Source organism: Actinophytocola sp. (assembly GCF_036378875.1).
GTDB lineage: Bacteria > Actinomycetota > Actinomycetes > Mycobacteriales > Pseudonocardiaceae > Actinophytocola.
In genome coordinates this window covers 1-57,112 of record NZ_DASUVO010000134.1, presented here as the reverse complement: position 1 = coordinate 57,112, position 57,112 = coordinate 1, and the positions used below count along the sequence as shown (strand labels likewise).

Annotated in this window: 53 protein-coding genes; 34 read left to right on the top strand and 19 right to left on the bottom strand. The window is 69.5% G+C overall.

Annotated features, from left to right (window positions below; translation table 11 throughout):
- Positions 1–184 precede the first annotated feature (184 nt).
- From VF106_RS39200 to VF106_RS39190, 3 genes are all read left to right on the top strand, one after another.
- Positions 185–2,233: an ATP-binding protein gene (locus VF106_RS39200; RefSeq protein WP_330845060.1), complete on the top strand. Its 2,049-nt coding sequence runs from the start codon at positions 185–187 to the stop codon at positions 2,231–2,233.
- Entirely contained in the window at positions 2,230–2,598 is a 369-nt protein-coding gene (locus tag VF106_RS39195; protein WP_330845059.1) for a response regulator, read from the top strand. Before VF106_RS39200 ends, VF106_RS39195 begins: the two co-directional genes overlap by 4 nt.
- Positions 2,599–3,004: 406 nt before the next feature.
- Complete coding sequence (locus VF106_RS39190; protein ID WP_330845058.1) at positions 3,005–3,442, top strand: hypothetical protein; 438 nt, start codon at positions 3,005–3,007, stop codon at positions 3,440–3,442.
- Positions 3,443–3,471: 29 nt separating this feature from the next.
- Here the strand turns inward: VF106_RS39190 and VF106_RS39185 are convergent, their stop codons facing one another.
- Positions 3,472–4,587 (bottom strand): helix-turn-helix transcriptional regulator, encoded by a 1,116-nt coding sequence (locus VF106_RS39185; protein ID WP_330845057.1) that lies wholly within the window; start codon positions 4,585–4,587, stop codon positions 3,472–3,474.
- Between the two features lie 138 nt (positions 4,588–4,725).
- Between VF106_RS39185 and VF106_RS39180 the strand changes: the two genes are divergently transcribed.
- The 3 genes from VF106_RS39180 to VF106_RS39170 all read left to right on the top strand — a co-directional run bounded on the left by VF106_RS39180 (position 4,726) and on the right by VF106_RS39170 (position 6,255).
- Positions 4,726–5,016 carry a hypothetical protein gene (locus VF106_RS39180; RefSeq protein ID WP_330845056.1) on the top strand — a complete coding sequence of 97 codons (291 nt, stop codon included), beginning with the start codon at positions 4,726–4,728 and terminating at the stop codon, positions 5,014–5,016.
- 18 nt (positions 5,017–5,034) lie between these two features.
- Complete coding sequence (locus VF106_RS39175) at positions 5,035–5,415, top strand: hypothetical protein (protein ID WP_330845055.1); 381 nt, start codon at positions 5,035–5,037, stop codon at positions 5,413–5,415.
- Positions 5,416–5,484: 69 nt separating this feature from the next.
- Positions 5,485–6,255, top strand: coding sequence for an SDR family NAD(P)-dependent oxidoreductase (locus VF106_RS39170; RefSeq protein ID WP_330845054.1), 771 nt, complete (start codon positions 5,485–5,487; stop codon positions 6,253–6,255).
- Positions 6,256–6,262: 7 nt separating this feature from the next.
- On the opposite strand, the gene VF106_RS39165 is transcribed toward VF106_RS39170, so the two are convergent.
- Together VF106_RS39165 and VF106_RS39160 are read right to left on the bottom strand one after the other, a co-directional pair.
- Positions 6,263–7,339 (bottom strand): sensor histidine kinase, encoded by a 1,077-nt coding sequence (locus VF106_RS39165; RefSeq protein ID WP_330845053.1) that lies wholly within the window; start codon positions 7,337–7,339, stop codon positions 6,263–6,265.
- Positions 7,336–7,998, bottom strand: a complete 663-nt coding sequence (locus VF106_RS39160) for a response regulator transcription factor (protein WP_330845052.1) — start codon at positions 7,996–7,998, stop codon at positions 7,336–7,338. The genes VF106_RS39165 and VF106_RS39160 overlap by 4 nt, the downstream gene beginning before the upstream one ends.
- 87 nt (positions 7,999–8,085) lie before the next feature.
- Here VF106_RS39160 and VF106_RS39155 point away from each other — a divergent pair, with 87 nt between their 5' ends.
- Genes VF106_RS39155 through VF106_RS39145 form a run of 3 tightly spaced genes read left to right on the top strand, consistent with a single transcriptional unit; the run spans position 8,086 to position 11,218 of the window.
- On the top strand, positions 8,086–9,015 hold the full coding sequence (locus tag VF106_RS39155) for an ABC transporter ATP-binding protein (protein WP_330845051.1): 930 nt from the start codon (positions 8,086–8,088) through the stop codon (positions 9,013–9,015).
- Entirely contained in the window at positions 9,012–10,481 is a 1,470-nt protein-coding gene (locus VF106_RS39150; protein ID WP_330845050.1) for a DUF1349 domain-containing protein, read from the top strand. The genes VF106_RS39155 and VF106_RS39150 overlap by 4 nt, the downstream gene beginning before the upstream one ends.
- Complete coding sequence (locus VF106_RS39145; protein ID WP_330845049.1) at positions 10,478–11,218, top strand: ABC transporter permease; 741 nt, start codon at positions 10,478–10,480, stop codon at positions 11,216–11,218. Before VF106_RS39150 ends, VF106_RS39145 begins: the two co-directional genes overlap by 4 nt.
- Here the strand turns inward: VF106_RS39145 and VF106_RS39140 are convergent.
- Positions 11,198–12,157 carry a GNAT family N-acetyltransferase gene (locus tag VF106_RS39140; protein ID WP_330845048.1) on the bottom strand — a complete coding sequence of 320 codons (960 nt, stop codon included), beginning with the start codon at positions 12,155–12,157 and terminating at the stop codon, positions 11,198–11,200. The two genes, VF106_RS39145 and VF106_RS39140, sit on opposite strands and share 21 nt — an antisense overlap.
- Positions 12,158–12,247: 90 nt before the next feature.
- Between VF106_RS39140 and VF106_RS39135 the strand changes: the two genes are divergently transcribed.
- Complete coding sequence (locus VF106_RS39135) at positions 12,248–13,174, top strand: LysR family transcriptional regulator (RefSeq protein ID WP_330845047.1); 927 nt, start codon at positions 12,248–12,250, stop codon at positions 13,172–13,174.
- Between the two features lie 3 nt (positions 13,175–13,177).
- On the opposite strand, the gene VF106_RS39130 is transcribed toward VF106_RS39135, so the two are convergent.
- Positions 13,178–13,807, bottom strand: a complete 630-nt coding sequence (locus tag VF106_RS39130) for a TetR/AcrR family transcriptional regulator (RefSeq protein WP_330845045.1) — start codon at positions 13,805–13,807, stop codon at positions 13,178–13,180.
- A gap of 69 nt (positions 13,808–13,876) precedes the next feature.
- Here VF106_RS39130 and VF106_RS39125 point away from each other — a divergent pair, with 69 nt between their 5' ends.
- A complete protein-coding gene (locus VF106_RS39125) occupies positions 13,877–14,716 on the top strand; it encodes an SMP-30/gluconolactonase/LRE family protein (RefSeq protein ID WP_330845044.1) in 840 nt (279 codons plus the stop codon).
- Here VF106_RS39125 and VF106_RS39120 read toward each other — a convergent pair.
- Both VF106_RS39120 and VF106_RS39115 read right to left on the bottom strand, forming a co-directional pair.
- Positions 14,692–15,234: a GNAT family N-acetyltransferase gene (locus tag VF106_RS39120; protein WP_330845043.1), complete on the bottom strand. Its 543-nt coding sequence runs from the start codon at positions 15,232–15,234 to the stop codon at positions 14,692–14,694. The two genes, VF106_RS39125 and VF106_RS39120, sit on opposite strands and share 25 nt — an antisense overlap.
- Positions 15,189–16,316: a lysylphosphatidylglycerol synthase transmembrane domain-containing protein gene (locus VF106_RS39115; protein WP_330845042.1), complete on the bottom strand. Its 1,128-nt coding sequence runs from the start codon at positions 16,314–16,316 to the stop codon at positions 15,189–15,191. Before VF106_RS39115 ends, VF106_RS39120 begins: the two co-directional genes overlap by 46 nt.
- A gap of 416 nt (positions 16,317–16,732) precedes the next feature.
- Here VF106_RS39115 and VF106_RS39110 point away from each other — a divergent pair, with 416 nt between their 5' ends.
- Entirely contained in the window at positions 16,733–17,179 is a 447-nt protein-coding gene (locus tag VF106_RS39110) for a hypothetical protein (RefSeq protein ID WP_330845041.1), read from the top strand.
- A gap of 93 nt (positions 17,180–17,272) precedes the next feature.
- Here VF106_RS39110 and VF106_RS39105 read toward each other — a convergent pair whose 3' ends face one another.
- On the bottom strand, positions 17,273–18,316 hold the full coding sequence (locus VF106_RS39105; protein WP_330845040.1) for an inosamine-phosphate amidinotransferase 1: 1,044 nt from the start codon (positions 18,314–18,316) through the stop codon (positions 17,273–17,275).
- 224 nt (positions 18,317–18,540) lie between these two features.
- On the opposite strand from VF106_RS39105, the gene VF106_RS39100 reads away from it, so the two are divergent.
- On the top strand, positions 18,541–19,254 hold the full coding sequence (locus VF106_RS39100; RefSeq protein ID WP_330845039.1) for a response regulator: 714 nt from the start codon (positions 18,541–18,543) through the stop codon (positions 19,252–19,254).
- A gap of 2 nt (positions 19,255–19,256) precedes the next feature.
- On the opposite strand, the gene VF106_RS39095 is transcribed toward VF106_RS39100, so the two are convergent.
- Genes VF106_RS39095 through VF106_RS39075 form a run of 5 tightly spaced genes read right to left on the bottom strand, consistent with a single transcriptional unit; the run spans position 19,257 to position 27,500 of the window.
- Positions 19,257–20,318, bottom strand: coding sequence for an acyl-CoA dehydrogenase family protein (locus VF106_RS39095; RefSeq protein ID WP_330845038.1), 1,062 nt, complete (start codon positions 20,316–20,318; stop codon positions 19,257–19,259).
- Position 20,319: 1 nt separating this feature from the next.
- Positions 20,320–21,474 (bottom strand): acyl-CoA dehydrogenase family protein, encoded by a 1,155-nt coding sequence (locus tag VF106_RS39090; RefSeq protein WP_330845037.1) that lies wholly within the window; start codon positions 21,472–21,474, stop codon positions 20,320–20,322.
- Positions 21,475–21,484: 10 nt separating this feature from the next.
- Positions 21,485–25,537 carry a non-ribosomal peptide synthetase gene (locus VF106_RS39085; RefSeq protein WP_330845036.1) on the bottom strand — a complete coding sequence of 1,351 codons (4,053 nt, stop codon included), beginning with the start codon at positions 25,535–25,537 and terminating at the stop codon, positions 21,485–21,487.
- On the bottom strand, positions 25,534–26,625 hold the full coding sequence (locus tag VF106_RS39080; RefSeq protein ID WP_330845035.1) for a M20/M25/M40 family metallo-hydrolase: 1,092 nt from the start codon (positions 26,623–26,625) through the stop codon (positions 25,534–25,536). The genes VF106_RS39085 and VF106_RS39080 overlap by 4 nt, the downstream gene beginning before the upstream one ends.
- The gene (locus VF106_RS39075; RefSeq protein ID WP_330845034.1) at positions 26,622–27,500 is read right to left on the bottom strand and encodes a RimK family alpha-L-glutamate ligase; all 879 of its coding nucleotides are present in this window, start codon (positions 27,498–27,500) and stop codon (positions 26,622–26,624) included. The genes VF106_RS39080 and VF106_RS39075 overlap by 4 nt, the downstream gene beginning before the upstream one ends.
- A 205-nt stretch (positions 27,501–27,705) precedes the next feature.
- On the opposite strand from VF106_RS39075, the gene VF106_RS39070 reads away from it, so the two are divergent.
- The 17 genes from VF106_RS39070 (at position 27,706) to VF106_RS38990 (ending at position 45,513) form a co-directional block, all read left to right on the top strand.
- The gene (locus VF106_RS39070) at positions 27,706–28,428 is read left to right on the top strand and encodes a sulfotransferase-like domain-containing protein (protein ID WP_330845033.1); all 723 of its coding nucleotides are present in this window, start codon (positions 27,706–27,708) and stop codon (positions 28,426–28,428) included.
- A 140-nt stretch (positions 28,429–28,568) separates the two neighbouring features.
- Positions 28,569–29,138: a beta-sandwich domain-containing protein gene (locus VF106_RS39065; RefSeq protein WP_330845098.1), complete on the top strand. Its 570-nt coding sequence runs from the start codon at positions 28,569–28,571 to the stop codon at positions 29,136–29,138.
- A complete protein-coding gene (locus tag VF106_RS39060; protein WP_330845032.1) occupies positions 29,135–30,187 on the top strand; it encodes a BtrH N-terminal domain-containing protein in 1,053 nt (350 codons plus the stop codon). The genes VF106_RS39065 and VF106_RS39060 overlap by 4 nt, the downstream gene beginning before the upstream one ends.
- A gap of 195 nt (positions 30,188–30,382) precedes the next feature.
- Positions 30,383–31,678, top strand: a complete 1,296-nt coding sequence (locus VF106_RS39055) for a DegT/DnrJ/EryC1/StrS family aminotransferase (RefSeq protein WP_330845031.1) — start codon at positions 30,383–30,385, stop codon at positions 31,676–31,678.
- Positions 31,675–32,505 carry a transketolase gene (locus VF106_RS39050; protein ID WP_330845030.1) on the top strand — a complete coding sequence of 277 codons (831 nt, stop codon included), beginning with the start codon at positions 31,675–31,677 and terminating at the stop codon, positions 32,503–32,505. The genes VF106_RS39055 and VF106_RS39050 overlap by 4 nt, the downstream gene beginning before the upstream one ends.
- Positions 32,505–33,470 carry a transketolase family protein gene (locus tag VF106_RS39045; RefSeq protein WP_330845029.1) on the top strand — a complete coding sequence of 322 codons (966 nt, stop codon included), beginning with the start codon at positions 32,505–32,507 and terminating at the stop codon, positions 33,468–33,470. Before VF106_RS39050 ends, VF106_RS39045 begins: the two co-directional genes overlap by 1 nt.
- Positions 33,467–33,646 (top strand): lysine biosynthesis protein LysW, encoded by a 180-nt coding sequence (gene lysW, locus VF106_RS39040; RefSeq protein ID WP_330845028.1) that lies wholly within the window; start codon positions 33,467–33,469, stop codon positions 33,644–33,646. The genes VF106_RS39045 and lysW overlap by 4 nt, the downstream gene beginning before the upstream one ends.
- Before the next feature lie 40 nt (positions 33,647–33,686).
- On the top strand, positions 33,687–34,712 hold the full coding sequence (gene argC, locus VF106_RS39035; protein ID WP_330845027.1) for an N-acetyl-gamma-glutamyl-phosphate reductase: 1,026 nt from the start codon (positions 33,687–33,689) through the stop codon (positions 34,710–34,712).
- 21 nt (positions 34,713–34,733) lie between these two features.
- Entirely contained in the window at positions 34,734–36,254 is a 1,521-nt protein-coding gene (locus tag VF106_RS39030; RefSeq protein ID WP_330845026.1) for a [LysW]-aminoadipate kinase, read from the top strand.
- On the top strand, positions 36,251–37,189 hold the full coding sequence (cysD, locus tag VF106_RS39025; RefSeq protein ID WP_330845025.1) for a sulfate adenylyltransferase subunit CysD: 939 nt from the start codon (positions 36,251–36,253) through the stop codon (positions 37,187–37,189). The genes VF106_RS39030 and cysD overlap by 4 nt, the downstream gene beginning before the upstream one ends.
- Before the next feature lie 2 nt (positions 37,190–37,191).
- The gene (gene cysN, locus VF106_RS39020; RefSeq protein ID WP_330845024.1) at positions 37,192–38,508 is read left to right on the top strand and encodes a sulfate adenylyltransferase subunit CysN; all 1,317 of its coding nucleotides are present in this window, start codon (positions 37,192–37,194) and stop codon (positions 38,506–38,508) included.
- A gap of 24 nt (positions 38,509–38,532) precedes the next feature.
- Positions 38,533–39,726 (top strand): ornithine--oxo-acid transaminase, encoded by a 1,194-nt coding sequence (gene rocD, locus VF106_RS39015; RefSeq protein WP_330845023.1) that lies wholly within the window; start codon positions 38,533–38,535, stop codon positions 39,724–39,726.
- A 14-nt stretch (positions 39,727–39,740) separates the two neighbouring features.
- Positions 39,741–41,009: an ATP-grasp domain-containing protein gene (locus VF106_RS39010; protein ID WP_330845022.1), complete on the top strand. Its 1,269-nt coding sequence runs from the start codon at positions 39,741–39,743 to the stop codon at positions 41,007–41,009.
- On the top strand, positions 41,006–42,277 hold the full coding sequence (locus tag VF106_RS39005; protein ID WP_330845021.1) for an MFS transporter: 1,272 nt from the start codon (positions 41,006–41,008) through the stop codon (positions 42,275–42,277). The genes VF106_RS39010 and VF106_RS39005 overlap by 4 nt, the downstream gene beginning before the upstream one ends.
- A complete protein-coding gene (locus tag VF106_RS39000) occupies positions 42,270–43,040 on the top strand; it encodes an SDR family NAD(P)-dependent oxidoreductase (protein WP_330845020.1) in 771 nt (256 codons plus the stop codon). The genes VF106_RS39005 and VF106_RS39000 overlap by 8 nt, the downstream gene beginning before the upstream one ends.
- 87 nt (positions 43,041–43,127) lie before the next feature.
- Positions 43,128–44,414, top strand: coding sequence for an MFS transporter (locus VF106_RS38995; RefSeq protein ID WP_330845019.1), 1,287 nt, complete (start codon positions 43,128–43,130; stop codon positions 44,412–44,414).
- On the top strand, positions 44,395–45,513 hold the full coding sequence (locus tag VF106_RS38990) for a GNAT family N-acetyltransferase (protein WP_330845018.1): 1,119 nt from the start codon (positions 44,395–44,397) through the stop codon (positions 45,511–45,513). Before VF106_RS38995 ends, VF106_RS38990 begins: the two co-directional genes overlap by 20 nt.
- A 734-nt stretch (positions 45,514–46,247) precedes the next feature.
- Here VF106_RS38990 and VF106_RS38985 read toward each other — a convergent pair.
- Entirely contained in the window at positions 46,248–48,431 is a 2,184-nt protein-coding gene (locus VF106_RS38985; protein ID WP_330845017.1) for an SGNH/GDSL hydrolase family protein, read from the bottom strand.
- A gap of 135 nt (positions 48,432–48,566) precedes the next feature.
- Between VF106_RS38985 and VF106_RS38980 the strand changes: the two genes are divergently transcribed.
- Positions 48,567–49,784, top strand: a complete 1,218-nt coding sequence (locus VF106_RS38980; protein ID WP_330845016.1) for a sensor histidine kinase — start codon at positions 48,567–48,569, stop codon at positions 49,782–49,784.
- Positions 49,781–50,416, top strand: a complete 636-nt coding sequence (locus VF106_RS38975; protein WP_330845015.1) for a response regulator — start codon at positions 49,781–49,783, stop codon at positions 50,414–50,416. Before VF106_RS38980 ends, VF106_RS38975 begins: the two co-directional genes overlap by 4 nt.
- Positions 50,417–50,704: 288 nt before the next feature.
- Here VF106_RS38975 and VF106_RS38970 read toward each other — a convergent pair whose 3' ends face one another.
- Positions 50,705–51,586 (bottom strand): helix-turn-helix domain-containing protein, encoded by an 882-nt coding sequence (locus tag VF106_RS38970; RefSeq protein ID WP_330845014.1) that lies wholly within the window; start codon positions 51,584–51,586, stop codon positions 50,705–50,707.
- 96 nt (positions 51,587–51,682) lie between these two features.
- On the opposite strand from VF106_RS38970, the gene VF106_RS38965 reads away from it, so the two are divergent.
- Positions 51,683–52,450, top strand: coding sequence for a phytanoyl-CoA dioxygenase family protein (locus tag VF106_RS38965; RefSeq protein ID WP_330845013.1), 768 nt, complete (start codon positions 51,683–51,685; stop codon positions 52,448–52,450).
- Positions 52,451–52,452: 2 nt separating this feature from the next.
- On the opposite strand, the gene VF106_RS38960 is transcribed toward VF106_RS38965, so the two are convergent.
- From VF106_RS38960 to VF106_RS38945, 4 genes are read right to left on the bottom strand one after another with little or no spacing between them, the layout of a single operon-like run.
- Positions 52,453–53,523, bottom strand: coding sequence for a C40 family peptidase (locus VF106_RS38960; RefSeq protein WP_330845012.1), 1,071 nt, complete (start codon positions 53,521–53,523; stop codon positions 52,453–52,455).
- Positions 53,524–53,555: 32 nt separating this feature from the next.
- Positions 53,556–54,038, bottom strand: a complete 483-nt coding sequence (locus VF106_RS38955; RefSeq protein WP_330845011.1) for a poly-gamma-glutamate biosynthesis protein PgsC/CapC — start codon at positions 54,036–54,038, stop codon at positions 53,556–53,558.
- Positions 54,035–55,384: a poly-gamma-glutamate synthase PgsB gene (gene pgsB, locus VF106_RS38950; RefSeq protein WP_330845010.1), complete on the bottom strand. Its 1,350-nt coding sequence runs from the start codon at positions 55,382–55,384 to the stop codon at positions 54,035–54,037. The genes VF106_RS38955 and pgsB overlap by 4 nt, the downstream gene beginning before the upstream one ends.
- A complete protein-coding gene (locus VF106_RS38945) occupies positions 55,384–56,922 on the bottom strand; it encodes a cache domain-containing protein (RefSeq protein WP_330845009.1) in 1,539 nt (512 codons plus the stop codon). The genes pgsB and VF106_RS38945 overlap by 1 nt, the downstream gene beginning before the upstream one ends.
- Between VF106_RS38945 and VF106_RS38940 the strand changes: the two genes are divergently transcribed.
- Positions 56,917–57,112, top strand: a 196-nt coding sequence (locus VF106_RS38940; protein WP_414639160.1) for an ATP-binding cassette domain-containing protein, incomplete at its 3' end; no start/stop codon positions are given. The two genes, VF106_RS38945 and VF106_RS38940, sit on opposite strands and share 6 nt — an antisense overlap.

The following is a 57,112-nucleotide window of genomic DNA, read 5'->3' as shown; positions in this document are numbered from 1 at the left end:
GTTGGAGTGAATTCGGCGCGCGGATGGGTTCACCCGCGCGCCGACGCCTTTCATGACAGTGTGCTACCCCATCGCACGAAAGGCTGGTCACCCATCCCGGAAGCGTGAGAATCGGTTCTTCCCAGGCGTCCGGCGGTATTTTGGACGTTGGCAAATGTTGGGGGCAATCGAGGTCCGGCAGCAGATGAGACGTGAAACAGCACCTGCGATCCTCCGTCCCACCAGGCTGCGACGGTGGTGGGTCGGCCGGTCGGTCCGGGTGAAAGGGCTGATCGTCGTCGCGATCCCGCTCATCGCGTTGATCGGCATCGGTATCACCGGCCTCGTGTTGGCCGACAGCGCGAGCGACGCGCGCGCGACGGCCAGACGCGCCAGCGCACTGAGCACCGCCGCGAACGCGGTCCTGGTCGACGTGTTGAACGCGGAGACCGGCGCGCGCGGATACGCGTTGACGAGGGATCCGGTGTTCCTGGATCCGTACGACCTGATGCGCACCCGAATCGACGCCGAACGCGCGGCGCTGCGCGAAGCCGCTGCCGTCGGCGGGGACACCGCGGGTCAGCGGTCGGTCGACGAGGCCGCCGGCGCCGTGCTCGCCGATCTCACCCAGCTGATCTCGACGGTCGACCAGAACGGCTCCTCCGGGCAGATCACCGCCCTGTTGCAGACCAGCAGGGCCGACATGGACCAACTCCGTGCCAGGGTCGCCGACCTCATCGCCGCCCCGGCGAGACTGGTGGCCAGGCAACGCGCCAACCTCGACGCGTTGCAGTCCGCGGTCACCAGGCTCAACATCGGGGGCCTCGCGGTGGGCGTGCTGGCCGGGCTGCTCGGCGTCGCTCTGTTCACCTCGGGTATCTCCCGGCGGGTCGCCGAAGCGGCGGTGAACGCCGACCGGCTGGGACAAGGTCGGCCGCTCCGGCCGGTCACGGACTCCGGCGACGATCTCGGCCGGCTGGCCCGCTCGCTCGTGCGGGCAGAGGAACTCCTGACCACCCGCACGGCCGAGATAGCGGCGGCCCGCGACGAGGCGCTGCACGCCACCCAGGCCAAGAACACCTTCCTGTCCAACACGAGCCACGAACTGCGGACTCCGCTGAACTCCATCCTCGGGTTCACCCAGCTGCTGGAACTGTCCGACCTCAGCGACGATGACCGCGACAGTGTCACCCGCATCCTGGTCGCCGGGCGACATCTCCTCGCACTGATCAACGAACTGATCGACACCGCTCGCATCGAGTCGGGTGAGCTGTCCCTGTCCGTCGAGCCGGTGTCGGTCGAGCCACTCATCCGGGAAATCAGCCTGCTGCTTTCTCCACTGGCGGCTCAGCGATCCGTCACGATCGTCCACGACTGCGCGCTCTCCGCGCTGGCGGTGCACGCCGACCGGCAACGGCTCCGGCAGGTCGTCATGAACCTCATGTCCAACGCCGTGAAGTACAACCGCCGGGGCGGCACCATCACGACCAGCTGCCGGCTCGACAACACCGGCCGGGTCGAGATCATCATCGCCGACACCGGTCCCGGCCTGTCAGAGGACAGCCTCCAGCGCCTGTTCGTTCCGTTCGATCGCCTCGGCATCGAGCAGACCGGGATCGAGGGCACCGGGATCGGGCTCCCGCTGGCGAAGGCGCTCACCGAGGCGATGGGCGGTCACCTGTCCGCGGCCAGTGTGCTGGGCGAGGGATCGGCGTTCACCGTCAATCTGCGCCGTGCTCCGGACATGCTTCCCCACGAGCCGACCGGCGTGCCGCGGCCGGCCCCACACTCCGCCGCCGCGGGCCACGTTCGTGTGCTGTACATCGAGGACAACCCCAACAACATCGAGGTCGTGTCCCGGTATCTGAAGAACAGGGGAAACACGGCCCTGATCACCGCCCAGTCGGGCCGGGCCGGCATCGAACTCGCGATCCGGGACACCCCCGACGTCATCCTGCTCGATCTGCATCTACCCGACCTGCATGGAGACCACGTGTTGAAGGAGCTACGGGCCGAGCCGGCCACCTCCGCCATTCCGGTCGCCGTCCTGTCCGCCGACGCCAGCCCCGGCGTCATCCGCCGGCTGAAGACGTACGGGGTCCTGGACTACCTCACCAAGCCGATCGACCTTGGCGTACTGGGTACCCTGCTCGACTCGATCACGCCTGCCGTCGATCCGCAGGACATCCCCGTGACCGCCGCCCGTTCGTCCGGCCCGAACGGCGCCCAGCCCAGTGAAAGGCCGATCCCGTGAACCGCACCGTGCTGTGCATCGAGGACGACCCGATCAACATCGACCTGATGCGCCAACTGCTGCACCGCCGTTCCGGCACCGTGGTTCACCAGGCCAGCACCGCCGAGGACGGCATCGAGGCCGCCCGCACCGAACAGCCCGCCCTGATCCTGCTCGACAACCGCCTTCCCGACGCCACCGGCCGCGAAGTACTCCGCCGACTGGCCTCCTCACCGACGACAGCCACGATCCCGGTGGTGGTCATCAGCGGGGACTCGGGCCGCGAGGCCGTCGCCGAGCTGCTGGCGTCCGGAGCATCGGGTTTCCTGTCCAAGCCGTTCGACATCCGCCAGTTCATGACCGTCGTCGAGCAGTACCTCGCCTGACACCCGTCTTCACAGAGGGAACTTGGTGGCTCGGGGGTGCGGCCCGGTGGACTCGCTGCGCGGTTTTCGGGCGCTTCGCGCCCGAAAACCGCCCGTAGTCAGGGGCGGCGCGACTTGGGCCGGCAGCGATAGCGCCACGGGCGATGTCTCGAAAGACGCGCTCATGTCGTTGAACGTCCCGATCGCGTCTTTCAGGACCCGGCCATGTCCCGAACGCGTCCTTCGCGGCGCGGCACCCTGCGGGTGCGCGCCGGGCGCTGCGCGCCGAAGCGGCGGAGAAACCGCGCGTGCCGAGTGACACAAGAAGGCGAAACGTCACCCATCGGCCTGGGGCGAACGCTACATTTCCCGCGTGATGCCATCGATCATCGAGTTAGCCTCGTCTCGGCCCGTTCGACGTGCTGGAGTGTTCGGCGCTCTCCTGGCGCTGCTGGCCGGCTGCGGCACGATTCACCTCGGCGGGAGCGGCGGGAAGGACCAGCCAGAACAGTCCACAGAGTCCGTCGACCACGAGATCCTCTACGACGTGCAGGTGTTCAGTCCGGGATTCACGCTGCAGGTCAGCTACACCGACGAGAACGGTGGGGGCGGCTCGGAACAGCCGCTCGGTCAAACATGGACGAAGACCTTCACCGCGCGCTATCCCGACATCCCGGAGCTGTACCTGACCGCCTTCGCGGTGCCGAACCCGAGCAGCGATCCCACGGCCGTCCTGTCACAGCCGAGCGTCCTGTGCATCCTCTGGGTCGACGGGAACATCGCCGACCAGTCGCAGTCGGCCTCGGCGGAGTGCCACGCCAAACTCACCGACACTGTGGTGCCGCCGACGAGTAGCTCCCGCTGAGCGAACGCGGGAGCGCCGTCGCAGTCGGGTCATGGTTGATCGAGTAGCCGGCCGTCGGTGGTGAGGGGCGCCGCGCCGAGTTGGGGTGCGTAGTGGTCGAAGAACAGGCTCGACGTGAACTCCTGCCGGTTGCCCGCTCCGGACTTGCGGTACACGGCCTGGATGTGTTTCTGGACGGTGTCCGTCGTCACGCCCAACCTGGTGGCGATGCGCGCGGTTTTGTAGCCACGCAACACGTACTGCATCACTTCGCGCTCACGCGGCGTCAGCCCGTAGACGTCCAGAATGATGGGTGCCAGATCCGTCCGGTCGGCGGGGCCGATCGCCACGGCGGTGCGCACTCCCTCCGCACCGTCCAGTCGCCACCCTTCCAGCGCCACCCAGCGCGATGAACGCGTGTGGGCCACGGACCGCACCTGACCGTGGCCCACCGCGTTCCGAGCCGATGTCGCCACTGCCCGCACCGCGTTGGGTAGCCGATCCGGTCCCGGGGGGATTTCCTGGAGGTCCGCCAGCCAGCGTTCGGCCGTCGGGCTCATCGAGACGATCTGGAAGTCGTCGTCGAGGATGACGAGGCCCGTCGCGTCCGCGACCCGAGCCTTGTCGATTCCGGCCAGCAGCAACGACTTACGCAGGATGTCGCTGACCGGCCTGGCCACGGTTCTGGCGATTTCCGCTTCACGGCTGGAGAATCCCGACGAGCCGCTGCGGCACATGACCGCCAGGCCCCAGACACGGTTGCCGGTACGCAGGACCACTCGCAACTCGTCGGAGAGGCCAAGAGGCCGCAGGACGTCGCGGTAGTACACGCTCGTGTCGAGCTCGCCCTTGGCTGACGCGCTGAGCACGCTCGCCGCGGTCCCACGGTCGGCGAGCTGGCGCAGGTTGTCCACACCTGTCTGTTCGACGTGCTCGATCTCGAACAGCCGGGGCATGACGCTGTCGGGAAATCCGTAGGCGTGCTGGCCGCCGGTGTCCAGCAAAGTGGAGGGATCGAGCAGCACCGTGCACCAGATGTCGGCCGGTACGACGCCGAGCAGGGCTCGGGTCGCGCCCTCCAGGACATCCAGTGCCATCGGCGACGGCGGTAGCGCTTTGGTGAAGGTCCGCACGGCTTCCCGCGCCGCCGGTGGGGCTGAACCCATGTCCACGTCCTCGATGTGTCGCCAGGGCCGCAACCCTCCAGTTTTCTGGAATATCGCGCGGGACTGCCCGTGCGTAACGTCGTGCCGGGCACCCGAGGAGTGCGGGTGGCCCGCGATAACCGGAGGGGCGAATTCATCATGTTCGGTCAGTCGATTCCTGTCGCGTCGCCGGTCGGCGCGTTCGCGGGTTTTGTCAGCGGCGAATGCGCGGGCTGGGTCGCCAAACGCCTTGGGGCGAGCCCGAACGCGCAGCAGTGGGCGGTGAAGGTGACACACGCGGCCGCGTCCAGCCTTGTGGGCTGGGCGATCAACGCCGCCGCCGGCGCCGACATAACAGGCGCCGCCGTGCACACCGGTGTCGCCGCGGTCGGTGCGGAAATACACGGCGGTTTGCACCAGCCCGAGGTGTTCCAGGCGTTCGAGCAGTAGCAGGGGAAAGGAGTGCCCATGTCGATGGGAAAGGCCGGCGGCGCGTTCACCGTGCTGTCCTTGGTCGGGCCACCGATCGGAAAGGTGGTGAAGGACGCCCGCACCGTCACCGTCAGGGACGCCGGCGCGCTGCTCGTGGCGAGCCTGCGCGACGCGGTCGTGTCCGGGTCGGTCGGCGCGTACAACACGAACCTGGTCAGGTTCACCAAGGTCGCGCACGCGGCCGCGCGCACGCGGCTCAGCGGTCAACGGCGGCAACAGTTTCGTGTCCTCGTCACGTCGGCGGACCACGTGTGCCGGCAGGTGACCACCGCTCTCGTTGGCGAGGCAAGCGGGTTGGGCCGCCCGGCGTTGCTCGTCGAGATCGACACGTTGGCGGAGCAGTTCGCCGCGCTCTGATCATGTGAGGAGGGTTCGTGATGGAAAGCCACATAGCGTAGCCGGGCATGGTGGCATAGCGTTTCTCTCGTGCTGCTGGCTGACAAGGTCGCTCTGATCACGGGGGCGAGCACGGGGATCGGGGCCGCGTCCGCACTGTTGTTCGCCCGGGAGGGCGCTTCGGTGGTGCTGTGCGCGCGGTCGGAGGACAAGCTGGTCGGGTTGGTCGACGAGATCCGCGCCGCGGGTGGGCGGGCCGTCCACGTCGTCGCCGACGTCGCCCGCGACGAGGACTGCGCGGCGGCCGTCACCGCGGCCGTCGAGACGTTCGGGCGGCTCGACGTGGCGTTCAACAACGCGGGTATCGGTCCGGAGGGCAGGCCGCTGGTCGACGGTTCGCCCGCGGTGTGGGAGACGACGCTCGCGACCAACCTCACCGGTGTCGCGCAGTGCATGCGGCATCAGATCCGCGCCATGCTGGCCAATGGCGGCGGCTCGATCGTCAACAATGCCAGCACCGCAGCGTTCTTCGGCACCGCGTTCTCGGCGGCGTACTCCTCGGCCAAGCACGGCGTCGTCGGCCTGTCGAAGACGGCGGCGTCCGAGTACGGCTCGTCGGGGATCAGGGTCAACGTGGTGAGCCCCGGTGTGGTCGAGACCCCGCAGACCGCGCCGTGGCTCGACTCGGTCCCCGGCGAGCGAGAACGCGCCGCCACCTGGAACGCCCTCAAGCGGTTGGCTCGCCCCGAGGAGGTGGCCGAAGCGGCGGCATGGCTGTTGTCCGACCGCGCCTCGTTCGTGACCGGCGCGGAACTGGCCGTGGACGGCGGTTACACCGCGATCGCGCCGTACGTGGGATGAGGGTCGGTCAAGGGAACCGCACGGTGACGGACAGGCCGCCTTCCGGGCGTGCGGTGGTGGTGAGGGTGGCGTGGTGGGCTTGGGCGACGGCGTCGACGATGGCGAGGCCGAGACCGTAGCCGTCGCGGCGGCCGTTACGGTCCGGTGCGAGTCTTTGGAACGGTTGGAAGAGTCGCTGGATCTGGTCGTCGGGGATGACCGGGCCGCTGTTGGTGATCGTGAAGCAAACCTCCGACCCGGCGGTCTGCGTGGTGATCTCCACGTGTCCGTGTGGGTGGTTGTGGCGGATGGCGTTGTCGACGAGGTTGGCGACGAGGCTTTCGATCAGTCTCGGGTCCCCGGTCGTCACCGCCGGTGTGAGGTGTTCGGCGAGAGCTATGCCCTGGTCACGACGGGAAGCGAGCACACCCGCGACGACGTCGGCGAGGTCGAGGGTGTCCCGGCGGGTGATGCCGCGCTCGCTCGTGGCCAGTGCGAGCAGTGCCTGGACGAGCCGCTCCTGTTGTCCGCCAAGGGCTAGGGCCTCCTCGCACACCGAGCGCAGGGTGTCGGCATCGGCGTCGGGATCGGCCAAGGCGACTTCCAGGAGGGTTCGCAGGCCCGCGAGCGGGGTGCGTAGCTCGTGGGAGGCGTTGGCGACGAAGTGTCGTTGGGCGTCGAAGGACGCTTCCAGGCGGGCGAAGAGGTCGTCGAGGATGGCGCCCAGTTCGGTCAGTTCGTCGGTCGGCTCGCCGAGGTCGAGGCGTTGGTGGAGGTTGCCGGCGGAGATGGCTGTCGCGGTGGCGGTGATCGCCCGCAGGGGCCTGAGAAACCGGCCGGCGACGAACCAGCCGAGAGCCCAGGCGATGGGGACGAGAAGGGCGAGCGCGATGGCGGAGCCGACCAGGAGTTGTCCCGGGCTGATCCCTTCCCCTGTTCCGGTGATCGTGGCCGGGGTCGAGCTGTGGGCGGGAGTGATCGACTGGACGCCGACGAGAGGGATCGTGACGACCGCGAGGACCCCGATCCCGGCGAGGAAGATCCCCGTGGCGTAGAAGAGCGTGAGCCGTGTCTGCAAGGACCGTCGGGGGAGAGGGCCGTTCACGGTTGTCCGATCCGGTAGCCGCCTTCTCGGATGGTCTCGATCACGGGCGGGTCGCCGAGTTTGGCTCGCAGCCGGTGCATGGTGTGCTTGACGGCGGACGTGAACGGGTCGGCCGCCTCGTCCCAGACTCGTTCGAGTAGCTCCTCGGCGGACAGGACCAGGCCTTGTGCGGCGAGCAGGCATTCCAGGAGCGCGAACTCCTTGGGGCTGAGCTCGAGGCGCCGTCCGGCGCGGAACGCCGTCCGGCGAGCCGGGTCGAGGGTGATGTCCCCGCACGAGAGTGCGGGCGGAAGCGGTGGGGCGGCCCGGCGGGCCAGCGCACGGACGCGGGCGACCAGTTCGGCGAAGGCGAACGGCTTGGGCAGGTAGTCGTCGGCGCCGAGGCTGAGCCCTTCGACGCGGTCCTCGATCGTGCCGGCCGCGGTCAGCATCAACAGGCGGGTGTCGACGCGGTCGCCTGCGAGTCGCCGGCAGATGTCGTCGCCGCTGACGCCGGGCAGGTCCCGGTCGAGGATCACCACGTCGTAGCGCGTGACCGCCAGCCGGTCGATGGCGTCGATCCCGTCCAGCACGACGTCGACGGCCATGCCCTCGCGCCGCAGCCCGGTGCCGATGGAGCGCGCCAGCACCTCGAAGTCCTCGACCACCAGAACTCTCACGTACGCAACGATGCCAGGTGGCGGGTCGCAACCAGGTCGCAGTCGCCGCGACCGGGCTGGAACCGGGTGCCCTCTACAACTTCCGGCATGAGACCACACCGAACCGGCGGGATTGTCGTCGCCGGGCTGCGTAAGCGGTACGGGACGACCCAGGCCCTCGACGGCATGTCCTTCACTGTCCATCCGGGACTGGTGACCGGCTTCGTCGGACCGAACGGGGCCGGGAAGTCCACCACGATGCGGGTGATCCTCGGTCTGGACGCGGTCGATGCGGGCACCGCGCTGATCGACGGGAAGCCGTACCACGGCCTTCGGCATCCGCTGAGCCACGTGGGTTCACTGCTGGACGCTTCGGCACCGCATCCCAGCCGGAGCGCGCGCAACCACCTGCTGTGGCTGGCGCATTCACAGGGCATGGGCGCGGAGCGGGTGGACCAGGTGATCGAGCGGGTCGGCCTGACCTCGGCGGCCCGGCGCAAGGCCGGTGGCTACTCGCTCGGCATGCGGCAGCGGCTCGGGATCGCCGCGGCACTGCTGGGCGATCCGCCGACCGTGCTGCTGGATGAGCCGTTCAACGGCATGGACCCGGAAGGCATCATCTGGATGCGCGGCTTCCTGCGGTCGCTGGCCGCACAGGGCCGCGCCGTCCTGGTGTCCAGCCACCTGATGAGCGAAATGCAGGACACGGCCGATCATCTCGTCGTGGTCGGGCGCGGCAGGGCCATCGCCGACGCCAGCGTGGCCGACCTGATCGCGGCCGCGTCCGGGCACCGGTTGGCCGTGCGGACCACGGCCCAGCGGGACGCGATGACGGTGCTCGCGCGGGCCGGCGCCACCGTGGCCACTGGCCGGGACACCGTTACCGTCTCCGGCTTGCCGGCGGAGCGCGTCGTGACGGTGCTCAACCAGGGCGGGGTCCCGTTCTCGGAGGTGTCCGCGCACCGCGCCACATTGGAGGATGCCTACCTGGACCTCACCCGCGACGCTGTCGAGTACCGCGCCGAGGTGTCGCGGTGACCAAGGCGGGCTTTGTCCAGTTGCTGCACGCGGAATGGACCAAGTTCCGCACCGTCCAGGCCTGGACGGTCGGCATGGTGGCCGCCGCGCTGATGGTGGTGATTGTCGCCCTGCTCGCCGGGGTCAGTGGCGATCAGAGCGGCTCACCGGCCGTGCCGGTCGGACCGGGCGGTGAGCCGGTCACCGACAGCTTCTACTTCGTGCACCAGCCGCTGGCCGGAGACGGCAGCATCACCGTCTCCGTTTCCGCGCTCACGACCAGCATCGCCACGGGGCCGGCGGACCTGCGGCCCGGCACGGTGCCGTGGGCGAAGGCCGGGCTCATCATCAAGGACGGCACCCGTCAGGGATCGGCCTACGCGGCGATCATGGTCACCGGCAGCCACGGCGTGCGGATGCAGGACAGCTACGTCAACGACACGGCGGGCCCTGCGTCTGCCCGTTGGCTGCGGCTGGACCGCTCTGGCGACGCGGTCACCGGCCACGCCTCCACCGACGGTACACATTGGACGAAAGTGGGCACCGTTCACGGATTCGCGTCGACCGTGGAAGCCGGTGTGTTCGTCACCTCTCCGCCTTCCGTGGAGGGCATGGGCACCGTCCCCACCGTGGCCACGGCCGTCTTCGGAGACCTCCGTCTCCAGGGCGGCCGGCTCGGTGGTCACTGGGCCGGTGACCAGGTGGGACCCAAGTCGTCCACCTTCGCCGGCTACCCGAGGAACACGTCGGGCTCGGCCGTCGAATCGGACGGCGGCCTCACCGTGACCGGAGCCGGCGACATCGCACCCGCCGTCCGCGGCACCCTTGGCAGCGGGGGCACCACACGAGAGATCCTCACCGGTACGTTCGCCGCGCTCATCGCGGTGATCGTCCTGGGGACGCAGTTCATCACCACCGAATACCGGGACGACCTGATTCACGTGACACTGGCCGCCAGCCCGCGGCGTAGCCGGGTACTGGTGGCCAAGGCCATCGTGCTGGGCGGCGTCACGTTCGTCGCCGGACTGGCGGGAGCGGTCATCGCGGTGCCACTCGGCGAGCGGCTCGCGCGGGCCAACGGCGTGTACCTGTTCCCAGCGGAGCCATGGGTCCAGCTTCGAGTCGAACTCGGGACCGCGGCCCTGCTCGCGACCACCGCGATCCTGGCTCTCGCCGTCGGCGCCATGTTCCGGCGCGGTGCCGGGGCCGTCACCACCGTCGTCGCGGCCATCGTGCTGCCCTACCTCCTGGTCGCCCAGATCCCGTTCCTGCCCGCCGGCGTATCGGACTGGCTGACCCGGGTGACCCCGGCTGCGGCGTTCGCCGTCCAGCAGACGCTCGTGCCGTACCACCAGGTCGCGAGTGTCTATACGCCGTACAACGACTACTACCCGCTGGCGCCGTGGGCCGGGCTTGCCGTCCTGGCCGGCTACGCGGTGGTGAGCCTGGCCGCCGCGGCCGTCGTGCTCCGCAGGAGGGACGCATGAGGCTGGCCCTGCACGCGGAGTGGACGAAAACGCGGACCGTCGCCGGCCCCCGGTGGCTGCTGCTCGGCACCATCGCGGTCACCGTGGCCATGAGCGCCGCCGTGACCGCGACCTGCGGCGCCGCCCGCTGTGGCGGCGACGCGACCAAGCTCAGCCTGACCGGTGCCGTCTTTGGGCAAGCGCTGGTCGCCATCCTCGGCGTGCACGTCATCACCGACGAGTACGGCTCGGGCATGATCCGCACCACCCTGGCCGCGATACCGAACCGGACAACTGCCCTTGTGGCCAAAGCCGTCACGCTCACCGGCTGCGTGACCGCGGCCGGGACCGTCGCCGTACTCGGGTCGCTGCTGGTTGGGCGGCTCACCCTGCCTGGCCACGGCTACGCGGCCATGTTCCTGGTGCTGCGTGCGACCGTCGGGTCGATCCTCTACCTCGCCCTGATCGCACTGTTCAGCCTCGGCATCGCCACGATCGTGCGTGACGCCGCGACGAGCATCGGTGTCGTTCTCGGCCTGCTCTACCTCGTGCCCATCCTCGCCACGGTGATCGGCAGTCCGTTCTGGCAACGCGTGCTCGAGCAGATCGCACCGATGAGCGCCGGGCTCGCCATTCAGGCCACCACCGATCTCCACAGCCTGCCGATCAGCCCGTGGGCCGGTCTCGGCGTGACCGCCGCCTGGGCCACAGCGGCACTCACGACCGCCGGGCTGCTACTACGCAGGCGCGATGCCTGACCGTTTGATGAGCGGCGCGTCGCGTGACAACTCCTGGAATCCGACGCTGTAGTACAGCTCGCGCGCCTGGGGATGGCCCGGCGCGCCCAGGCAGGCGACCGTCATGTGGGTGGCTCCGGCCGTCCGCGCCAGACGCATGCCGTGGAGGAGCATCGCCCGTGCCAGCCCAAGACGTCGGTAGTCCGGATGTGTCCCGACCGGTTCGAACTCGGCGGTCTTGTTCGCCTCGTCGAGCCACATGATCGTCGAGGAGGCCATCGTTCCGTCCGGTGCCTCGACCATGAGGTGCAGGTCGCCGCGATAGGCCGTCGTCTGCTGGACGCCCTGGTAGCTCTCGGCCGTGTACGACGAGGGAGCCCAGGCGTCCACATGGGCCTGGACAGCGGCCTTCGGGCCGACCTCGTCGGCGGTGCGGAACCGGAAACCGGTCGGCAGCACCGGCTCCTCCACGTCGGTGAGGTCCCGCTCGTTGAGCTGGGTCCAGGACCCGGCGTCGCCAAGGGCGGACGGGTCGGTCTCGTAGCCGTGCGCCGCCCATCGCTCCATGGCGAACTCGTCGGCCGCGCTTGGCCGCACCGTGCGCTCGATGTCCTCCGCCGTGGTGTCGCACCAGTCGATCACCTCGTCGAGCAGTCCGGCGTGGTCGGGATGGACCTGATACACCAGATAGGCGCCGGTGACGTCCTTCACCGACCCGTCGCTCCGCCTCACCTGGTGCGGAAGCTGGGCCCAGCCCCACGCCACCAGGTCCCCGCCGGCGAACCACAGCCGGCGCGGCCAGCTCGCCCCGTTGCTGGCGTGCCCCTTGCCCCAGTTCCAGGCCAGCTCACCGAACGACGCGTCGCTGTTCACCAGCTCCGGGCGGGTGGCGGTGACACGCTGCGCCAGCCCCTGCATGAGCCGCACGTCCGCGGCGGTCACCAGCTCGAGGTTCGTCATGGGGCGCCACGGTGTCAGGACTGTCCGAACATCAACAACAGATTTAGCGGCGTGCCACAACCGATCGTTGTGGGAGTAGGTTCTCGCCTCGTGGATCTCGATGCGGTTCGTACCTTCGTCGCCGTCGCTGATGCTGGTCAGTTCCAGGCCGCTGCCGACGATCTGGGCATCACGCAGCAGGCGGCCTCGAAACGAGTGGCCACTTTGGAGCGGGCGCTCGGGGTGCGGCTTCTCGCGCGGATCCCCAGGGGCGCAAGGCTTTCCGTCGACGGGCAGGCGCTGCTCCCGCATGCGCGTGAACTTCTCCGCGCGGCGGAGCGCGTCACCGCGGCCGTGACTCCTGGGCGCCGGGCTCTTCGGGTCGACGTCGTCGGGCGCAGGATCGCGCCAGCCAACCTCCTTCACGCCTTCTACCAGCAACACCCGGGCATCGAGTTGGATGTCGTCACGTTGACCGGTGTCGAGGCCGAGTCGGCGTTGGCCGAGATCAGCGCCGGCACCCTCGACGCCACCTTCAGATCCCTGCGCGACCTGGCGGTCCCAAGTGGACTCCGGTCGGCACGGGTCATCGACGACCGGCACGAAGTCCTGGTCGGCCCACGGCACCCGTTGGCGAACGCCACGACCGTGACCCTGGCCGAGCTCACCCATCACCCGATCTGGATGCCCGGCATGGCCGACAGCGAGCCGATCGGCTACTACGACGACCTGGCGAAGGCGTTCGGGCTCACCATCGACAGGATCGGGCCGAGCTTCGGCGTCGACGCGCTCCTCGCCGAGATCGCCGACTCGACCCAGCTCGCCACCTTCGTCTGCGAGGGCTCGCGCTACCTGTGGCCGGAAAGCTACGACCTCCGCCGGATTCCCGTCGTCAGCCCGACCCCGGTCTACCCGATGTCCGTGATCTGGCGAGCGGACAATCCGCACCCCGTCCTCGCGAACTTCCTCGAATACCTCCACGCCGGATACAGCACGACAGCCGGCGACGACGTGTGGACCCCGGACTGGGCACACTGAGACCTAACCGTAGGCACGCATGAATGTCGCCACGGCTCGGGCGGCGATGCGGGCGAGATCCGCGGCTGGAAAGGTTGTCCGGCCGAGCAGCATCGCTTCGTTGATCGGTGCGGCCATGACCAGCCAGTTGAACTCCGAGGCCGCGGTCGACGGGTCGTCCACGCGTAACCGTCCCTCTCGGGAGAGTTCGGCGAACCTGGCCGCGAGTCCGTTCATCGTCCGACCAGGGCCCTGGTCGAAGAAGGCCTGCCCGAGTTCGGGGAACCGACCCGCTTCGGCGATCACCAACCGGCGCAGCGCGAGCACGCGGGGCCGCAGCACGGCACCGAGTTGCCGCACGGCGAGCTCGGTCAGGTCCGCGGCGAGGTCGCTCCCGGAGCCGAGCTGCCTGATCTCGGCGGCAACCGGGTCGGCGACGGCGTCGACGGCCTCGCGGACCACTGCGACGAAGAGCCGCTCCTTGTCGACGAAGTGCTGATAGACGGTCTGCTTGGCGACCCCCGCGGCGCGCGCGACCACGTCCATGCTCGTCCCGCGGAAGCCGTTGTCGAGGAACACTTCTGTCGCCGCCTCGAGAATCGCCGCCTGCTTTCGGCTCGGGCGTTGCGACTCGGCTGCGAAGGGATCGAGCACGGGGCAAAGGTACGCTACCGTGCCACGTGCAGACTAGACGGTCTAGTCTAATCGCGTCAGGAGGCGACCATGCCCGTTCTGCTTCCCCCTCCACGGCTGCTCACCGACGGTCTGACCATGGTCGAGTCCGGACGCTGGCACGAGGGCCGACTGTGGTTCGCCCACTGGGGCAGCGGGGAGGTGATCGCGGTCGACCTGGACGGCCGGCGTGAGGTGGTCGGGCCCGGGCGTGGCGGGATGGGCTGGTCCATCGCCTGGCTGCCCGACGGCCGGTTGCTGGTGTCCGGCGAGGAGCTGACCCGGGTCGAGCCGGGCGGCGAAGCGGTGCGGCACAGCCCGCAGGGCGGTAACGAACTCGTCGTCGACCCGGTCGGCCACGTCTACGTCAACGGCGCCGACTTCGACTTCCTCGGCGGCGGCGCACCCGAGCCAGGGTGGATTCGCCTGATCGGACCCGACGGCACCGCTCGGGACGTCGCCGGTGACATCGAGTTCCCCAACGGGATGGTGGTCACGCCCGACGGCTCGACGCTGGTGATCGCGGAGTCCTTCGCAGGCCGGCTGTCGGCCTTCGACATCGGGGCCGACGGTTCGCTGTCGGGCCGCCGCACGTGGGCGGAAGGGCTGGGACCGGACGGCATCTGCATCGACCCCGAGGGCGGCATCTGGTGCCAGACCGCTGACACGCACAACGAGAACGGTCCCGCGGGAGCGGCGGTCCGGGTGCTCGACGGCGGTGAGATCACCCATCGTGTCGAGACCGATCTGCCCTGCTTCTCGTGCGCACTCGGTGGGCCCGAGGGTCGCCACCTGTTCCTCCTGTGCAACGAGTTCGAGGGCGTCGACCAGCTCGAGTCGGTGCTGGCCCGTCGCAGCGCGCGGATCTACGTCACCGAGGTGCCCGAGTAGAGGTCGTGGTGGAGTCGTCGTTCCTGCAGCTCGACGCCGCCGGGGCCGGCGTCGAGCTGGGCACGGCCGGTGTCGGTCCAGCCGTGCCGGAGGTAGAAGCGCAGCGCGCGTTCGTTGGTGTCGAGCACCCACAGGCCGGCGTGGCTGAAGCCGCTGGATCGGAGCCGGTCGAGGGCGGCGGCGTGGAGCTGGGTGCCGATGCCACGGCGCCAGACGTCGGGGGTGAGGTAGAGCGCGTAGAGGTCGCCGAGCGTGGGGTCGGCGCGGTCGGCGGAAACGAGCGGCGGACCGGTCGCGGCGAAGCCGACGATGGCGTCCGCGATCGTCGCGACGACCGCGCCGGTCCGCGGCGGGCGCTCGGTGAGGACGTCCGACCAGAACCGTTCCCGGTCGGGAATGGACAGATCGGCCAGGACGTCGTCGGGGAGCAGACCGCGGTAGGCGACGCGCCAGGAACGCACGATCACGGTGGCTATGGCGTGGGCGTCGGCCCGCGTCGCGTCTCGGAGCTCGACCACGTTGTCGATGATTCCACGGGAGAACGCGGGTGCCGCCGCGCGAGCCGGGTGAGTGCGAGCCAGGCGGCCAGGCCGATGGGGATGACCAGCCAGCAGGACAGCAGGCGGTAGCCGAGGGTGGCCGCGGCCGCCGTCGCGTTGTCCGCGCCGAGCAGCGTCAGGCCGGCGACGAGGCTGGTCTCGATCACGCCGATGCCGCCGGGGCTGATCGGTATCTGGCGGAGGAGCTGGATACCGAGGTAGACGACGCCGATCTGTGTCATCGAGACGTTCACGCCGAACGCCGCGCAGGTGATCAGCAGGCACGCGAGGTCCGCCGCCCAGTTGGCGGTCGCGTACCCGATGCCGGCCGCCCAGTAGCGGCCGGGCAGCGTCGCGACGTCGGACAGGCGGGCGCGGACCACCGTGGCGACGCGGCCCAGTGGCCGGGCCGGAAGCGGCGGGGTGGCCTTCGGGTGGCGGGTGTGGCGCGCGCGACGACGCGCGAGGGGCACGATCACGCACAGCGCGACGGTCACGACGGTGATGGCCTGCCACGGTCGGGGTAACGCCCACTGTGCGATCGCACCGAGTGCGTACAGGCAGCACAGCCCCACCACTGACACCACTCCGGACAGCACGGTCACAGTGGCCGCGGTGGACCGGCTGGCGCCGAACCGCCGGAACTGCTCGACGGCGAAGGCCGCCGACGCCACCGAGCCCGCCGGGAACGTCATCGACATCGCCGACCGGCTGTAGGTGATCCCGACCGCCGGGGCGACGGGCACCCGAACCCCGAAGCCCGCGAACAGCACCTGCTGCTGCCGGGTGAACAGCCACAGCGAGAACGTCTCCACCGCCGCGGCCACACCCAGTAGCGGCAGGTCCACGCGCTGGAACGCCGCCGCCAACACCGACCACGACGGCAACTCCCGAGCGAGGAACCACACCGCAACCCCCGCCACGACAAGGACCGCCAGTACCCGCAGCCACCGCCGGGTTCTGCTCCGTCCCGCGCCGGGTGCGCGTTCAGGGACCGGGTCCGTCACGCGCGGGCGGCGCGTCGTGGCGCCCCGCCCGGGTGGCGCGATGGTGGTGGACACGGCCGACCTCCGCATGTAGTCAATTGACGACTTGACCGTAAGTCCAGGTCATGGCCCATGTCAACGATCGACTACATCGACCGGGGGTGATTGCGCTCACCGGTCACATGCGTCGGCGTCGCCGGTCACGCACTGTCCTAGGTCGACGCTGACCCCGGACGCGATTTCTACACGGTGTCGGTTGCGAGTGCCGTCGAATCGCGCGATTCTCGGCCACTCCGTCTATTGGATTCTCGAAAGCCGTCAATGCGGTCAACGAAAGGCTGACGCAATGCGGAGTGGTGCCCCGTAGGATTGGGCAGTCAAAGGGCCTGCAAGAGAGAGGACGATCGGTGTCGCTGCGTGATGAGAATCCGGATGACCACAACCGGAAGCGCGAGGTTGATCGCACGATCTCGCAAGGTTCACTGGCGGGAATGCGGGACGATTCGCCGCCTGCGCTGTCATGGGAGACCGTCGAACAGCGGTTATGGGAGGACCCTTTCCGCTGCGCGAACATCGAGTGCTGTGACGAGCTCGGCCACGACCACGTCACGTTGATCACGACCACGCAGGTGCGGCGGTTCTGCTCGGTGGACTGCATCGCCGCAGGCCAGCGGGCGGACAAGCTGGCCACCGGCCAGCACGCGCGGTTGCAGAACAGGCTGACGTTCGACGCGTTGGAGCTCGGTGACGAGCCCACCGACGAGCACTTCCGCGTCCGCGACCAGCATGCGTCACTGTGGCAGCGGGCGCTGTCGCTGCATCGCCATCGCTGCGAGCCCGAGGCCGTACGCGACGAGGACGCACTGATCGACGCCGCCCGGCGTTGCGACATGTGCATGTTCGACGCCAGTCGCGGTTTGGGTTTCAGTGTCGTGTAGGGACGCCAGAACTTGACGTAGTGCACTCGATTTTCCCGCCGTGACCGGCTCTCCGCCGATGGGGACGTCAGCGGAGAGCCGGTCGACGATGCTTCACCGGTAGGTGGCGAGTTCGCCCTTGCGGCGCACGTCGAGCGTCACGCAGTGGAACCCGCCGCCCAGAGTCCGGCAGTGGGTGAGCTGTGAGGGGATCACCTCGACCCCATGGCGCTCCAGCTCCCGGATGAGCGACACCTGTCGTTTGTCCACAATGGCCTTTCCGGGCGCGATCACCAGGAAGTTCATCCCGATCCACACCGACGAGTGCGGAAGCTCGCCGACGAAGCCGGTGTCCACCAACTCCGGACAGACGACCCGGTCCCAGCCACGCAGGAACTCGGGCATGTTGTCGTCGTTGACCCTGGCCGGGTTCACCAGCACGAGCCCGGGTCGCAGCGGCACGAGCGTCGAGTCGATGTGCGTGGACGTGTACAGGCCCTCGCACGGATGCACGGTGTACTGCTCACCGACCGCCGCCTGCAGCCAGCGCGCGCCGAGCATGTTGCCGCTGTCGGAGACCTGGTAGAGCAGGTCCGTGCCGAACCTGAGCACGTTCGCCGCGTCGAAGGCCGGTTCCAGGTTCTGTAACCGCTTTCCGGGCGGCGCGGACGGTTCGTACATGTCGTCGGTCAGCCGCGGCTTGGGCGCGGACAGCCAGCGCGCACCGCTCTCGAGGTACTCCAGGAACAGTTCCTTGTAGGCGAAGCCCTCGAGGAACCGGGACCGCAGCGGCATCGGTGACTCGATGAGCGAGCTGCCGACCGTGAGGAACCCGTCCCGGGGACAGTAGTCGTAGAACCCGTCCGTGCTCCAGTCCGGAGTGGACATGACCGACTTGTGGTCGCGTCCGCCGGGCCGCCGCACGGTCACGCCGAGTTCGGTGAGCAGGTCCGCCAACTCGTCGAGCTCGACCTCGGTCTGCTCGACCACGTGGCCGGGGTACGGGCCGGACGGAATCCGCTGCGGGTCGTCCAGCATCTCCGGGTACTCGATGGCGATCAGGCTCCGATCCGCGATCGGCACGCGCGCTCCCGCGATGGTCCCGACGACGATCTCCTCGAGCGGATCCCATTCCGTGTGCACATCGACCAGACTCATCGGATTGTCCTCCCATGAAGTAACTAAACATCCTCTGTAGAACCAAGGAAGGCCGTCACAGTCGACTTGACCAAGTATGATCTAGTGCGGCCTCAGATCGTGGGTTGGCTTGACTTTCGTTCGAAATCTGGAAGAGACTCGTCAATGCCATTGATCACATTATTTGTTCTAGGAAAGAGTCGTTCGTCCCATCGCATCGCACCGCGGGCGACAGGAGGAACACAATGACCATTCGGGTACTCATCTGCGACGAACTGCCTGTTGTCAGGGCCGGCATGCGCACGCTGCTCGATGCCGTGCCGGACATCGACGTGATCGACACGACCGACAACGGCATGGAGGCCATCGTCCTGGTGCGCACCGCACGGCCTGACGTGGTGGTCACCGACCTGAACCTGCGGACCATCTCCGGCCTGGAGATGATCCGCAGACTCGGCAAGGAGGACGCGCGGCCCAACGTCGTGGTGTTGACCAGATCCGACGGCGACAAGACGGTCAGCGACGTGCTGCACGCGGGCGCGAGCTGTCTGCTCGGCAAGGACACGAGTCCGCAGGAACTGGTCACCGCGATCCGTGCGGCGGCCGAGGGCCGAACCATGCTCGCGCCGGACATCGCGCAACGCCTGGTCACCTGGTTCCGCGAGCAGCCGGACACCATGGAGTCCGCGCCGTGTCCTGAGGTGACCGAGCTGACCCCGCGGGAGCGGGAGGTGACCCAGATGGTGGCGCGGGGCATGTCCACCGAGGAGGTGGCCCGCGAGCTGACGATCGGCGTGGCCACCGTTCGAACCCATCTCTACCGGGTGCGCACCAAGCTCGGTGTCCGCGACCGTGCCCAGCTCGTGTCGCTGGCCTACCGGACCGGGCTCATCCAGCCGGCCGCTCACGCCCCCGGCTACGAGAAGCCTGGACCGCAAGAGGACCTGCGCGCCGGCTGACCTCACCGCCGGGTCCCCGCCACGACCGAAAGTCCTGTGTCGACGGTGCGCCTGGCCAGGTCGAGGCGGGCGGCGCCGGCCAGCCGCCACAGCGCGGCAGGTTCGCCGTACCGACTGGACTCGCCCGCGGCCAGCCGGAAGTACCGGTGCAGACCGAGTTCCGCCGTCATCGCCCGCACGCCGCAGCTCTGCATGCACAACCGCACCACGTCGCGAGCGGTCTCAGCGGCCATCGCCAGCGCCACGACCGGCGCGGTGCCGACCTGCTCGTGCCCGGAGTCGACCAGCCAAGCCCCCCGGTACACCGCCGCCCTGGTCGCGCGCAACGCCACCATGGCACGCGCCAATGGGAAGGCCACGGCGGGCAGATCCCGCAGCCTGGTGTCGAACTGCCGCCGGACACCGGCATGGCGCACCGCGATCTGGTGCGCGCCGTCGGCGATGCCCAGCAGGTAGGCGGCCTGCCGGAGCCGTGCTCGCGCCAGCGGGCCGGTAGGCGAGTCGTCCAGCTTCCCGACCACGTCCGCTTCGGAGACCGGCGTGGCCGCGAACCGGACGACCGGCGGCCAGCATCCGGTCTCCACGTCGTCGCAGCGCGGCACCGCGACGAGCACCGGCTCGCCGCCTGTCCTGGTGGCCACCAGAAGCGGCCCGGGTTCCGGGTCGTCGACGATGGCCGTGCCGGTCAGCTCCCAGCCGCCCGCTCGCGGTGTCGCGGTGACCCCGCTGCCGACCGGCAGCGCCTCCAGTCCGGCCAGTGCCGCGCCTGCCGGGCCACCCACATCGGCCGCCATCGCGTCGGCCCGGTAAGGGTTTCCGCATGCCGCGCTGCCGAGCTCCTCGCTGACGAGCACCCCGGCCGTCAGTCCGAGGTCGAGGCCGCCGACGGAGGCGGGTCGTTCGAGGTCGGCCGCGCCCAGTTGGTCGAGCACGGTCCGGGCAGGGCCGGCAACTCCGTCGGCCACGGGCGCGCCGTGCACCTCGGACCGCACGGGGACGCGGGCGAGGGCCGCACGCAAGGCCTTGCGCAGCTGGACGACGAGCGGATCGGGGGTCGGGTCCACGTCAGCGCCTCTCCTGTCCGATGGAGTCGAACGCGGCGGCGATGATCTGCAGCATCACCTCGGAGGTGCCCGCCGACAGCGTGAGCCCCGGCGCCTCCCGATAGGCGGAGTCCAGCGTCACGGCCGCCCTGGTGCTGTTCGCACGCTGCTCTGGACCGGGGATGTCCGCCGCCCATGCCGCGATGCTCTGGGCGAGCTCGCTGCTGTGGTACTTGGCGACGGCGGCCGCGACCTGGTCGACCCGGTCGGCCGCGAGTCCGGTGAGCACCTCCCAGGCGAGGGCGTGGTCGGCCGCGAGCACGCCGTCCCAGCGGCCGATCTGTTCGAGGTAGGCGTCGTGCGGGGAGTCCGGCTCGCGGTCGACCAGCGCCTCCAGCGCGGCGTCCAGCCAGCGTTCCGCCTTGAGGTAGTAGTCGAGGCCGGTGCGTTCGATGGCGAGTGCCTCGTTGAGCAGCGGCCACCCCTGGTCTCGCTGCCCGATGAGGTCCTCGCCGGACACCGGCACCGCGTCGAGATCGACCCGGTGGAACTGCTCGTCGCTGACCCCGCCGATCACCGTCACCGTCACCCCGGGGGCGCCAAGGTCCACCAGGAACAGGCTGATCCCTTGGTATTTCCCGACATCCGGTGTCGTACGGGCCGCGCACAGTCCATAGTCGACGAACCGGGTCTTGAGGCTGAACACCTTCGTGCCGGTAATCCGGTAGCCGTCGCCGTCCTGCTCGGCCACGGCCCGCAGCGCGCCGAGGTCCGATCCCGCGTCCGGTTCGGTGTAGAGCACCGACGCGAAACGCTCACCGCGGGCCAGCGCGGGCAGGTGCCGTCGCTTCTGTTCGGCGCTGCCCGCCATCAGCAGGAACTGGCCGACGATCTGGATCGTGTTGACATGCAACGTGTCCGGCACTCCCGCGCGCACCAGTTCCTCAGCGACGATCGCGGCGTCGGTGAGTGGACGGCCCGCTCCGCCGAACTCGGCCGGCCAGTGCACGGCGAGCAGTCCGTGCTTACCGAGCAGGCGGTACAGCGGACGCACGTCCGGCTCGACGCCGTCCGCGGCGGTGGCGTCCGCCACCGCGGCACGCACCTCGGCGGAACGCAGCGCCTGCCGCACGTCCGCCCGGAACTCCTGCTGTTCCTCGGTGAACCCGAACCGCATGTGCGTCTCCTCAGAGGGCGAGCGCCCGTTCGATCTCGGCGACGATCCGGCTCAACGCCGGTTCGGTGAACAGGGTGTAGTGGTCGCCGGGCAGGTCGTGGCTCTGGAACGGGCCCGTGCACACCGCCCGCCAACGCTTTTCCATCGCGCCGCTGGGCGAGGCGGCCAGCAGCGTGACCGGTCCGCCGTACGGGCCAGGCGGGCGGTACGCCTGCAACGCCAGCGCGCAGGCCCGGAAGACGGCGTAGCGGCCGGCCAGCTCATCGTCGCTCAGCTCCAGCTCGACCTCGAGCGACGCCAGCGTTGTCCTGATGTCGGCCAGAGGGGCAGCCTGGTCGTCGAGCACCGCCCGCACCGCCGGGCCGTCCCGTCCCGCGAGCCTGGCGACGTCGTGCGCGAAACGCTGCCGCACCATCGGCTCGTCGAGCGGGACGAGGTCGCCGTCGTCCCAGGCGTCCAGCAGCACCACCGGCGGCCGTTGTCCGGTCTCCCGCTCCAGCTGCCTGGCGATCTCGAAGGCGAGCACGCCTCCGTAGGACCAGCCGGCCAGGCAGTAGGACGCTGGTACGTCGGCCAGTGCACGCACGATCCTGGCGGCGGCCGTTGCTATTCCGTCTTCGGGTGGCACGTCGACGTCCCGTGGATCGGCGGCGAACCCGGCCACCCCGATGCCCTCGCGCAGCGCCCTGACCAACGGTACGTAGCCGAACAGCTCACCACCTGACGGGTGTATCAGGATCACCCGCGCCGGGCTGGGTGGTCGCATCAGCACCGGTGTCCTGGACATGTTCTCCAGCGCGTCGAGCGGATCGTCGTCACCGGCCCGCGCGGCGCGGGCGGTGTCGATGATGGTGGCCAGGTGCGTGACGGTGGGGGAGACGAAGAAGTCGGCGAGCGCGATCTCCACGCCGAACCTGCGGTTGATGGCCGACATCAGCGCGGCGGCCTGGAGACTGTTGCCGCCCGCCTGGAAGAAGTCGTCGTGCACGCCGAGCCGGTCGTTGCGCAGCAGGGGAGTGACCACTTCGGACAGCAGCACTCGTTCGGTCGCGGTACGCGGCTCGTCGCCTGACCCCGCTGAGTTCGAGCCCGCCGAGTTCGGGTCCGGTGCGGGCAGCCTGCGCCAGTCGACCTTGCCGCTGCTGGTGAGCGGAAGTTCGTCGAGGACCACGAAGAACGACGGGATCATGTACGACGGCAGGACCGTGCCGAGATGCTCACGCACCGACGGCACCTGCTGCGCGGTGACCCCCGTCAGGTAACCGACCAGGTGCTTGTCGCCAACGTCGTCGGTCCACGGCCGCACGTTGACCGGCCCGATCCCGGCGAAGCTGGCCAATGCCGACTCCACCTCGCCCAGCTCGATCCGCAGGCCGCGGATCTTGACCTGCTGGTCGAGCCGGCCAAGGAAGACGAGCCGTCCGTCCGGCAGCCGCTTCACCAGGTCGCCGGTCCGGTACAGACGTGTCCCCCACGCCGTGCCGAACGGGTCGGTGACGAACTTCTCCTCGGTCAACTCGGCCCGGTCGAGGTAGCCGCGTGCCAGCCCGGCACCCCCGATCACCAGCTCGCCCGGCACGCCGATCGGCACCTGGCGGAGGTCGCGGTCCAGCACGTGCGCGACGTGGTTGGCCATGGGCAGGCCGATCGGCGGCGAGGTGTCCCAGGTGCCCGTGCACTCCTCGACGATCATCGTCACCGTGCACTCGGTCGGCCCGTAGCCGTTGAACAGCCGCCTGCCCCGGTTCCACCGGTTCACCAACTCGCCGCTGAACGCCTCGCCGCCGACGAACGCGATCCGCAGGGCGGTGAACTTCTCCGGCGCCAGCAAGGGCATCACGGTCGGCGGCAGGTCGATGACGGTGATGCCGGCTCGTTCCATCAGCGACTGGAGCCGGTCGATGGACAGCCGTTCGTCGTCGGTCACCAGGCACAGGCGTGCCCCGGTCAGCAACGCGGCGAACGTCTCGAACACCGAGACGTCGAAGGTGATCGACGCGAACCCGAGCACCCGGTCGGCCGGTGTCAGCTCGAACAGGTCCTGTGTGGAGTCGATGAAGTTGACCACGCCACGATGTTCGAGCAGCACACCCTTGGGCCTGCCGGTGCTGCCGGAGGTGTAGATGATGTACGCGACGTCGCCGGGTTTCGCCGCGGGCGGGGGATTCTGGGCAGGCATCGCCGCCAGTTCCGCGCGGACGTCGTCCAGTGTCACGACCGGTGCGGCGACCGCGCCCGCGGTCGCGGCGACCGCGGCGTGTGCGATCACCACGCGCACGCCCGCGTCGGCGGCGATCTCCGCGACCCGCGCGGGTGGATGCGTCGGGTCGAGCGGCACGTAGGCGGCGCCGGTCTTGAGCACCGCGAGCATCGCGGTCGGCAGGTCCACGTTCCTGCGCAGGCACAGGCCGATCCTCGTGCCCGGCTCGGCGCCGCGTTCGCGCAGCAGGGCCGCGAGCCGGTTCGCCCGGGCGTTGAGTTCTGCGTAGCTGGTCGGGATGTCCTCGACGACGACCGCAACGCTGTCCGGTGACTCCTCGACCCGCGCCTCGAACTGTGCCACGACAGTGGTTTCGCGGATCGGCCGCACCGGCCCGCTGGTGACCTCGGCGAGGAACGCCTTGTCCGCCGGGCTGAGCATGTCCGTGGCGGACAGTGGGGCGTCCGGGTCGGCGGTCAGCGAGCGCAGCAGTTCGTCGTAGTGCCGGGCGAACCTGGCGATGCTCTCGCCGTCGAACAAGGCGGTGGCGAACTCGATGCTCAGTAGGGCGTCGGCGCCGGGAACCGTTGGTGCCACGACATTCCAGCTCATGTCGAACCGAGAGGTGCCGACCCGGACGACCTCCTCCGACGTCTCGAGACCGGGTAGGCCGGTCGTGGTGGCCGGGGCCCGCGTGCTGAACACGATCTGGAAGAGCGGTGAGCGGGTCGGGTGCACCGCGTCGACCAGCTTGGTGAACGGCAGGTCGCCGTGCGCGTGCGCGTCCGACACCACGCGCCCGACCCGCCGGACCAACTCGCGGAAGGTCGGGTCGCCGGAGACGTCCCCGCGCAACACCACCATGTTGACGAAGAAGCCGATCACCGAGGACACGGTGTCGTGCCGCCGGTTCTCCTCCGGCGAGCCGATCACCAGGTCTTCCAGGCCGGAGTAGCGGTGCAGCAGCGTGAAGAACGCGGCGAGGAGAACGTCGAACGGGGTCGTGCCCTCCTGTCGGGCCAGTTCCCCCGCGCGCGCCAAACCCTCGTGCCCGACCGTGAACTCGCCGACGTCGCCGGCGAAGGTCAGCGTGTCGCCACGCGGCCGGTCGGTCGGGAACTCCAGCACCTCGGCGCCCGCCAGCGCGTCCCGCCAGTAGGTGGTGAGCTTGTCCAGCTCGACGTTGTCGAACCAGTCGCGTTGCCACACCGAGTAGTCCGGGTACTGCACGGGAAGATCGGGCAGCCGCGGTTCGTCTCCGTCGCGCAGCGACCGGTAGATCTCGGCCAGTTCGCCGGTCAGCACACCGAGCGACCGGTCGTCGCACACGATGTCGTGCACACAGAACAGGAACAGGTGGTCCTCCGGCGCCACCCTGATCAACACCGCGCGCCACACCGGCATCCTGCTCAGGTCGAACGGTGCCTTGATCCGTTCGTCGACGAGTGCCCGCGCGGCGGCCAGCCGCTGCTCGTGGTCGTCGCCCGCCACCTCGATCAGCGGCAGCTCGACCGGGACCTCGGCGGCGACCACCTGCACCGGACCGTCCTCGCGCGCCACGATCGCGGTCCGCAACGCCTCGTGCCTGGCCACGACCGCGGCCAGCGCCGAACGCAACGCGTCCACGTCCAGGTCGCCCCGCAGCCGGGTGCACAGCGGCACGGTGTCGCTGGGCCTGTCCGGTGCCAGGCTGTCAAGGAACCACAGGGTTTCCTGCGCGTGCGACAGCGGTGCCGGACCGGTGTCCCCGCGTGCCGTCGGGCCAAGCCTCACCGCGTCCTCCACCTGCGCCCTGAGGCGCGCGAGGAACTGCGCGCGGCGCTCCGCTGGCAGCGCGGCGAGGCGCTGGGTCATGTCGGTCATCGCAGGCTCCCCTGGGGAGCCCGGTCGTGGACCGGCAGGTGCGCCAGTTCCGAGAGGGCGACGGACAGCACGTCGATGCCGCGCAGGTAGTCCGACAGCACGATGTGCTCGGTGTCGGCGTGGTCGAGCCTGCTGTCGCCAGGGCCGTAGGTCGCCATCGGGATGTCCCAGACCTCGGCGAGGGTGTTCATGTCCGAGGTGGCCGTCTTCACCAGCAGCCGGGGATGGGCGTGCAGGCGCCGGATACCGGACACCAGCGCGCGGACCGTCGGGGTGGCCCGGCCCACCCGGCAGGCCGTCACCGAGTTCAGCACCTCGAGGTTGCCGGCAGGCAGGCGGCCACGCAGCCTGTGCAGCAGCATGTCGACGTCGAATCCCGGTGGGGTGCGGACGCTGAGGTCAGCCGTCGCCGAGATCAGATCGGCGTTGAGCTGGACGAGCGTCGCACCCGGCTGGGAGAACACGCCGTGGTCGGCGTCCGGCCCGAGCAGGTCGACCAGCGCGGCCCAGCAGTCGACGGCCAGTTCGGACGCCTTCGGCGCCGGGTTGCTCGGGTGTGTGGCCGGGCACGTGACCGTGTAGCGCAGGTCGAGCTTGCCCTTGTAGCCGAGCACCACGCTCGACCAGCCGCTCGGTTCGCCGACGATCAACGCGTCCGGCCGGTCGTGGGTGGCGCGGATCGCCATCGCCCCACGGGAGCCCGGGGTCTCCTCCTCGACGACGCCGATCACCACGATCCGGCCAGGGAAGTCCACCGCGCCGGCCGCGGCGCAGATCATCGCCGCGAGCGGTCCCTTCGCGTCCACCGCGCCCCGGCCGTAGAGCTTGCCGTCCTCGGCGCGGACCGGAAGCTCGCCAGGGACGGTGTCCAGGTGCCCCAGCAGCATCAGTGTCGGGCCGTCGCCGCGTTCGACCACGCCGATGACGTTGCCGACCACGTCGACGCGTGCCTGGAACCCGAGGTCCACCATCGCGTTGGCCAGGAAGTCGGCCAGTGCCCGCTCCTGGTAGGACGGGGACGGGATCTCCAGCATCCCGCGCAGCAGCCCGACGGCGTGGGTTTCGGTGAGATCGCCGGACCGGTTCATCGGCGTACTCGTTCCAGTAGGTGGTCGACGATGCGGTCCGCGACGTCGACCCGGTCGGCGTGCGCGGACTGGAAGCCGGCGAACTCGACCCGGTGGTTGACCTCCAGCACCAACAGCCGGCCGTCGCGGTCCTCGATCAGGTCGACACCGGCGATGTCGGCGCCGACGGCGGCCGCCGCGTCGATCGACAACTTGGTGATCTCCGGGGTCGCCTCACACGGTTGGGTCCGCGCGCCGAGCGCCACGTTGGTGCGCAACGACTCGCCGGTCCGGTAGACGGCGCCCAGCAGGTCACCGCCGACCACGATCGCCCTGATGTCCCTGTCGGGCTTGTCGATCAGCTCCTGCACGTACCCGAGGTGCGACTGCGGGCCGGGCAGCGCGGCGACGTACTCGAACACACTTTCCGCGGTGGCGCGGTCGGGCAGTGTGACGACGAGCCGACCCCACGAACCGACCAGCGGTTTGATCAGCGCCGGATAGCCGATGTCGTCGAGCGCGGCGAGCGCGGCCTTCGGGGTGAGGCCGAGCGCGGTGCGCGGCGTCGGCACCCCGGCCGCCTGCAACGCGATCGTGGTGCGCCACTTGTCACCGCACACCTCGGTCGCGTCCGCGCTGTTGACCACCTGGACGCCCGCCGAGGCGAGACAGCGCGCCGCGTACGCCGCGCGGAACTGGCCGATCTCCCGGTTCAGCACGACACGCCAGGCGAGGTCACGCTGCCCGGCCAGGAACCACTGTCCGCGCGTGTCGACGTGCTCGAACCGGACACCGCGCCGGTCGAACGCGTCGAACAGTCGTTTCTCGTCCGCGCCGACCCTGCTGGCGAGCACGGCGATCCCGCCGCCACCCGAATCCGCTGGTGTCGTTGACACGTGACCTCCGTAGTAGACCGCTGGTCCCGCAAAGGGACGCTACGGGCACACCGGCACCACGCGCGTCCGCGACAAGTTCATCCGAGGCGACGCATTTCGTTGACTTTGTTCACGCCCGGCTGCGCATTTCGCTTACCCGGCCGGGGTGTCGCCCGTGTCAGCCTTGACTGATTCCGAATACCTGTGCCGTATTCAAAGGAGCGATATGCCACAGCGAATACCGGTGCTCGCACTGTGGAGCGCGCCGCGCAGCCGCTCCACGGCGTTCGCGCGGATGATGGCCGAGCGGGGCGACCGTGTCGTCGTGCACGAGCCGTTCTCCCAGGTGGTCGACTTCGGCGAGGTGAAGGTCGGCGACCAGGTCGCACACACCGAGCAGGACGTGCTCGCCGCGCTGCGTGCCATGGCGGCCGAGAAGCCGGTGTTCTTCAAGGACACCACGGACTTCCACTACCCGGCGCTGCTCGCCGACCAGGCCTTCCTGGCCTTCGCGACCCACACCTTCGTGATCCGCCACCCGGCCGAGGCCATCGCGTCGCACCACGCGCTCAACCCGGACCTCGGCCGCGACGAGATCGGTTTCGCCTGGCTGCACGAGATCTTCGCCGCCGTGCGTGCCGCCACCGGCACCACACCGGTCGTGATCGACTCGGACGACCTGCTCGACCGGCCTGCCGACACCGTGCGGGCGTACTGCTCGGCGGTGGGCATCCCGTTCCTGCCGGAAGCGTTGAACTGGCAGCCGGGTATGCGGTCGGAGTGGCAGGCGACCAGCCGGTGGCACGAGTCGACCAGCAGGACCTCCGGTTTCACGCGCCGGGCGGACGGCGGTGCCGAGGCGGTCGCCGCGAACCCGGTGCTGCGGGCCTATCTCGACTACCACCTGCCGTACTACGAGCGACTTCGCGCCGCCGCGCTTCGGCCGTGACCGCGCCGGAATAGTCAGCATGATTACCCGGAACGGCGATTTCCCCTTTCGTGTAATCACGGCGTGGACGACAGTACGAATCAGCCACTTATATTGGAAATGACAAGGACGTGCCAGTGAGGGGGAATCACGTGACGGACATGCTGACGTCCTCCGCCATTTTCGATCCGGTCGACATCTCCGGCCATCGGAACAACACGGCCATCTCCTCGGCGACGGAGACCGGAGCGGGAGCGTTCAACGTCTGGGGGAACTCGTTCGCCGCCGAGTACCTGCCCGAGGGCGAAAGCCTCGTCCACGTGGCCGGCGTGCCCTTCCGGTTCCCTCCGGTCTGCGAAGGGCCGGACAACGTCCGGTGCGCCGGACAGTTCATCCCGGTGCCCGAGGGTCGTTACGACTGGGTGCACGTGCTGGCGGCGGCGGAACGGCGTTGCGAGGACACCGTCGAGCTGAGCTTCGGCGACGGCTCGGTCGACGCGGAACCGTTGCGGGTGTCGGACTTCTGGGCCGCGCCCGCCTGGTTCGGCGAGGTCAAGGCGTTCGAGAGCCCGGTCATGCACTACCCCCACCACGTGCAGCGAGGCGTGTCCGCGGTCATGTGGGCGCAGCGGGTGCCGGTCACCCGCCGCGCCGACCTGGCCGGCGTCCGGTTCCCCCGCAACATCGCGGTGCACGTCTTCGCGGTCACCCTGCAGCGGGGGCAGTCATGACCAGTGACCTGACCACGCGGACGTACATGATCACCGGGCCGGAGCCCGAGCTGTGGTACCGCGACCCGATCAGCTGCCTGCAGGCCACGTTCGGCTCGGTGGTGGCACGGGCGGGCGCCGACCCGCTGGCCGTGCTCGGCGCTGGCTGGCGGTTCCTGCACCTGCCAGGCGATGTCCGGTCCGAGGAGTTCTACTACCCGTGCGCGCCCGACGAGTCCGGCGGCGCCGACCTGGGTGCCGCCCTCGCGCCGCACCACGAGCTGCACTCGCGCTGGTGGCAGCCCGCCGACGAGGACGACCTCTGGCGGGAGGTGCGCGCGACGCTGTCCGACGACCGGCTGGTCATCGCCGCGGTGGACAACTTCCACCTGCCGTTCCGGCCCGCGTACGGGGACGTGCACGCCGCGCACCTCGTGGTGGTCTACGGCCTGGACGAGGTCCGAGGGCTGGTGTACGTCTCGGACGCGATGCCGCCCGAGTTCCGCGGCGCCGTCCCGATCGAGGCGTTCCTGCGCAGCTGGGGTTCTGCCAACCCGACCGACGTCCAGGACGCGTTCTTCAGTGACTCGCGGATCGGCCGACGCTGTCTCGACGTCCGGCTCGACGCCCCGCCCCCGCCACTGACACCCGAGCTACTCGGCGGTTTCCTGCGCACGGACGTCGACGCCTTCACCACGGCCACGTCCGCCCGCACCGGTCTCGCCGGCTTCGACGAGTTCGCCGCCGAACTCGTCGACCGGTGCCGGCTCGGCGACGCCACCGCGTTGCGCGAGCTGTACCCGTTCGGCTGGGGCATGCAGGCACAGGCCTGCCTGCACGGCGAGCTTCTGCGCCGCCGCGGCTGGGAATGGGGCGATCCGGCGCTCGCCGGGGCCGGACGGGCGGTCGAGGCCGTCGCGCACGCGTGGACCGGGCTGCGGATCACCGGCGCGCACGGCCTCGGTGACGCCCGTGCCGTCTCAGCCGACATCGCGCACCACGCCACCGTGCTGCGCGGCAAGTACGCCAGTGCGGTCGACGCCGTCGGCGCGGCGGCGGCGCGACTGTGACCGCACCCGGCCCGACCACCATGTCGAGAGGACAGTGATGAGACACCCTCTGTCAACCTCGAGGTTATGCCAGGCCGAGTGCTTCGCAGCCGCACCTCAGGGGAACGTGACGCAAGCCGGCCACAAGTACGTGACCAAACAGAACTTTTCCGTCCGCCAACGCGACCAACACATTGAATTCCGGGGAGGCGGGCTGTGAGCAAGCTGGCAGCGTTCGGGGGTAGCGCGGCAGTGCCGAGGGACCGGCGCCGCGTGGACTGGCCGCTGGTCGAGGACGAGGATCGCAAGGCCGTCATCGACGCGCTCGACGGCGCCAGACTGGTGTCCAACTCGGACGGTGCGAACCCGGTGTCCACTCTGGAGGAACACTGGGCGCGGCGGTTCGGCTTCGAACACTGTGTCGCGGTGTCCACCGGCACCGCCGCACTGTCCCTCGCATTGGCCGCGCTCGGTGTCGGGCCGGGTGACGAGGTGATCGTGCCCGCGCTCAGCTTCATCGCCACCGGGCTCGCACCGGTGCACCAGATGGCCGTGCCCGTGTTCGCCGACATCGACCCGGTCACCTTCAACCTCGACCCGGACGACGTGGAGCGCCGGATCACCGCCAGGACCAAGGCGATCATCCCGGTGCACCTCCACGGCGCGCCCGCCGACATGGACCGGCTCACCGACATCGCACGCAGGCACGGCCTCGCCGTGGTCGAGGACGCCGCGCAGGCCCCCGGCGCGACCCACCGAGGGCGGCCGGTCGGTGGGATCGGCGACGCCGGCGCGTTCAGCCTCCAGGTCACCAAGAACATCCCCACCTGCGGTGAAGGCGGCCTGCTCGTGACCAACAGCGCCGAGCTGGCCGAGTCGGTGCGCAGGGGCAGGCAGTTCGGCGAGGTGATCGAAGCCGGCCGCGAGCGTGACTACGTGTCCTACGGCCTTGGCTGGAACCACAAGATGAACGCCATCCAGGCCGCGTTCACCGACTCGCAGCTCACCCGGTTCGACGACTACGAACGCGCGCGGCAACGCAACGTCGCCGACTTCCTCGCGCGGCTCGCGGTCCTGCCGGGCCTGCGCGTGCCGACCGCGCTCCCGGACACCACCCACGCCTGGCACATCCTGCGGTTCCGGTTCGACCCGGCCGCGTTCGGTCTCGACCCGGCGCGGCCGCAGGCCCTGCGCGGGGCAGTGCGGCGGCTGCTGCGCGCCGAGGGTGTGCCGTTGTCGCAGTACCAGCTCATGCCGTTGCCCGACCAGAAGGTGTTCGTCGACCGCATCGGCTTCGGCGGGGGCTATCCCTGGTCGGTGACCGGCGCGTCGGGGCCGGCGGCGGGTGAGGGCTACCCGGTGGCCCGCGCCGTCATCGCCGACTCGCTGACCCTGCAGAAACGTCACCTCAACCCAGGGTCGGGCGAGCTGCTCAGCCTCTACGCGGATGCCTTCGAGAAGGTGTGGGCCAACACCGACGTGGTGGTTACGTTGGCGGAGGCGGCGTCATGACCGCCGTTCAGGTTCCGACGCTGAAGTCGGTCGCCGCACGCATCCGCTCGCACGTCGTCGACATGTGTGCTGGCCCAGAAGGAGGTCATCTCGGCGGGGCGTTCTCCTGCGTCGAGGTCCTCACCGCGTTGTACTTCTCGGTGCTGAACGTGGACCCGCGGCGGCCGGACGACCCGGCACGCGACCGCTTCCTGCTCAGCAAGGGCCACGCCGCCGTCGGCCTGTACGCCACGCTGGCCGAACGGGGTTTCTTTCCCGTCGAGGAACTCGCCGGCTACGGACGGCCCGGTAGCAGGTTGATGGGCCATCCGGTACGCGCGGTGCCCGGTGTGGAGCTGCCGACCGGGTCACTCGGCCACGGTCTCGCGCTGGCCTGCGGGTTCGCGCTGGCCACCCGGTACGAAGGCCGTGACTCGCGCAGCTTCGTGCTGCTCGGCGACGGCGAACTCCAGGAAGGTTCGGTGTGGGAGGCGGCGATCGCGGCCGCGACGTTGCGGCTGGACCGGCTGGTCGCCGTGGTGGACCGCAACGGGCTGCAGTTGACCGGCGCCACCGAGCGGATCGCGCCCATGGAGCCACTGGCTGACCGCTGGCGCGGTTTCGGCTGGGCGGTCCGCGAGGTGGACGGCCACGACGCGAGCCAAGTGGCGGACCACCTCGCCGCCGCGCCGTGGGAACCGGGCAGGCCGAGCGTGCTGATCGCCCGCACGGTCAAGGGCCACGGGCTCCCGTTCCTCGCGGGCCGGGCTTCCAGCCACTACGTGACGCTGTCGAAGCGCAACCACGCGCGGGCGATGGGCGCGTTACAGGCGACGGACACGGCCTGATGAGCCGCGCGACCCGAGAGGCCTACCGGGACTGTCTGCTTCCCCTGCTGAACGGACATCCCGACCTGATCTGCCTGGACACCGACACCGGCCTGTTCAACGCGGAGTACGCCGTGGCGGCCGGCGAGCAGTACCTCAACCTCGGCATCGCCGAGCACAACCTGATGGGCATCGCGGCCGGGATGGCAGCGTGCGGGCGGGTTCCGTTCGTCAACACGATGGCCGCCTTCGCCACGTCCCGCGCACTGGAAGCGGTCAAGATCGACATCGCCTACAACCGGTTGCCGGTCCGCATCATGGCCACCCACGGCGGTCTCGCCGCGGGCCACCTCGGTCCGACCCACCAGGCCCTTGAGGACCTTGCCGTGTTTCGCGTGCTGCCGGGGATGACCGTGGTCGTGCCTGCCGACGCCGCCGCCACGGAGGCGTTCGTCGAGCAGAGCCTGGACGTTCCCGGACCGCTCTACGTCCGGCTCGGCCGCAAGCCGTCACCGCCGCTGCCCGCATCGCCTCCTCCGGTCATCGGGAAGGCGCAGACGCTGCGGCAGGGCGGTGACGTGGTGCTCGCGTGCTGCGGTCCGTACCCGGTGCTCGCCTGCCTCACCGCGGCGGATGTCCTTGCCGTGCACGGCATCGAGGCCACCGTGCTGAACCTGCACACGCTGCGGCCGTTCGACGCGGAGGCACTGGTGGCCGCGGCGCGACCGGCCACGCTCGTCGTGACCGTCGAGGAGCACTGGTGCAACGGCGGTCTCGGCGGCGCGGTCGCCGAGGCAGTGGCGGAGGCAGCGCCCACGAGGGTGTTGAGGCTGGGCGTGCCGGACCGGTTCGTCGACGTGGTCGGCAGCCAGGAACACCTCGTCGCGCACTACGAGCTCACCGCGGAGCGGGTCGTGAGGACGGTCCGGACCGCCCTCGACACGGCGGCCCGCTCCGGGACAACCGATCGAAAGGACACCACATGACCACGACAACAGTGCAGGCCTGCCCGGAGTGCGAGTCCGACGTGCAGATCAGCGACTCGGCGCGGCTCAACGAGATCATCGAGTGCGCCAACTGCCGAAGCGAGTTGGAGATCGTGTCGCTGAACCCGCCGGTGCTCGCCCTCGCGCCCGAGGTCGAGGAAGACTGGGGGGAGTAGGAGTCGTGCACAGGCATGCGACATCCACGGGGTCCCGGTCGTGATCCGCGTCGCGGTGGTCGGTGCGGCCGGTTACATCGGCGGTGAACTGCTGCGACTGCTCATCAGCCACCCCGAGGTCGAGGTGGTGGGCGCGGTGTCCTCCCGGTTCCCCGGCAAGCGGGTCGACGGTGTGCATCCGAACCTGCGGTCCGCCACCGACCTGCTGTTCTGCTCGGCCGATGACACGCCCGAGTGCGACACGGTCTTCCTGGCCACGCCGCACCGCGCCGCCATGACACAGATCGACCGCTGGATCGGACATGCCAAGCAGGTCATCGACCTCACCGCGGACTTCCGGTTGGACGACCCCGAGGTCTACCAGCGTTACTACGGGAACGCCCACGCCGCACCGCACCTGCTCCACGACTTCGTGCCGGGGTTACCCGAGCTGTACCGGGAGAGCCTGTCCGATGCCGACCTGATCAGCGTGCCCGGCTGTATGGCGGCGGCGGGTGTGCTCGCGCTGTACCCGCTCGTGGCGCAGGGCATGGTCGAGCCGACGGCCCAGTTCGACGCCCGCACCGGCTCCAGCGGTTCCGGCGCCACCGCGGGTGACGCGAACCTGCATGCCGAACGCAGCGGGGCGATGCGGGTGTTCGCGCCGACCAGGCACCGGCACGAGGCCGAGATCTCCCGGCATCTCGGCATCTCGGCCGCCATGACCGCGACCGGGGTCGAGGCGGTGCGTGGTGTGCAGACAATCTGTCACGTCACGATGCGCCCCGGTGTGAACAAGTCGGCGGTGCGCAGGGCGTTCCGCGAGCAGTACCAGAACGAGCCGTTCGTCCGTGTGGTCGCCCACCAGCGCGGCACTTTCCGCTTTCCGGAGCCGAAGATCCTGCTGGGATCGAACTTCTGCGACGTCGGGTTCGCCATCGACGAGGACGCCGGCCGGCTGGTGACCATCGGGGCACTGGACAACCTCGTGAAGGGCGGCGCGGGCAACGCGGTCCAGTGCCTGAACATCCGCATGGGCTGGCCGGAAACACTCGGCCTGTCCTTCCCCGGGCTACATCCCATCTGAGCCTTGGTGACGGGAGACATCGTGACCACCAGACCGCTGACCGTCGTCAAGTGCGGCGGAAACCCGTCCGTCGACGCCGCGCGCATCTGCGCCGACGTCGCCGGGCTCGTCCGGGAAGGACAGTCCGTTCTCCTGGTGCACGGCGGTTCCGGGGAGATCGCCAGACTGGCCGGGAGACTCGGCGTCCCGCAACGCACCCTCGTCTCCCCGGACAACGTGACCACCAGGTACACCGACCCGGCGACGCTCGAGGTGGTCATCCTCGCGCTGGCCGGTTCGGTCAAACCGAGGATCGTCGCGGAGTTGGCCCGCCACGGGGTGCCCGCCGTCGGGCTCACCGGCCTGGACGGCGGCATGTTGCGCGCGCGCCGCAAGTCCGCCGTTCGGTCCGTTGTGGACGGACGGACGACACTGGTCCGGGACAACCTCAGCGGCCAGCTCGGAGAGGTACGCACCGAACTGGCGGAAACACTGCTGGGGTCTGGCTTCGTGCCGGTGGTCTCACCGCCGGCGATCGACGAGCACGACCAACCGGTGAACGTCGACGCCGACCGCGTCGCGGCGGCGCTCGCGGTGGCACTCGGTGCCGACCAACTCGTGCTGCTGACCGGCGCACCAGGGGTACTCGCCGATCCCGACGACGACACCAGCCTGCTGGGTACCTACGAGGTGCCCGCGACCGGCGCTCCTGGCCGGTTCGCCACCGGTGGCATGGCACTCAAGATCGTCGCTGCACGGGAAGCGCTGGCCGGCGGAGTGGCGTCGGTACGCATCGCGGACGGGCGGGTGGCCAACCCGGTCAGCGCGGCGTTGGCCGGGGCCGGCACCACGGTAACCATGAAGGGGAACCCAAACATGAAACCCGTTGTGTCAAACTCAAGGTCAAATCAGGCCGAGTGCTTCCCAACCGCACCTCAGGGGAACGTGACGCGAGCCAGCCACAAGTACGTGACCAAACAGGACCATCCGTCCCCCAACGTAACCACAACATTTAGTTCCGGGGAGGCGGGACAGGGTGGCACGGTCTGGTTGACCGGGCTCCCTAGCGCGGGCAAGACGACCATCGCGCGGGGCCTCGCCGAGCGGCTGCGGGCCGACGGACACCGGGTCCAGGTGCTCGACGGCGACGAGGTCCGTGTGGCGCTGTCCGCGGAGCTGGGCTTCTCCAAGGAGGACAGGGACACCAACGTGCGACGGGTCGGCTACGTGGCCGGGCTGCTCGCCGTGCACGGGGTCACGGTGCTGGTGCCGGTCATCGCCCCGTACGCGGTGTCACGCGCGGCCGTGCGTGAACTCCACGCCGCGCACGGCGTCCCCTACCTGGAGGTGCATGTGGCGACCCCGGTGGAGCTGTGCGCCAGCAGGGACGTGAAGGGCCTGTACGCCAAGCAGTCGGCGGGCGACATCCGGGGCCTCACCGGCGTGGACGATCCCTATGAGCCACCGATCAACCCCGACCTGCGCATCCTGACGCAGAACCAGACGGTCGAGGAGTCGATCCAGCAACTGCGTGCGCTGCTCACGGCACGCGGGCTGTCATGACCGCCGTCGCACGGGCCGCGGTCGACGACCCGCCGGCGGTGTCCCCGCTGACCCACCTGCAGATGCTGGAAACCGAGGCGGCGCACATCTTCCGCGAGGTGGCCGGCGAGTTCGACCGGTCGACGCTGCTGTTCTCTGGCGGCAAGGACTCGATCGTCATGCTGCACGTGGCGCTCAAGGCGTTCGCCCCGGCCCGGTTGCCGTTCCCGCTGTTGCATGTGGACACCGGCCACAACTTCCCCGAGGTGATCGCCTACCGGGACCGGATCGTCGCGCGGCACGGCCTCCGGCTCGAGGTGGCGTCCGTGCAGTCCTATATCGACAACGGCACGCTCCGCGAGCGTGCCGACGGTACCCGCAACCCGCTGCAGACCCTGCCGCTGCTGGACGCGATCCGTGACGGCCGTTTCGAGGCGGTGTTCGGCGGTGGCCGGCGCGACGAGGAGAAGGCGCGCGCCAAGGAGCGCGTGTTCAGCCTGCGGGACGAGTTCGGTGCCTGGGATCCGCGCAGACAGCGGCCCGAGCTGTGGCAGCTGTACAACGGGCGCCATGAGCCGGGCGAGCACGTCCGCGTGTTCCCACTGTCCAACTGGACCGAACTGGACGTCTGGCAGTACATCGAGCACGAGGGCATCGAACTGCCCGAGATCTACTTCGCGCACACGAGGACCGTGTTCCAGCGCGACGGCATGTGGCTGACACCCGGCGAGTGGGGCACCCCGCGAGACGGTGAGGCCGTGTGTGAACGGCAGGTCCGGTACCGCACGGTCGGTGACATGTCCTGCACCGGCGCGATCGACTCGTCGGCGTCGACGGTGCCGGCGGTGATCGCCGAGATCGCGGCGAGCCGCGTGACCGAGCGCGGCGCGAGCAGGGCCGACGACCGGTTGTCCGAGGCCGCCATGGAGGACCGCAAGCGAGAAGGGTACTTCTAGACATGTCAACGGACGTCGCGGAAGTGGCAGGTCGGCCCGACTCGTCCCCACGGCTCTCTGGCGGCCTGTTGCGACTGGCCACCTGCGGGTCGGTCGACGACGGCAAGTCCACTTTGGTCGGACGACTGCTGTACGACACCCGGTCCGTGCTCGCCGACCAGATGGCGGCCATCGAGGAAGCGTCCCGCCGCCGCGGGCAGGACGGTCCCGACCTGGCCCTGCTCACCGACGGCCTCCGGGCGGAACGCGAGCAGGGCATCACCATCGACGTGGCGTACCGCTACTTCGCGACGGCTCGGCGACGGTTCATCCTCGCGGACACCCCGGGGCACGTCCAGTACACGCGCAACATGGTGACCGGTGCGTCCACCGCGGATCTCGCGGTGATCCTGGTCGACGCACGCAACGGCGTGGTGGCCCAGACCCTGCGGCACGGCGCGATCACGGCATTGCTGCGGGTTCCCCACGTCGTGCTGGCGGTCAACAAGATGGACGCCGTCGGCTACCAGGAGTCCACCTTCACCGCGATCGCGAGCGAGTTCACCGAGCGAGCCGGCGAGTTGGGCCTGACCGACGTCGTCGCCATCCCGATGTCGGCGCTGGTCGGCGACAACATCGTCGAACCGTCGACCAGGATGGACTGGTACGGCGGCGACACACTTCTGTCCCATTTGGAGGGTGTACCGCTCGGCGCGGACGCGACCGGGACGCCGCTGCGGCTGCCGGTGCAGTACGTGATCCGGCAACCCGCCGGCGACCACGTAGAACGCTGGCTGGCAGGACAACTCGCCTCCGGCCTGCTCAGGGTCGGCGACCCTGTCGTCGTGCAGCCGGCCGGGGCGACCAGCACGGTCGTCGGCCTCAGTGTGCTCGGTCGGGAGACCGACGTCGCGTGGGCACCGCAGTCGGTGGCCGTCCGTCTCGCCGACGACCTCGACATCTCCCGGGGTGAGATCCTCACCGCGCGCCCCACTCCCCAGCCACTGCGGCGATTCACCGCCACTCTGTGCCATCTCGACGATCGTCCACTGCGCACAGGACAGCGTGTGCTGCTCAAGCACACCACCAGGACGGTCCCGGCGGTGGTGGAGCAGATCAGCTACCGCATGGACATCGCCATCGCCCGCCACCTGCCGTGTCAGGACACCCTTTCCGCCAACGACATCGGCGGCGTGCGGATCCGCGCCGCCGAGCCGCTCGCCGTCGACGACTACGTCGAGAACAGGCGCACCGGGTCGTTCCTGCTCATCGATCCGCAGGATGGAGCGACTCTCAGCGCCGGAATGGTCGACACGAAGGCGGAACACCCACTGTGTTGAGTTTCTCGAAAGGCTGAACAACGCATGACCGCCTCCACTCAGGACCACATCGCCCTCGCCGAGCGCTGGAGTGCGCACAACTACCACCCGTTGCCCGTGGTGCTCACCCATGGGGAAGGCGCCTGGATGACCGATCTGGACGGTCGGCGCTATCTCGACTTCCTCGCCGGGTACTCCGCGCTCAACTTCGGCCACCGGCATCCCGACATCGTCGCCGCGGCCAGAGAACAGCTCGACCGGCTGACGCTGACCGGCCGGGCGTTCCACCATGACCAGTTCGGACCGTTCTGCCGTGAGCTGGCCGAGCTGACGGGCACCGAGATGGTGCTGCCAGCCAACTCCGGCGCCGAGGCGGTCGAGTCGGCGGTGAAGATCGCCAGGAAATGGGCATACCAGGTCAAGGGCGTGCCGGACGGCGCCGCCGAGATCGTGGTCGCGAGCGACAACTTCCACGGCCGCACCACGACCATCATCTCCTTCTCCACCGACTCGGAGGCCCGCAACGAGTTCGGCCCGTTCACCCCGGGCTTCAAGGTGGTGCCGTACGGCGACATCGACGCGCTGCGTTCGGCGGTCACCGAGAACTCGGCGGCGGTCCTTTTGGAACCGATCCAGGGTGAGGCGGGTGTGGTGGTCCCGCCGAAGGGATACCTCGCCGAGGTCCGTCAGGTGTGCGACCACACCAACACGCTGTTCATCGCCGACGAGGTCCAGTCCGGACTGGCCCGCACCGGCGCGACGTTGGCGCTGGACCACGAAGGCGTCCGCGCGGACCTGTACACCCTGGGCAAGGCGCTGGGCGGCGGGATCCTGCCGGTGTCCGCGGTGGTCGGCCGGGCCGACGTCCTCGGTGTGCTCAGGCCCGGCGAGCACGGCTCGACCTTCGGCGGCAACCCGCTGGCATGCGCGGTCGGCCGCGCGGTGGTGCGGTTGCTGGCAACCGGTGAGTTCCAGGAACGGTCCCGCGAACTCGGCGCGTACGTGCACTCCCGGCTCGACGAACTGGACGGCGTCGCCGAGGTCCGTGGCCGCGGCCTGTGGGCCAGCGTGCAGATCGCCGAGGGGCGACCGAGCGGACGTCAGGTGTCCGAGGCGCTGGCCGAGCGTGGCGTGCTGTGCAAGGAATACCTGACGACCCTCCGGGTGGCGCCCCCGCTGGTGATCACCCGTGCGGAGATCGACTTCGGCGTCGACGCGATCGCCGACGTGCTGGGATGAGAGAGGGAGCCACGTTGTCCAACGATGTCGTACCCACCGACCGACGGCCTCGCGTCCTGATCATCGGCGGCAAGCTCAAGTTCGTGCGCAAGGCCCGGGAGCTCGGTCTGGACGTGGTGCACGTGCAGTACCCGAACGAGTACGACCGCGGCCACTGGCCAGTAGTCGACCAGGCACTGCTGCTCGACTACGGCGACATCGACCGGCTCCTGCCGCTGGTCCGTGCGTTGCACGAGGCGTACCCGTTCCAGGCGGCCGTGGCGCTGTTCGAGCTCGGGCTACTGCCGGCGGCGCGGGTCAACGAGGCGCTCGGCCTCGGCGGAGAGTCCGTCGACACCGTGGAACTGCTGCTGGACAAGTGGCGGATGCGCCAGCTCCTGAACGCGAAGGGCATCAGCCCGGTGGCCTCCGCGATCGGACGTTCCACAGAGGACGTTCGGGACTTCGTCGCCGCGCACGGACTCCCGATCATCGTCAAGCCGATCCGCGAGTCGGGCAGCCTGGGGGTGTTCCGCATCCGCGACCAGGCCGACGTTGACTCCGTCGCCGAACGGTTCCGTTCCCTCGACGACGGGCACTGGGTCGCGGGGGACCTGTTCCGTGACGACTCCTTCGACGAGTTCCTCATGGAGGAGTACCTGGACGGCCCGGAGGTCAGCGTGGAGAGCCTGAGCTTCGACGGCCGGCACGTGGTCGTCGGGGTGACCGACAAGGAGCAGTTCAGCGGCCCCGGTTTCGTCGAGACCGGACTGCTGCAGCCCAGCGGCTGCTCGCCAGAGACACTGAGCGAGGTCACGCGGTTGGTGACGGACGTCCTCGACGCGGTCGGGCTGCGCAACGGTCCGGCGCACACCGAGATCAGGCTGACCTCGCGCGGCCCGCGGATCATCGAGTCGCACAACCGCATCGGCGGTTACGCGGTCAACGAGATGGTCGAGGCCGCCTACGGCGTCGACATGGAGCGCTACACGCTGGGCGCCAGGTTCGGCATGGTGGAGCCGCTGACCGCGTCGCCGGAGCCGCTGGGCGGAGCGGCCCTCCGGGCCCTCACGCCGGAGCCCGGCCGGGTCGTGGAGGTGACCGGCGTCGACACCGTGCGCGCGGACCCGGCGTTCGTCGCCCTCCACGTGAAGGTGGAGCCGGGCGACGAGATACGACCGCTGACCTGGAACGAGGACATCGCCGGTTACGTCGTCGCCCGAGGCGCCGACGCCACCGAGGCGATCGCCAACTGCAAACGGCTGGCCGCGGCGATCCACGTGCGCACCGAGCCCATCGTGTGAACGCCGTGCCGCCGGACCGGTCGGGCGTCGCCGAGCCGCGGTTCCGTGACGCGCTGCGCACCCTGCCCGGCCGGGTGTGGATCGTCAGCCTCGGCGTCCTGGTCAACCGGGTCGGCAACTTCCTGCCCGTGTTCATCGTGCTCTACCTGACCGGGCGCGGCTATTCCGCCGGTGCCGCGGGGTTCGTGCTCGGCGTGTCCGGTCTGGGCAACGTGCTCGGCAACGCCGTCGGTGGTTACCTCGCCGACAGGATCGGCCGGCGATGGACCATCGTGGTGTCCGCCGTGCCCACCTCCGGGCTGACGGCGGTCGTGCCGTTCCTCGGCCCCTTCCCGGTCATCGTCGCGGTGGTCGGTCTCATCGGGGTGACGTCGCAGATCTACCGCCCTGCCGCGGCCGCGGTGCTGGTCGACTCCGTGGCGACCCACCAGCAACGGCTCGCCGCCTTCGGGGTGTTCCGGTTCGCGATGAACCTCGGCGCCGCCCTGGGTGGCGTGATCGGCGGGGTGCTGGCCAGCACGTCCTATGTGGAGCTCTTCCTCGGCAACGCCGCCGCGTGCCTGCTGTTCGGCGTGGTCGTGGCGGTGCTGCTGCGGGACGAGCCCTCGCCGAGGTCCGGTCAGGACGACGCGGACACGCGGGTGGACCGGGCGGTGGGGTACCGGCAGGCGCTCGCCGACCGCATCCTGGTGCGGTTCCTGCTGATGACCCTGGTCGGTGAGTTCGTCTACATCCAGACCACCGTCGGCCTTCCGCTGCACGTCAGCGACGTGGGGCTGAGCGCGCGCGACTTCGGTCTCCTCATCGGGCTCAACGGTCTGCTGGTCCTGGTGCTGGAACTGCCCGCCACCGGTCTGGTCGCCCGGTACCGGCCGGAGTACGTGCTGGCCATCGGCAACCTGCTCATCGGAGTCGGTCTCGCGCTGACCGGGTTCATGACCGACATGGTCCTGCTGTCGGCGACCGTGCTGATGTGGACGCTCGGCGAGATGATGTCCAGCTCCATCGCCAACGCCTACCTGGGAAGTCTGACTCCGCCGGGGATGGTCGGCCGTTACCAGGGCTTGTACTTCGTCGCGTACACGATCGGCACGGGCGTCGGACCGCTCGTCGGCGGCGCCGTGTACGCGATCGACCCATGGGCGCTGTGGGTGACGGTCGGCCTGGCCGGGCTGTTGGCCGCCAAGCTCTGTCTGCCACGCCGTCACACGGCGTCTCGTGTCGTTTCCCTGATGGTCCGAAGTAGACAGGAGAGAACAGGTGAGTGACTTCGCGGGACTGGTCGCGATCGTGACCGGCGGTGCGTCGGGTATCGGCCTGGCCACGGCGAAACTGCTGCAGAGCAGGGGAGCCGAGGTCGCGGCACTGGATCTCAAGCTGGACGGGCTGCCGGACGACATCGTGGGCATCGAGGCCGACGTCACCGACGACGCCCAGGTCAAGTCCGCTGTGGACGCTGTGGTCGAGCGGTTCGGCCGGCTGGACGTGGTGGTGAACAACGCCGGGATCAGCGCGGTCGGGGACGTCACCGGGAACAGCGACGACGAGTGGCTGCGTGTACTGGACGTCAACGTGGTCGGCATGGTCAGGGTCGCCCGGCACGCGTTGCCGCACCTGCGGCGCTCACCCGCCGCGGCGATCGTCAACACGTGCTCGATCGTCGCGTGGGCCGGGCTGGAGAAGCGGGTGCTGTACTCGGCCAGCAAGGGCGCTGTGTACGCACTGACGTTGGCCATGGCGGCGGACCACCTCCGCGAGGGCATCCGGGTCAACTGCGTCGCCCCTGGCACCGCGGCCACGCCATGGGTGGACCGGCTGCTCAACCGAACGGCGGATCCGGCGGCCGAACGGGCCGCGCTCGACGCGCGCCAGCCGATGGGTCGTCTGGTGACGGCCGACGAGGTGGCGGGCGCGATCGCCTACCTGGCGAGCCCGTTGTCGGGCGCTTCGGTTGGCACGGTGCTCGCCGTGGACGGCGGCACGCACGGCCTGCGGCTGCGGCCGCCATCCCAGCAGGAGAGCACGTACTGAACGAAGTACGCACAGAGCGCGGTGAACGACGTGACCGCGCCGTAGCGCCTGGGTACGGTCACGGTTCGTTCAACTTGGAGCAGCATGATGAGCCAGCAGACCGCCGAACAGGGGCGGCGGAGCAGTCTGTGGCGACACCGCGACTTCCTCCTGCTGTGGTCAGGGGAGACGATTTCCCAGACCGGGGCACAGATTTCTCTGGTGGCCGTACCGCTGACCGCGATCAGCGCCCTCAACGCCGGGCCGACCGAGGTCTCCCTGCTGACCGCGCTGCAGTACGCGCCGGTCGTCCTGATCACGCTGTTCGCCGGGGTTTGGCTGGACCGGCACCGGCGCCGGCCGGTGCTCATCTGGACGAACCTGGCTCGTTTCCTGCTGATCATGTTGATTCCCGTGAGCTACCTGACCGATGTGCTCTCGCTTGGTCTGCTCTACCTGGTGACCTTCGCGGTCGGGCTGCTGGCAGCGGTGTTCGACGTGGCGTACGTGGTCTACCTGTCGTCCCTGGTGTCTCGCGAGCAGTTGATCGAGGCGAACGCGAAACTCGAGACGACGTACTCGATCGCGCAGATCGGCGGGCCCGGTGTCGGCGGGGTGCTCGTGCAACTGGTGACCGCCCCCGTCGCACTCGTCGCCAACGCCGGAACTTCTCTGCTGGCTGCCGCGACCTTCCTCGGTATCCGCAAACCTGAAGTGGTCGAGAGACCGGAACACGAGCGCCGGCCGATACGCGCCGAGATCGCGGACGGGATGCGGGCGATCTTTGGTCACCACGTGCTGCGGTTGTTGATCGTCCAGGCCGCGGTCTACAACCTGTTCGAACAGATCGTGCTCACGCTGTACCTGCTGTTCGGTGTTCGCGAGCTCCGGCTCGGGGCGGGCGGACTCGGTGTCATCCTCACCACGGCCGCCGTCGGGGGACTGGTCGGCGCGCTGGTCGCCGGCCGGGCGGCCGCGGCGATCGGCACCGGCCGATGCATCGTCGGCTCGATGGTGGTCAGCGCCGCCGGACTGGTGGTGGTCCCGTTCGCGCCGGCGACGCCCGCGCTCGCGGTCGTCGTGCTGATCACCGGCTTCGTGGTGTACGGGTTCGGGCTGGGCGTTTTCAGCGTGCACACCTTGAGCGTGCGCATCGCACTGGCCCCGGCCGGACTGCTCGGCAGGATCACCGCGACCTTCCGTCTGATCATCTACGGCACGATCCCGATCGGCGCGCTGCTCGCCGGCGTGCTCGGGAACCTGTTCGGTATTCGCGCGGCGATCATGCTGGGCGCGGTGCCGCTGCTCGTGCTGTCCCTACTGTTCTGGTTCACCGCGGTGCGCCATGCCGACATCTCGGCGGTTGGGACGGACGGTGAAACGAACACGGTTTGAGCTCGACGCCATCTCGCGAGCCTCATGGGACGAACTGGTGGGCCGCGACTTCTACTCCAGCGCGAACTGGCTCGACTTCTGCGCCACCGAGCACGGGGGAGTGGTCGACGCGGTGGTCGTCGGCAACGGTGCGGCCGAGGTCGCGGTTCCGCTGTTCAGCGGCGCGGACCTGGCGGGTTCCCCGTACGACTGGAACGCCGAGCTGACCAGTCGGTCACTGCCAACCCTCCCGACCGGCGATCTTGTCGTCGGCCCGCGTGAGGGCTACCAGACGCGACTACTGCGGGCCACTCCCGCGCCGACACCCGGCGCGATCACCCAACTGCTCACCGAACTCCGTGCGCGGGCAGCCGACGAGGCCTGTGTGGCGATGTACCTGACCACCGAGGATGTACGGCTGTTCCGCGCCGCGGGCGTCCCAGCACCCGCCGTGCTGCTGGAATGTGACGCCTGGCTGCCCGTGCCCGACGGCGGGTTCGACGCCTGGCTCGCCGTGCTGCCCAGTAAGCGGCGGACGTCCGTCCGCAAGGAGATGGCGGCGTTCACCGCGGCGGGCTACCGAATCCAACGCCTGCCGCTGCGGGAATGCAGCACGGCCATCGCACCGCTCGCGGTACGCACGGAATCCAAGTACGGCCACGACTACGACACGGCAGAGGACCTGGCCACATTTCGCAACCACGAACGATGCCTCGGCGACGCCGCGATGGTCGCACTGTGCACACTGGACGACACGCCTGTCGGCTTCTGCCTGTACTACGTGTGGCGAGACACGATCTTCCTACGCTGGACCGGCTTCGACTACCCGCGTCTGCGCAACGCCTACGAGTACTTCAACCTGTTGTACTACGAGCAGGTTCGCTGGGCGGCCGAACGGGGGATCCGATGGATACATGCCGGGTTGAAGGCCGCCAAGGCCAAGGTGTCGCGCGGCGCCATCATTCGTCCACTGTGGCTGCTTGATCTCGGCGCGACCAGCCCGCTAACCGACGCGGAACACGCTGTGCACGAACACAACACGGCGTTCCTCGACGAGCTGTTCGCGGACAGCACGGTCGCCCGCGGCATCGCCGACCGCGCGGAATGGCTTGCGCGTTGATGTCCTGAAAGACGCGTTCGGGGCATCGCTGATGTCACGAGCGACGCGTTGGGGACGTTCAACCTCAATCCACCGATGATCTTGTCGGGATGCTGCACCGTGCGAGAGAGTTGTGGGCCTGGTCAGGCGCTTCGCGGGCGTCGGGCGCTGCGCGCCCGACGCGCACCCGCTGGGTGTCTGTCCTGAAAGACGCGTTCGGGGCATCGCCGATGTCTCGAAAGACGCGCTGATGACGGTCAACGACCCGAAAGGGTCTTTCGGGACAGTGCCGGTGGCACACACACGCCGTTCGCGGCACCGGGCTTCCCGGGCGATGTGGTGCTTCGCTCGCCGGAGCCACAGATCCGCGCGTGGGCAGCGTGATCATCGGTGGATCTGGGTTCAACGACAGGGAAGCGTCTTTCGAGACAGCGCCGGTGGCATACCACGCCGTTGGCCGCGTGGAAACCGCCCGCGATGTGGTGCTTCGCTCGCCGGAGCCACAGAACCACACACGGGCAGCATGATCATCGGTGGATCCGGGTTCAACGACAGGAAAGCGTCTTTCGGGGCATCGCCGGTGGGCCGTTCGCGTCCTTCATCGCGCGGACACCGGCCGTCGGATCCACAGGACGGCGTGCGGGGTTGAGCGTCATGAAGGGCACCTTCAGGGCGCTCGGTGGTAGCTCCGCTGAGTGGGAACGCCGGGTCCGGCGGATGGCCGGGCCCGGCGTTCTTGGGGCTACGTCAGGACATCATGACCCGATGAACGAGTCCGGCGGTGGCGGTGGTGGCGGTGCCTTCTCTGGTAGCGGCGGCGGTGGCGGCGTGCTGGGTGTCGAACCACCACCCGAGGAGCCCGACGGCGGTTTGCTGCCGCCCAGTGGGAAGGGGTTCTTCGTCGGTGGCGAGGGCACGGTCACGGTGGGTGGGGGTGGCGGCGTGCCGAGCCGGTCGATCGGCGCCGGCTGGCTGCCCCGTGGACCGATGCTGCCCTGGAGGCTGGGCGCCGACGGCGGCTTCGGCATCGACGGCGCGGCCGGCGACCTCATGGGCGTCGAGGGCGGGATGACCGTCGAGCGTTTCGCCCCCGACGAGGTTTGCGGTGCCGGGTTTGATTGTTGCGGTGGTGCGGGGTTCGGTTGTGGTGCTGGGTTGGGTTGCTGCCCGGGGTTGGGTTGTTGCGGTGGTGCGGGGTTCGGTTGCGGGGACGGGTTGGGTTGCTGCGGCGCTGGGTTCGGTTGTGGTGATGGGTTGGGTTGCTGCCCGGGGTTGGGTTGCTGTGGTGGTGCGGGGTTCGGCTGTGGGGACGGGTTCTGTTGCGGCCCACCGTTCGGTGGCGTTGCCGGGTTCGGTTGTGGCGACGGGTTTGGCTGTGCCCCAGGGTTTGGCTGCGATCCAGGGGGCGATTGCTGCGATGGCGCCGGGTTTGGCTGCGGTGCCGGACTGGGCTGCTGAGGTGCCTGGCTCGGCTGCTGTGGAGCCGGACTCGGCTGTTGCGGTGCCGGGTTCGGTTGCTGTGCTGCCGGGTTCGGTTGCGGCGGCGCGGGGTTGGGCTGCTGCGGTGATGCGGGTGCCGGGTCCGGCCGGGCGGGTGTGCTCGGTTGGTTGGTCGGCCGGTCCGTGGGGGAGTCCGTCGGTCGCGGCGACTGTTGGGTCTGGTTCGGCGTGTTCGGAGTCTGGTCCTCGGTGTTGGGAGTTCCGTCGCCGTCCCAGTCCTTGTCCCGGTAGTTGGGCTCCCCGTCGCCGTCGGTGTCGGGTGCGGGGGTGTTCTTGATGGTGATGCCGCGGATGTCGGTCCGGTTGTCTTTCTGCCGTGGCGGGATCTTGAAGCCGAACCTCTTGGCCACCGTCTCGTTGATGTGGTCGGACATGAGACTCGCACCCTTGATGTTCGGGTGGGCCGCCTCGTCCCGGTCCCAGTGGGGGTGGTTCGAGAGGCTGAACGCCTTGGCGAGGTTGTTGATCGCCGGGTCCCTGGTGTAGAGCTCGCGGTTCTTCAGCGCCTTCGAGACGTCGATGAGGTCGGCGCATCCGCAGATCTCGACGGCCCGCTTGATGGCCTCGTTCACCTGCTCCCCGAACTTCCCCAGCTTCTCCAGCTCGCCGGAGTCCAGCGGGCTGTTGAAGGATGTCTGTTTCGGGTTGACCGCCATCGGGTAGTTCTGGAGGAACATCTTGGCGTTCGGCACCCTGTCCTGTACCGCCGCCATGACCTGGAGCAGCCGGGCGATCAGCGTGGGCTCGTGGCCCGGCGTCTTGTTGGCCTTGCCCTGTTTTGCCTGGTCGCGGTAGGCCTGGTCGGACTGTGTGTTGTCCAGCAACGGATTGGCCTTGGCCATCACCGAGTCGGGGTTCTCCCCGAAGGGGGTGAACGACGTGATCAACGGGGCGAAGTACACGTCGTTGCCGCCCAGGCCGATGACCACCGCGTCAGCGTCGGTGGGAATCTGGTCGAGCTGCTTCGTGTTGACGACCAGGTCGTTCTCGTCGCGCCAGGTGCTCGGGTCGGTCGGGTTCTGCGTCGTGTTGCCGGGAATCGACTCCAACGGCTCTCTTCGCTGGGTCTCGAACACGTCCGTGGTGACCGCGCCGGAGGAGGCCACGATGGTCACCTCGACCTTGAGGCCAGGGTTCGCCGCCTGCATCCGTGCCGCCGCCTGGATGGCCGCGCTTTCCGTCGACTGGTGACGTGGGTCCGTCGAGTCGAAGTAGATACGCGGCTCCATTCTTCCGTTGCTGGGGCCGCGTACCCCCTGGCCGGCCGAGAACGAGTCCCCGACGACGACCATCTTGAAAACCCGCTGCTGTTGCGGTTGCTGCTGTTGCGTCTCAGGCTCCGCGATGGCAGTCCCCGGCGCGGCGGCACAGACCACCGCCAGCGCGGCGCCCAGCGCCACGATCTGGGCCAGGGCACGGCCACGGTCACGAGCACGCATCAACCACACCTCCATGAGATAGGCGAAATTCCTGAACTCGACCGTTTGGCCAGACTCCACCACCCGTTCGGAGTCGGTCCATGCCGCACAGGTGCGGCATGGACGTGTTGGCGAGTTGGTGCCAGGCTGGACCGGGTGCGGTTCGAGCAGGACGCGGAGACGGCCCTGCCGGGTGTGGTGGGTCTACACCGGCAGGTGCGGGGTGTCGTGGCGGCGGTGGTGGTCGCGTCCCGGTTGGCCGCGCTGACCATGGTCGCGTTGAGCGTCCTCGCCGCCGCGCACAACCACGCCTACACCAGCGTCGCGCTGGCCACCACCGTCTACGTGGTTCTCCTCGGGTGGAGCGCGGTGCTGATCACGCTTGTGCTCCGCCGTGCGGCGGTGCCCGGTTGGGTGCTCGTCGTCGACGTCACGGTCACCGCCGTCACCATGGTCGTCCTGCCACTGGCGGTGTCCACCGCGCTGTTCGCGAACCTGGCCAACCCGTACCTCGAGCCGATCACGGTCAGCGTCGCGGTGTCCGTGGCACTGGTCAGCGGTTCGGCCAGGAGCACCGCGGCCGGGTGCGCCACGCTCGCCGCCGCCTACTTCGTCGGCCAGGCACCCATCACCGACGGCGGCGCGGACATCGCCTCGCTGCTCAGCACGATCGGCTGGCAGGTCGGCACCGCCACGTGCGGCCTGGTGTTCGTCCAGCGGCTACGGCGCGTGGCCCACCACGTGGACATCGCCACCACACAGGTGATCACGGCACGGGAACGGCTCGCCGCCCAGCGCGCACACAACGAGGAACGCGCCAGGCACTTCCGTGAACAGGTCCGCCGCTACCGCGCCCTGCACGACGGGCCACTGCGCATCCTGACCGTGATCGCCGGCCCCGGGCCTGCCGCGCACCCCGATCCCTTGGTGCGCAAGCAATGCGCGATCAGCGTCAACATCCTGCGTGGCGCCGCTCCCGACGAGACCGGCGGCACCCTCACCGATCTTTCCCTGGCACTGATAGAAGCCAGTGCCGCACTGGGGCTGCGGGTGGAGTACCACTTCGCCAACCTGCCCGACATCCTCCTCGGCACCGTGACCGACGCCCTGTGCCGGGCCAGCGCGGAGGCACTGAGCAACGTCGCCGCGCACGCGGGCACCACCCGCGCCCGCCTCACCGCCATGACAAGCGGGGACGGCGTGGTGACCGTGGCGATCGTCGACCAGGGCAAGGGATTCGACCCGGCCACCACCGAGCTCGGCTACGGCATCCGGCACTCGATCATCGAGCGAATGAGCGAGGTCGGCGGAGCCGCCACAGTGGACAGCCATCTCGGCGAGGGCACCCGCATCGACCTGCGGTGGCCGGCATGAGCGAGGCCAGCGAACCGTCGATGATCCGGGCCGCCGTCATCGACAACGACAAACTCGTCCCGGCCGGCCTGCGCGCCCTGCTCGCCGACACCACCGACATCACCATCACCCACACCGCCACCACGGTCACCGACTACCTCGCCGCCAGGCCCGCCGCCGACGTCGTCCTGCTCGACCTACAACTGGAGGACGGCACCGACCCCGCCGCCAACGTCGCCGCCCTGCGCTCAAGCGTCCCCGCCGTCCTGGTCCTCTCCGTACACGGCGACCGCCGCCACGTCCGCACCACCATCCGCGCGGGCGCCTCCGGCTACCTCATCAAGGACGACGACGCCGACAAACTCGCCGACGCCATCCGCACCGTCCACACCGGACACCTGGCACTGACCACCGAACTCATGACCCTCATCAACGACGACCCACCCGAGCTGTCGCCGCAGGAACTCCACGTCCTCTACCTCTACGGCACCGGAAGCACCCTGGCCGCCACCGCCCGCCGCCTCAACATCGCCATCCCCACGGTCCGCTCCTACCTCGACCGCATCCGAGCCAAGTGGGCCAGCATGGACGAACCCGTCGACGACATCCGCACCCTCATCCACGAGTACCCGCACCCCAACCCACCCACCTGACCCCTCGCGCGATGGGGGCGCTGGGCCGTGCTGAAGCGTCCTTCATGACGCCAGCCCGATGATCTTGTCGGGTGTCGCGGCTCGCGAGAGGCGCGGCCTGACCCGCTTCGTGGGCGTCGGGCACTGTGCGCCCGGCGCGGCTTCGCTGGGTGTCCTGAAAGACGCGTTCGCGGCATCGCCGATGTCTCGAACGACGCGCTGGTGACGTTCAACGACCTGAAAGCGTCTTTCAGGGCATCGCCGGTGGCATCAACTCGTACCGTCTTCGCGCCGCACTGGCAGGCGTCCTCACGGGGATTCTCTGGGTGTCGGCTCGGGTTGGTGGCGTCGGCGGTATTCGCTCGGGGTTTGTCCGACCAGGGTTCTGAAACGGCGGGCGAAGTAGGTCGGGTCGTCCCAGCCGACGGTGGCGCCGATCTGGGCGGTGGGGAGGGTGGAGTGTGCGAGGAGGGTGGCGGCCTGTTCGACCCGCACTCGGGCCAGGAAGTTCATGGGGGTCAAACCGATGTGTTGTGTGAACAGGCGGCCGAGGTAGGCGGGGTCCAGGTTGACCGCTCGGGCTAGTTCGTCCAGTCGCCACTGGTGTGCGGGGGTTGTCTCCAGTCGGGTGATCGTTGCCGCCACTGCGGGGTGGATCGTGGACTCGACGGTCGTGGGTTCGGGGGGACGGCCGTCGGTCAGGATGCCCAGTACGGAGATCAGTCGGCCGAGTGTGCGGCCAGGGCGGGCCGGCCTGGCCGCGAGGTCGTGTTCGAGTTGGGTGATCTCGGCGATGGCTTCTTCGGCGGCGGTGGGGTCGACGGTCATCGTGGCGATGCCGTGTGTGCCGGACGCCATCGGGTCTGTCCACAGTATTCGGCGCAGTGTCGGGATGTTGTGCAGTGGAGCCAGTTCGGCTCGTAGTGCCTTGGCTGACAGGCAGCAGTTGGCCACCGTGAGGTCGGCGCAGTCCTGAAACCCGTGCCAGGCACCAGGGCGCAGCACGAGGACGTCGCCACGTCGCAGCCCGTGCTCGCCCAGACTGGTCACGTGTGCACCGCGACCGGCGCCGATCACGGCGATCTCCAGGAAGTCGTGTGCGTGTGACCCGACGTCCGCGTTCAGGTGGTGGACGCCGCCCCAGATCGGTCCGTCCGCGAACAACGTGTGTTCGTGCAGGGTCTGGGGCATCTCGGGATCGTACGACTGTTGGCCGTGATCCGACTAGCCGCCGCCCGCACACCGCCATGACACTGGTTGCTATCCGAAGAGCATTGGAGACAAGAGATGACAAGCGATGTCGGCGCCGACGGCCGGGTGTCGGACGAGCTGGTGGCTGCGTACCGCGAACATGGTTTCGTCCGAGTGCGTGGCGTCCTCGGTCCTGACCAGGTCGAGCGGTTCCGGACCAGTGCCGAGGCGTTCCTGACCGCGCACCGCGCGGACAGCCTGGAGAAGCAGGGCGCCTTCAGCCAACTGGTCAACGTCTGGCAACACGACGGGACCCTCCGCGCGCTCACGTTCGACCCGCGCGTGGGCCGCGTCGCCGAGCAACTCGCCGGGTTCCCGTTGCGGCTCTGGCATGATCAGATGCTGGTCAAGGAGCCGCACAACAACGTCGCGACCGAGTTCCACCAGGACCGTCCATACTGGCCACACGCCGGTGACCGGCTCCCGTTGTCCGCGTGGATAGCGCTGGTCGACGTGCCACCCGAGCGAGGCTGCATGACCTTCCTGCCCGGCACACAACATCGCACCGGGCTGCGGCCGCAGGACCTCCATCACGAGGAGGACCTCTTCGAGCAGGACCCGTCGCTACGCTGGATCCCCCGCGTCACCGTGCCGCTGCGAGCCGGCGACTGCACGTTCCACAGTGGATACACCGGCCACATGGCCCTGCCCAACCGCACGGACCTGGCCAGGTTCGCACACGTCATCATCTACATGGACGAAGCCACCACCTACAGCGGCACGGCGCACGTCGTCACCGACCCTCTCGACCTCGTCGCCGGCGACCGACTCGCCGGCGACACCTTCCCTCGTCCGTGGAGCTAGCCTCAGATGCGTCGGGCGGCGCGCCAGCCCTTCGAGTACATGCCGCCGTCGTCGAGTAGGGACGTGCCGCCGAGGTCGCCGAACGTCGGGCCGTTCGCTCGTTCCCGGCTCGACATGAAGCGGTAGTGGCCCGTCGAGTCGATGCCGACGAAGATGCCGACGTGGTCGAGTTCGTCCACGCCGCCCTCGACTTCGAAGAACACCAGGTCGCCTGGCTGCAGTGCGTCGTAGTCGGTGACCCGGGTGCGGGTGTTGGGGATCAGTGCGACGCCGGGGCCGTTCTCCGCCATGGCCCACGCGCGCCTCGGCAGGCCGGGGCCGGCGTTGTTGGTGCCCAGCAACGGATAGTCGAGCCGGAAGCCGTAGACCATGCGCACGAAGCCGGAACAGTCGAGGGCGCCCTTGTGCGCCGCCTTGGGTTTCTTGCTCACGTCAGGGAACTTGTAGGGAATACCCAGGTAGTCGAGGAAGTCGGACTGTTCCAGCCGTGCGACGCCCTGCGGCTCCACCGGGCCGAAGATCGCGTCGCCACGGAACAGCAGTCCGTCGGGGTTCGTCTCCTCGGCGGCGCCGTCGGCGTACTGCATCGCGATGTCGAACACGTCGGGGCTCGTGTCCTTTTTCGCTGTCTCGAACCACTGGGCGAACCACTCGGCCTTCTCCGCACCGGGCGCCCATGGCTCCGGTGCCAGCCGGACCCACGTCGTGGTGGTGATCGTCGCCGTGGTGAACCTCTCCTCGGTGAACGTCCGAGCCGGCCCGGTCATCGCCACGGTCCTGGCGCCGTCCGTGAAGGTGGCGATCACGGCGCCTGTCTGGTCCCGCACCACGGTTCTGCCTGGGTTCTCCAGCCGGTCGAACCCCGGGCCGGCGGCCGGCGCGGCGGCCGCGCCTGGCGCGGCCGCGTTTCCTCCGTCCTGGAGCGCTAAAGCGGTCGCCGGTGCGTTCGCGTCGCCGCTCGCCTGCTGACGGGCGAACTGCACGACGCCGAACGCGCTCAGCGCGATCACCGCCAGCACCACGCCTGTCCGCAGAGCCCGGTTGGAGCCTTGCTTTCCGGGATCACGTGCCATGCTCTCAGGCACGTCCGACGGGGAGGGTTGGTTCAAATCGTCGGCACCAGCCCGACGAGCACACCGCTGGCCAGCACGCCGTAGCTGGCGAAACTGACCGTGCTGGTGGCGAGCAACGTGGACACCGGCGGCTGCCGCACGAGCTGGTAGGCGATCAGTCCAGGCACGACGAAACCGAGTGTCTGGTGGGCGAACAGCAGCGGGAAGTCCCGCTGTATCAACAGGAACAGCGTGCTCTGGAACAACACGCCGGTGAGCACCACCGCGGCGAACAGGCGCTTGCCGTAGAGGATCACTCCCTTCTGGAGCATCTTGCTCGCACTGAAGGTGAGCGCGGTCATCAACACCACGAGCGCCGCACGGCGGTAGTCCTCGACGAGGGTCAGCGCCACCCAGCCCGGGGTGATCATCCCGCCGGGGGACAGGTTGGTGGTCAGATAACAGATCAGCGAGAACAGCAACCCGATGGCCAATCCGAGGGTCGCCACCTCGGGTACGAGGCTGTAGGTGGTCACGACTCACGCCGGTTTCGGTTGCGGGGCGACGGTTGCGTCACGGGTGCGCTCGCCGGCGCCAGCCGGCTCCTGGGAGGAACGTTGGGGCCCCGCCGAGGTCGTCGGTACGGGCTCGGCCTGGCCTGCTCCCGGTCGAGCGGCTGGTCGCGTGGCTCCCGCACGGCGGCCGCGGGAGCCGCCGGCAGCGTGGCGAGCTCCTCGAGCAACAGCTCGCCCTGGCCGTGGATGTTGCCGACGGTGACGAGGGAGGCCTGTTCGTCGATCCCGCCGACGATCTCGTCGACGAGCTCGGTCGCGCTGCGACTGCCGCCGAGATCGACGATCCTGTCGTGCCACTGCTGCGGGATGGTCACCCGCGCGCTGCGGGTCGGGTCGCCGATCAGGATGACCCGCTCCGGGTTGATGTCGCCGACGATCGCGCCCATCTGGCCGTTGCGCTCCATCCTGTCCGGCCGGCAGTTGATGACCAGGTGCAGTGGCCGCCGGATGGCCTTCGAGGTGACGAGGCGCTGTACGTTCATCAGCGTCGACTGGGGGTCGTTGGCGGCGAACACGTTGGCGACGCGGAGCAGCTTGCCGTCCACCAGATACCGCTTGACCTCGAGCACGCCGGGGTCGGGCGGCGCGGCCCACATGCCAGCCAGCGCCGACTGCCGGTTGACGCCGAGCAGATCGGCGACCACGAGCGCGATCGCGACGTTCTCCTTGAACGTGATCCAGCTGAACCCGGCCATCTCCTCGTCGGTGACCGCTTCGGGGTTCACGACCAGCAGCTTGCAGTCGCGGCGCGCGGCCTCGCGTTTGAGCAGCGGCAGCCGCTCCTGCTCCGCGGTCACGCAGATCCCGCCGACCGGCATCGTCCTGGACAGCGACCGCGCGACGTCGTCGAGAGTCGGGCCCATCTCGGCCAGGTGGTCCTCGCGGACGTTGCACAGCACGCCGATGTTCGAGCGGATCAGCTTGTCCTGGCTGATCCCCTGCAGGTCCGGCATGACCGCCATGCACTCGATGACCAGCGCGTCCGGTCGGTACGCCGACGCCCGCCGGACGATGCCGATCTGTTCGATCACGTTCGCGATCCCGAACTTGCGGTAGACCGGTTCCTCGCTGGCATCGGGGTGGATGAACCGGGCCGCGGTGCCCGTGGTCTTCGCCACGGTGACCAGCCCGCCGCCGCGCAGCGCGCCGGCGCACAGCCGGGTGATCGAGCTCTTGCCGCGAATTCCGTTGATCATTATTCGGCGCGGGATCCGTTTCAGGTTGGCGTAGTGGCGGCGCTGCTCGACGATGCCGCAGAGCAACAGGAACCCGCTGCCGAGGAGCAGAACGCAGTACAGGAAGACCATCAGCGACCTCGCCGGGCAGGGGACGGGGACGGACGCGTGGACTTACGGGCGGCCTGACGTGTGCCTTGACTCTGCCCGCGCCGCGGCGCCTTGGGTGACTGCTTCGGCGGCGCCGGGGGCACCACGGCGATCATCTCGGTGACGTCGGTCGCCGCGCCGCTCGGCCGGCGAACACCGCCGAGCCGGCGCACCCCGTCGGTCATCGCCTGCCGGCAGATCTCCAGGCACGAGGCGATCGTGCCGATCTGGTCCTGGTGCTGTGGGTAGACCACCGACTTGTACCGGCCGGCGACGATCTCGTCGGCGGCTTCGGCCACCCGGCGCAGCGGCCGGATCAGCAGCAGGTACTGCCAGCCGAACAGCAGCAGCGCGAGGAGCGCGGCGACCAGCGCGGTGACCATGGCGCCCTGCCGCAGCTCGTTGCCGGGCAGCGCGAGGTCGGTGACCGGCTGCTCGGCGACGACCTTCCACCCGAGCGCGCCGCTCGCTCCGCCACGCAGCGGAGCCGACACGACGACGGCCCGGCCGGCGGTGCCGTCCTGCGCTCTGGCGACCGGACGGCCCGCGCCGGACCTGATGGCGTTGTCCCGCAGCTCGACGCTGAGGTCGGCGAAGGCGATGAAGCCGTCGGTGGCCGCGATCGTGCGCAGACCGTTGTCGACCAGCCGGACCGATCCCGGCGCGCGGCTGAGCAGCCTGGCGATGTGGTCGAGGTCGAACTCGCCGACGAGTGCCTGGCCGTTCGGCAGCGGCGTCTGGGCGAACAGCACGGGCACCGGGGCGTCGCCCCGCGCCAGGCGAAGGCCGGGCTCGGCCGGCAGCGGCTCGGCCGTGCGTAACGGTTCGCGGCCGACCACCGAGGTGGCCCGGCCGGCCTGGTCGACCAGGTACACGCTGCGGTACCGCGACTGTCCGGCGATCAGCTCGTCGAGACTCGACCGCACGTCGACGTTGCCGTTGCGGTCGGTGAGCGAGGCGATCGACATCAGGTCGGCGAGACCGTCGTTGAGGCTGCGGCGCAGTGCGTCCGTCGCGGTCGTCGTCTGGTTGCGGGCGCTGGACAGCACCGAGTCGGGCACGGCGACGTCCTGCATGCCGACGGTCACCAGCACCCCACCCGACCAGCCGAGCACGGCGACGGCGGTGATCCCGGTCGCGAACCACGGGGCCATCCCCATGCGCCGCCGTTTGTCGAGGCGTGCCGGTGTGCCGCCCAGGTCCGAGCGGCAGTGCTCGAACGCGACGGCGATCCGGTCAACGTCCCGGGTTCTCGATCGCCGGACGCGTGTCTTCATCAGCCGGCCGTCGGCGATGGCGAGCGCGTCCTTCCGCAACCGCCGGACCGGGCCGATCAGCACCAGCCGAACGAGCAGGAAGCCGAAGACCGCGACGCCGCCGAGCGCGAGCGCCGGCACCATGCCGTTGCCGCCAGGCCCAGCATCGGTGACCGGGGCGCGCACGACCGACACCACGGCGAGGCCGAGCGGCCCGTTCACCCTGGAGGACGACACGGGGGCGTACACGACCGTCGGCTGCACGGTCTCACCCTGCGGGTCGGCGAGGGCGAGGTGGTGGCGCTCATCGGCGCCAACGGTGCCGGCAAGACCACCACCATGCGAGCGATCTCCGGGCTGCGCCCGGTCGCGGCCGGCAAGATCCGGTTCGCTGGCGAGGATGTCACGAAGCTGCGCGCCGACCTGCGGGTGATCCGGGGTATCGGCCAGGCGC

Excerpts from the sequence above, each read along its gene's own strand:
- VF106_RS39200 (WP_330845060.1), top strand. The coding sequence starts at position 185 with ATGAGACGTGAAACAGCACCTGCGATCCTCCGTCCCACCAGGCTGCGA.
- VF106_RS39185 (WP_330845057.1), bottom strand. The coding sequence starts at position 4,587 with ATGGGTTCAGCCCCACCGGCGGCGCGGGAAGCCGTGCGGACCTTCACC.
- VF106_RS39180 (WP_330845056.1), top strand. The coding sequence starts at position 4,726 with ATGTTCGGTCAGTCGATTCCTGTCGCGTCGCCGGTCGGCGCGTTCGCG.
- VF106_RS39175 (WP_330845055.1), top strand. The coding sequence starts at position 5,035 with ATGTCGATGGGAAAGGCCGGCGGCGCGTTCACCGTGCTGTCCTTGGTC.
- VF106_RS39155 (WP_330845051.1), top strand. The coding sequence starts at position 8,086 with ATGAGACCACACCGAACCGGCGGGATTGTCGTCGCCGGGCTGCGTAAG.
- VF106_RS39145 (WP_330845049.1), top strand. The coding sequence starts at position 10,478 with ATGAGGCTGGCCCTGCACGCGGAGTGGACGAAAACGCGGACCGTCGCC.
- VF106_RS39140 (WP_330845048.1), bottom strand. The coding sequence starts at position 12,157 with ATGACGAACCTCGAGCTGGTGACCGCCGCGGACGTGCGGCTCATGCAG.
- VF106_RS39125 (WP_330845044.1), top strand. The coding sequence starts at position 13,877 with ATGCCCGTTCTGCTTCCCCCTCCACGGCTGCTCACCGACGGTCTGACC.
- VF106_RS39110 (WP_330845041.1), top strand. The coding sequence starts at position 16,733 with ATGCGGGACGATTCGCCGCCTGCGCTGTCATGGGAGACCGTCGAACAG.
- VF106_RS39105 (WP_330845040.1), bottom strand. The coding sequence starts at position 18,316 with ATGAGTCTGGTCGATGTGCACACGGAATGGGATCCGCTCGAGGAGATC.
- VF106_RS39100 (WP_330845039.1), top strand. The coding sequence starts at position 18,541 with ATGACCATTCGGGTACTCATCTGCGACGAACTGCCTGTTGTCAGGGCC.
- VF106_RS39090 (WP_330845037.1), bottom strand. The coding sequence starts at position 21,474 with ATGCGGTTCGGGTTCACCGAGGAACAGCAGGAGTTCCGGGCGGACGTG.
- VF106_RS39085 (WP_330845036.1), bottom strand. The coding sequence starts at position 25,537 with ATGACCGACATGACCCAGCGCCTCGCCGCGCTGCCAGCGGAGCGCCGC.
- VF106_RS39080 (WP_330845035.1), bottom strand. The coding sequence starts at position 26,625 with ATGAACCGGTCCGGCGATCTCACCGAAACCCACGCCGTCGGGCTGCTG.
- VF106_RS39070 (WP_330845033.1), top strand. The coding sequence starts at position 27,706 with ATGCCACAGCGAATACCGGTGCTCGCACTGTGGAGCGCGCCGCGCAGC.
- VF106_RS39065 (WP_330845098.1), top strand. The coding sequence starts at position 28,569 with ATGCTGACGTCCTCCGCCATTTTCGATCCGGTCGACATCTCCGGCCAT.
- VF106_RS39060 (WP_330845032.1), top strand. The coding sequence starts at position 29,135 with ATGACCAGTGACCTGACCACGCGGACGTACATGATCACCGGGCCGGAG.
- VF106_RS39050 (WP_330845030.1), top strand. The coding sequence starts at position 31,675 with ATGACCGCCGTTCAGGTTCCGACGCTGAAGTCGGTCGCCGCACGCATC.
- VF106_RS39045 (WP_330845029.1), top strand. The coding sequence starts at position 32,505 with ATGAGCCGCGCGACCCGAGAGGCCTACCGGGACTGTCTGCTTCCCCTG.
- lysW (WP_330845028.1), top strand. The coding sequence starts at position 33,467 with ATGACCACGACAACAGTGCAGGCCTGCCCGGAGTGCGAGTCCGACGTG.
- cysD (WP_330845025.1), top strand. The coding sequence starts at position 36,251 with ATGACCGCCGTCGCACGGGCCGCGGTCGACGACCCGCCGGCGGTGTCC.
- cysN (WP_330845024.1), top strand. The coding sequence starts at position 37,192 with ATGTCAACGGACGTCGCGGAAGTGGCAGGTCGGCCCGACTCGTCCCCA.
- rocD (WP_330845023.1), top strand. The coding sequence starts at position 38,533 with ATGACCGCCTCCACTCAGGACCACATCGCCCTCGCCGAGCGCTGGAGT.
- VF106_RS38995 (WP_330845019.1), top strand. The coding sequence starts at position 43,128 with ATGAGCCAGCAGACCGCCGAACAGGGGCGGCGGAGCAGTCTGTGGCGA.
- VF106_RS38985 (WP_330845017.1), bottom strand. The coding sequence starts at position 48,431 with ATGCGTGCTCGTGACCGTGGCCGTGCCCTGGCCCAGATCGTGGCGCTG.
- VF106_RS38975 (WP_330845015.1), top strand. The coding sequence starts at position 49,781 with ATGAGCGAGGCCAGCGAACCGTCGATGATCCGGGCCGCCGTCATCGAC.
- VF106_RS38970 (WP_330845014.1), bottom strand. The coding sequence starts at position 51,586 with ATGCCCCAGACCCTGCACGAACACACGTTGTTCGCGGACGGACCGATC.
- VF106_RS38965 (WP_330845013.1), top strand. The coding sequence starts at position 51,683 with ATGACAAGCGATGTCGGCGCCGACGGCCGGGTGTCGGACGAGCTGGTG.
- VF106_RS38960 (WP_330845012.1), bottom strand. The coding sequence starts at position 53,523 with ATGGCACGTGATCCCGGAAAGCAAGGCTCCAACCGGGCTCTGCGGACA.
- pgsB (WP_330845010.1), bottom strand. The coding sequence starts at position 55,384 with ATGGTCTTCCTGTACTGCGTTCTGCTCCTCGGCAGCGGGTTCCTGTTG.